The 57,078-nt window shown below is 69.6% G+C and carries 53 protein-coding genes and 1 pseudogene (2 of these 54 cut by a window edge); 27 read left to right on the top strand and 27 right to left on the bottom strand.

Annotated elements, in window-relative coordinates; all coding sequences use genetic code 11:
• The 5 genes from NRB56_RS16465 to NRB56_RS16445 form a co-directional block, all read right to left on the bottom strand.
• The coding region annotated (locus NRB56_RS16465; RefSeq protein WP_319943080.1) for a condensation domain-containing protein crosses the window boundary (this coding region is incomplete at its 3' end): on the bottom strand, positions 1-1,439 show 1,439 of its 1,741 nt. 302 nt of the annotated region lie to the left of the window's left edge.
• Positions 1,440-1,810: 371 nt separating this feature from the next.
• Positions 1,811-2,788 carry an NADPH:quinone oxidoreductase family protein gene (locus NRB56_RS16460; protein ID WP_153342980.1) on the bottom strand — a complete coding sequence of 326 codons (978 nt, stop codon included), beginning with the start codon at positions 2,786-2,788 and terminating at the stop codon, positions 1,811-1,813.
• Entirely contained in the window at positions 2,785-3,579 is a 795-nt protein-coding gene (locus NRB56_RS16455; RefSeq protein ID WP_153342978.1) for an enoyl-CoA hydratase-related protein, read from the bottom strand. The genes NRB56_RS16460 and NRB56_RS16455 overlap by 4 nt, the downstream gene beginning before the upstream one ends.
• Positions 3,580-3,584: 5 nt before the next feature.
• Positions 3,585-4,658, bottom strand: coding sequence for a phosphotransferase family protein (locus tag NRB56_RS16450; protein WP_153342976.1), 1,074 nt, complete (start codon positions 4,656-4,658; stop codon positions 3,585-3,587).
• Positions 4,655-5,956 carry an acyl-CoA dehydrogenase family protein gene (locus NRB56_RS16445; protein ID WP_153342974.1) on the bottom strand — a complete coding sequence of 434 codons (1,302 nt, stop codon included), beginning with the start codon at positions 5,954-5,956 and terminating at the stop codon, positions 4,655-4,657. Before NRB56_RS16445 ends, NRB56_RS16450 begins: the two co-directional genes overlap by 4 nt.
• Before the next feature lie 91 nt (positions 5,957-6,047).
• On the opposite strand from NRB56_RS16445, the gene NRB56_RS16440 reads away from it, so the two are divergent.
• Both NRB56_RS16440 and NRB56_RS16435 read left to right on the top strand, forming a co-directional pair.
• Positions 6,048-6,512: a VOC family protein gene (locus tag NRB56_RS16440; protein ID WP_153342972.1), complete on the top strand. Its 465-nt coding sequence runs from the start codon at positions 6,048-6,050 to the stop codon at positions 6,510-6,512.
• A gap of 133 nt (positions 6,513-6,645) precedes the next feature.
• On the top strand, positions 6,646-7,476 hold the full coding sequence (locus NRB56_RS16435; protein WP_153342970.1) for an SDR family oxidoreductase: 831 nt from the start codon (positions 6,646-6,648) through the stop codon (positions 7,474-7,476).
• A 182-nt stretch (positions 7,477-7,658) separates the two neighbouring features.
• Here NRB56_RS16435 and NRB56_RS16430 read toward each other — a convergent pair whose 3' ends face one another.
• The gene (locus tag NRB56_RS16430) at positions 7,659-8,321 is read right to left on the bottom strand and encodes a TetR/AcrR family transcriptional regulator (protein WP_153342968.1); all 663 of its coding nucleotides are present in this window, start codon (positions 8,319-8,321) and stop codon (positions 7,659-7,661) included.
• Between the two features lie 112 nt (positions 8,322-8,433).
• Here NRB56_RS16430 and NRB56_RS16425 point away from each other — a divergent pair, with 112 nt between their 5' ends.
• Entirely contained in the window at positions 8,434-8,625 is a 192-nt protein-coding gene (locus NRB56_RS16425; protein WP_153342966.1) for a ferredoxin, read from the top strand.
• A 72-nt stretch (positions 8,626-8,697) separates the two neighbouring features.
• Here the strand turns inward: NRB56_RS16425 and NRB56_RS16420 are convergent, their stop codons facing one another.
• Positions 8,698-9,207, bottom strand: a complete 510-nt coding sequence (locus NRB56_RS16420; RefSeq protein ID WP_153342964.1) for a winged helix-turn-helix transcriptional regulator — start codon at positions 9,205-9,207, stop codon at positions 8,698-8,700.
• Positions 9,208-9,302: 95 nt separating this feature from the next.
• On the opposite strand from NRB56_RS16420, the gene NRB56_RS16415 reads away from it, so the two are divergent.
• The gene (locus NRB56_RS16415; protein WP_319943079.1) at positions 9,303-10,727 is read left to right on the top strand and encodes a DHA2 family efflux MFS transporter permease subunit; all 1,425 of its coding nucleotides are present in this window, start codon (positions 9,303-9,305) and stop codon (positions 10,725-10,727) included.
• 482 nt (positions 10,728-11,209) lie between these two features.
• Here the strand turns inward: NRB56_RS16415 and NRB56_RS16410 are convergent.
• A pseudogene (locus tag NRB56_RS16410) lies at positions 11,210-12,916 on the bottom strand (MFS transporter); the annotation flags it as partial.
• A gap of 114 nt (positions 12,917-13,030) precedes the next feature.
• Here NRB56_RS16410 and NRB56_RS16405 point away from each other — a divergent pair.
• Entirely contained in the window at positions 13,031-13,789 is a 759-nt protein-coding gene (locus tag NRB56_RS16405; RefSeq protein WP_153342962.1) for an enoyl-CoA hydratase, read from the top strand.
• Between the two features lie 63 nt (positions 13,790-13,852).
• On the opposite strand, the gene NRB56_RS16400 is transcribed toward NRB56_RS16405, so the two are convergent.
• The 3 genes from NRB56_RS16400 to NRB56_RS16390 all read right to left on the bottom strand — a co-directional run bounded on the left by NRB56_RS16400 (position 13,853) and on the right by NRB56_RS16390 (position 16,898).
• Positions 13,853-15,217, bottom strand: coding sequence for a cytochrome P450 (locus NRB56_RS16400; protein ID WP_153342960.1), 1,365 nt, complete (start codon positions 15,215-15,217; stop codon positions 13,853-13,855).
• A gap of 72 nt (positions 15,218-15,289) precedes the next feature.
• Positions 15,290-16,126: an SDR family oxidoreductase gene (locus NRB56_RS16395; RefSeq protein ID WP_153342958.1), complete on the bottom strand. Its 837-nt coding sequence runs from the start codon at positions 16,124-16,126 to the stop codon at positions 15,290-15,292.
• Between the two features lie 10 nt (positions 16,127-16,136).
• Positions 16,137-16,898 carry a carboxymuconolactone decarboxylase family protein gene (locus tag NRB56_RS16390; protein WP_153342956.1) on the bottom strand — a complete coding sequence of 254 codons (762 nt, stop codon included), beginning with the start codon at positions 16,896-16,898 and terminating at the stop codon, positions 16,137-16,139.
• Between the two features lie 142 nt (positions 16,899-17,040).
• Here NRB56_RS16390 and NRB56_RS16385 point away from each other — a divergent pair, with 142 nt between their 5' ends.
• Positions 17,041-17,709 (top strand): TetR/AcrR family transcriptional regulator, encoded by a 669-nt coding sequence (locus tag NRB56_RS16385; protein WP_153342954.1) that lies wholly within the window; start codon positions 17,041-17,043, stop codon positions 17,707-17,709.
• Between the two features lie 94 nt (positions 17,710-17,803).
• Here NRB56_RS16385 and NRB56_RS16380 read toward each other — a convergent pair whose 3' ends face one another.
• From NRB56_RS16380 to NRB56_RS16350, 6 genes are all read right to left on the bottom strand, one after another.
• The gene (locus NRB56_RS16380) at positions 17,804-18,673 is read right to left on the bottom strand and encodes an SDR family NAD(P)-dependent oxidoreductase (protein ID WP_153342952.1); all 870 of its coding nucleotides are present in this window, start codon (positions 18,671-18,673) and stop codon (positions 17,804-17,806) included.
• Positions 18,674-18,678: 5 nt separating this feature from the next.
• Positions 18,679-19,584 carry an LLM class F420-dependent oxidoreductase gene (locus NRB56_RS16375; RefSeq protein WP_153342950.1) on the bottom strand — a complete coding sequence of 302 codons (906 nt, stop codon included), beginning with the start codon at positions 19,582-19,584 and terminating at the stop codon, positions 18,679-18,681.
• Positions 19,585-19,745: 161 nt separating this feature from the next.
• Positions 19,746-20,966 carry an acyl-CoA dehydrogenase family protein gene (locus NRB56_RS16370; RefSeq protein WP_153342948.1) on the bottom strand — a complete coding sequence of 407 codons (1,221 nt, stop codon included), beginning with the start codon at positions 20,964-20,966 and terminating at the stop codon, positions 19,746-19,748.
• 79 nt (positions 20,967-21,045) lie between these two features.
• Complete coding sequence (locus NRB56_RS16365; RefSeq protein WP_153342946.1) at positions 21,046-22,191, bottom strand: acyl-CoA dehydrogenase family protein; 1,146 nt, start codon at positions 22,189-22,191, stop codon at positions 21,046-21,048.
• A 549-nt stretch (positions 22,192-22,740) separates the two neighbouring features.
• Positions 22,741-24,285: a TetR family transcriptional regulator gene (locus NRB56_RS40495; RefSeq protein ID WP_406603485.1), complete on the bottom strand. Its 1,545-nt coding sequence runs from the start codon at positions 24,283-24,285 to the stop codon at positions 22,741-22,743.
• Between the two features lie 126 nt (positions 24,286-24,411).
• Entirely contained in the window at positions 24,412-25,068 is a 657-nt protein-coding gene (locus NRB56_RS16350; protein WP_227837769.1) for a TetR/AcrR family transcriptional regulator, read from the bottom strand.
• Positions 25,069-25,150: 82 nt separating this feature from the next.
• Between NRB56_RS16350 and NRB56_RS16345 the strand changes: the two genes are divergently transcribed.
• The 4 genes from NRB56_RS16345 (at position 25,151) to NRB56_RS16330 (ending at position 29,417) form a co-directional block, all read left to right on the top strand.
• A complete protein-coding gene (locus NRB56_RS16345) occupies positions 25,151-25,984 on the top strand; it encodes a TauD/TfdA dioxygenase family protein (protein WP_319943077.1) in 834 nt (277 codons plus the stop codon).
• 146 nt (positions 25,985-26,130) lie between these two features.
• The gene (locus NRB56_RS16340) at positions 26,131-27,447 is read left to right on the top strand and encodes a cytochrome P450 (protein ID WP_319943076.1); all 1,317 of its coding nucleotides are present in this window, start codon (positions 26,131-26,133) and stop codon (positions 27,445-27,447) included.
• Positions 27,444-27,632 (top strand): ferredoxin, encoded by a 189-nt coding sequence (locus NRB56_RS16335; RefSeq protein WP_153342944.1) that lies wholly within the window; start codon positions 27,444-27,446, stop codon positions 27,630-27,632. Before NRB56_RS16340 ends, NRB56_RS16335 begins: the two co-directional genes overlap by 4 nt.
• A 228-nt stretch (positions 27,633-27,860) precedes the next feature.
• A complete protein-coding gene (locus tag NRB56_RS16330) occupies positions 27,861-29,417 on the top strand; it encodes an acyl-CoA synthetase (protein WP_153342942.1) in 1,557 nt (518 codons plus the stop codon).
• A 39-nt stretch (positions 29,418-29,456) separates the two neighbouring features.
• Here the strand turns inward: NRB56_RS16330 and NRB56_RS16325 are convergent, their stop codons facing one another.
• Positions 29,457-30,257 carry an enoyl-CoA hydratase gene (locus tag NRB56_RS16325; protein ID WP_319943075.1) on the bottom strand — a complete coding sequence of 267 codons (801 nt, stop codon included), beginning with the start codon at positions 30,255-30,257 and terminating at the stop codon, positions 29,457-29,459.
• 169 nt (positions 30,258-30,426) lie between these two features.
• On the opposite strand from NRB56_RS16325, the gene NRB56_RS16320 reads away from it, so the two are divergent.
• On the top strand, positions 30,427-31,212 hold the full coding sequence (locus NRB56_RS16320) for an SDR family NAD(P)-dependent oxidoreductase (protein WP_153342940.1): 786 nt from the start codon (positions 30,427-30,429) through the stop codon (positions 31,210-31,212).
• A 4-nt stretch (positions 31,213-31,216) separates the two neighbouring features.
• Entirely contained in the window at positions 31,217-32,221 is a 1,005-nt protein-coding gene (locus NRB56_RS16315) for a TIGR03617 family F420-dependent LLM class oxidoreductase (RefSeq protein WP_153342938.1), read from the top strand.
• A 25-nt stretch (positions 32,222-32,246) separates the two neighbouring features.
• Here NRB56_RS16315 and NRB56_RS16310 read toward each other — a convergent pair whose 3' ends face one another.
• Positions 32,247-34,118, bottom strand: coding sequence for a TolB-like translocation protein (locus NRB56_RS16310; protein WP_194290878.1), 1,872 nt, complete (start codon positions 34,116-34,118; stop codon positions 32,247-32,249).
• A 225-nt stretch (positions 34,119-34,343) separates the two neighbouring features.
• On the opposite strand from NRB56_RS16310, the gene NRB56_RS38360 reads away from it, so the two are divergent.
• From NRB56_RS38360 to NRB56_RS16240, 14 genes are all read left to right on the top strand, one after another.
• A complete protein-coding gene (locus tag NRB56_RS38360) occupies positions 34,344-34,925 on the top strand; it encodes a toll/interleukin-1 receptor domain-containing protein (protein WP_194290877.1) in 582 nt (193 codons plus the stop codon).
• Positions 34,925-35,263: a hypothetical protein gene (locus tag NRB56_RS16300; protein ID WP_153342932.1), complete on the top strand. Its 339-nt coding sequence runs from the start codon at positions 34,925-34,927 to the stop codon at positions 35,261-35,263. Before NRB56_RS38360 ends, NRB56_RS16300 begins: the two co-directional genes overlap by 1 nt.
• 36 nt (positions 35,264-35,299) lie before the next feature.
• On the top strand, positions 35,300-35,872 hold the full coding sequence (gene grpE / locus NRB56_RS16295; RefSeq protein WP_153342930.1) for a nucleotide exchange factor GrpE: 573 nt from the start codon (positions 35,300-35,302) through the stop codon (positions 35,870-35,872).
• Positions 35,873-35,918: 46 nt separating this feature from the next.
• Entirely contained in the window at positions 35,919-37,526 is a 1,608-nt protein-coding gene (locus NRB56_RS16290; protein WP_194290876.1) for an Hsp70 family protein, read from the top strand.
• A gap of 4 nt (positions 37,527-37,530) precedes the next feature.
• On the top strand, positions 37,531-40,257 hold the full coding sequence (locus tag NRB56_RS16285) for a fibronectin type III domain-containing protein (protein ID WP_153342926.1): 2,727 nt from the start codon (positions 37,531-37,533) through the stop codon (positions 40,255-40,257).
• A complete protein-coding gene (locus tag NRB56_RS16280; RefSeq protein ID WP_153342924.1) occupies positions 40,257-41,459 on the top strand; it encodes a TRAFAC clade GTPase domain-containing protein in 1,203 nt (400 codons plus the stop codon). The genes NRB56_RS16285 and NRB56_RS16280 overlap by 1 nt, the downstream gene beginning before the upstream one ends.
• Positions 41,460-41,461: 2 nt before the next feature.
• On the top strand, positions 41,462-43,885 hold the full coding sequence (locus tag NRB56_RS16275; RefSeq protein ID WP_153342922.1) for a GAP1-N2 domain-containing protein: 2,424 nt from the start codon (positions 41,462-41,464) through the stop codon (positions 43,883-43,885).
• Positions 43,885-45,531: a TRAFAC clade GTPase domain-containing protein gene (locus NRB56_RS16270; protein ID WP_153342920.1), complete on the top strand. Its 1,647-nt coding sequence runs from the start codon at positions 43,885-43,887 to the stop codon at positions 45,529-45,531. The genes NRB56_RS16275 and NRB56_RS16270 overlap by 1 nt, the downstream gene beginning before the upstream one ends.
• Positions 45,532-45,555: 24 nt before the next feature.
• A complete protein-coding gene (locus NRB56_RS16265) occupies positions 45,556-45,759 on the top strand; it encodes a hypothetical protein (protein WP_153342918.1) in 204 nt (67 codons plus the stop codon).
• A gap of 43 nt (positions 45,760-45,802) precedes the next feature.
• Entirely contained in the window at positions 45,803-47,362 is a 1,560-nt protein-coding gene (locus tag NRB56_RS16260) for an Hsp70 family protein (protein WP_153342916.1), read from the top strand.
• A 23-nt stretch (positions 47,363-47,385) separates the two neighbouring features.
• On the top strand, positions 47,386-47,997 hold the full coding sequence (locus NRB56_RS16255) for a vWA domain-containing protein (RefSeq protein ID WP_153342914.1): 612 nt from the start codon (positions 47,386-47,388) through the stop codon (positions 47,995-47,997).
• Positions 47,998-48,255: 258 nt separating this feature from the next.
• A complete protein-coding gene (locus tag NRB56_RS16250) occupies positions 48,256-48,759 on the top strand; it encodes a DUF2690 domain-containing protein (RefSeq protein WP_153342912.1) in 504 nt (167 codons plus the stop codon).
• 158 nt (positions 48,760-48,917) lie between these two features.
• Entirely contained in the window at positions 48,918-49,343 is a 426-nt protein-coding gene (locus NRB56_RS16245; RefSeq protein ID WP_194290875.1) for a MarR family winged helix-turn-helix transcriptional regulator, read from the top strand.
• 87 nt (positions 49,344-49,430) lie between these two features.
• The gene (locus tag NRB56_RS16240) at positions 49,431-50,549 is read left to right on the top strand and encodes an epoxide hydrolase family protein (RefSeq protein WP_319943074.1); all 1,119 of its coding nucleotides are present in this window, start codon (positions 49,431-49,433) and stop codon (positions 50,547-50,549) included.
• A gap of 4 nt (positions 50,550-50,553) precedes the next feature.
• Here the strand turns inward: NRB56_RS16240 and NRB56_RS16235 are convergent, their stop codons facing one another.
• Entirely contained in the window at positions 50,554-51,768 is a 1,215-nt protein-coding gene (locus NRB56_RS16235) for a lipase family protein (protein ID WP_153342908.1), read from the bottom strand.
• Between the two features lie 404 nt (positions 51,769-52,172).
• Between NRB56_RS16235 and NRB56_RS16230 the strand changes: the two genes are divergently transcribed.
• Positions 52,173-52,382 (top strand): type II toxin-antitoxin system VapB family antitoxin, encoded by a 210-nt coding sequence (locus tag NRB56_RS16230; RefSeq protein WP_319943073.1) that lies wholly within the window; start codon positions 52,173-52,175, stop codon positions 52,380-52,382.
• Between the two features lie 216 nt (positions 52,383-52,598).
• On the opposite strand, the gene NRB56_RS16225 is transcribed toward NRB56_RS16230, so the two are convergent.
• From NRB56_RS16225 to NRB56_RS16195, 7 genes are all read right to left on the bottom strand, one after another.
• Positions 52,599-53,000: a PIN domain-containing protein gene (locus NRB56_RS16225; RefSeq protein ID WP_153342906.1), complete on the bottom strand. Its 402-nt coding sequence runs from the start codon at positions 52,998-53,000 to the stop codon at positions 52,599-52,601.
• Positions 52,988-53,248, bottom strand: a complete 261-nt coding sequence (locus tag NRB56_RS16220; protein WP_153342904.1) for a type II toxin-antitoxin system Phd/YefM family antitoxin — start codon at positions 53,246-53,248, stop codon at positions 52,988-52,990. Before NRB56_RS16220 ends, NRB56_RS16225 begins: the two co-directional genes overlap by 13 nt.
• A gap of 62 nt (positions 53,249-53,310) precedes the next feature.
• Positions 53,311-54,165 carry an NAD(P)-dependent oxidoreductase gene (locus NRB56_RS16215; protein ID WP_319943086.1) on the bottom strand — a complete coding sequence of 285 codons (855 nt, stop codon included), beginning with the start codon at positions 54,163-54,165 and terminating at the stop codon, positions 53,311-53,313.
• Between the two features lie 167 nt (positions 54,166-54,332).
• The gene (locus tag NRB56_RS16210; RefSeq protein ID WP_153342900.1) at positions 54,333-55,151 is read right to left on the bottom strand and encodes an NAD(P)-dependent oxidoreductase; all 819 of its coding nucleotides are present in this window, start codon (positions 55,149-55,151) and stop codon (positions 54,333-54,335) included.
• A 55-nt stretch (positions 55,152-55,206) separates the two neighbouring features.
• A complete protein-coding gene (locus tag NRB56_RS16205) occupies positions 55,207-55,728 on the bottom strand; it encodes a DoxX family protein (RefSeq protein ID WP_153342898.1) in 522 nt (173 codons plus the stop codon).
• Positions 55,729-55,732: 4 nt separating this feature from the next.
• Positions 55,733-56,689, bottom strand: a complete 957-nt coding sequence (locus tag NRB56_RS16200) for an alpha/beta hydrolase (protein WP_319943072.1) — start codon at positions 56,687-56,689, stop codon at positions 55,733-55,735.
• Positions 56,690-56,786: 97 nt separating this feature from the next.
• Positions 56,787-57,078 carry the end of a thiolase C-terminal domain-containing protein gene (locus NRB56_RS16195; RefSeq protein ID WP_153342894.1) on the bottom strand. 1,376 nt of this gene lie beyond the right edge of the window, so the window shows 292 of its 1,668 coding nt (coding positions 1,377-1,668); its start codon lies beyond the right edge, outside the window; the stop codon is at positions 56,787-56,789.

Below are 57,078 nucleotides of genomic sequence, written 5' to 3'. Positions count from 1 at the left end.
AACGTCGTCGCGGGAACGTCGTGGTCGGCGTCGTTCCACGCCGCCAGCGTCCGATCCAACTCACTGTCGGTGGTGATCGGCAACGACCACACCGCCGCGCCGGCCTCGGCAGCGGCGAAACGCCGGAGGAATTCGAGGAACCGCGCATGATGCACGCGAGTTTCGTTGTCGCTGTACAGGTTCGGATTGGTCTCGAAGTCGATGCGGGTGCCGTCGTCGGTCTGGTAGAAGTTGACGCCCAAATCCTCGATCGAGCCGGTGGAGAGAACATGCATCCGGCCGGTGAGCTCACCGAAGGTGAGCAGATCGTGGAACAGCATGATGTTGACCCACGGACCGAAGAACTCGGTCGACACCACCCCGTCCCCGGCGGTGTCGCGGCGGATGTCCTCGTGCCGGTACCGCTGATGCCGCAACGCCCCCGACACCTCGAGCTGCACCTGCGCCAGCAGTTCCGCGATCGTGGTGTCGAAACCGACTCGCAGCCGCAGCGGCACGATGTTCGACGTCGCGCCGCCGGCCCGGCGCATCGCCGCGGTAACTCGACCGGTCACCGGCAGACTGAGAATGACCTCCTCGGTCCCCGTCCACTGCGCGAGATAGGTCGCGAACGCCGCGAGCAGCACACCCGCCGCCGACGACTCGAATCGCGCCACCGCCGCACTCAGCTCGGCATGGTGGTCCTCGGCCAGCTCCGCCGACACCACCTGATTCACCGCGGCCGGTGGGGCCGTCCGTCCGGTCAGCCCCGACCCCGCCTCGAGCCCGGCGACCTTCTCGGCCCAATACCGCCGATCCGATTCGAAGCGCGCCGACTCGCTGTAGGCGAGTTCCGCGTCCACCAATTCCCGCAGTTGCGGGATCTTCGCCGCCGGTACCCTGGCACCGGAGACGTACGCGGTATAACGTTCGGCCACCCGTTGCAGATTGACCATCGCGCCGAAGCCGTCCATCGCGATGTGATGCGCCCGCACGTACCAGAACCATCGGTCGTCGGACAACCGCAACGTCACCGAATGGACCAGCTGATCTGTCAAGAGATCCAGCGGCCGTCCGTAATCCGCGCGCATCCATTGCAGTGCCGCCGCTTCCGCATCCGACGTCCCGCGCAGATCGATGTGCCGTACCGAATTCACGAAGCCGGCGTCGACGTACTGCCACGGCTGTCCGTCGTGTTCCACGATCCGTAGCACGCCCGAGCCCAACTCGCGCGCCGTCTCGGAGAATGCGAGGCTCAACGTCGCGGGATCGAGTGTGCCGCGCAGATCGACATACTGAGCGATGTTGATCGGCACGTCGGGATCCAGATGCTGGGCATACCAGATACCCAGTTGCGCGGGAGAAAGCGGGAACGCCTCTCCGATCGAAACCGGCGCGGATCCTACCTCACTTTGGGCTTCGTCGTTTCCGCCGAAATCCTGCCGGTCGACCTTACTCACAACCGGTTACCTTACAATTGAACGACCGATCATGGTGCAACGGTGTCTCCGCCGCGCAACTCCGATACCGCTCATACCACAGATCGCACATCCCGGCCAACGCTGTGCGCAACGTGGGCATCTGCTGTGAACGACGAAGTGCGCGCAGCGGCCGCATTTCCGAAAAAGGCGCAGCCGCGACATCGATGTTTGAACGGGCAATGTTAAGGCACTGTAAATGTCCGGTCCCGCCGTGCGGTGCCGCGTTGAAAGGAATAGGCTCTCTTCGTTTCACGCCGGGATTCCCAGCGCTGAAAACAATCGGATTCCGCGATCGTTCCGCGGCGCGTCCGGCCAGGGCCGCCGCGCCACGGAACACGATGTGCGTGAACTTATCCCGCGAGATCGATGAGCACCTTCCCGATCGCCCTGCCGTCGGCCACCTCGCGCAGCGCGGCCGCCGTCTCCGCGAGCGGATACACCGCGCCGATGTGCGGGCGCACCGCACCGGTGGCCAGCAGCTCGCGCAGCTCCGCCTCGTTGCGCCGGAACTCGTCGCGATCCAGATCCTGGAACTGGAAGCCGAGGACCGCAATCCCCTTGACCAGCACCAGGTTCAGCGGAATGCGCGGGATGGTGCCGGAGGCGAAGCCGACGGTGACGAACCGCCCGCCGCGGCGCAGCGCGCGCAGCGCCGGCTCCGACAGGTCACCGCCGACCGGATCCACCACCGCGTGCGCGCCGTCGGGCAGCGCCTGCTTCAGCAGCGTGCGCAACTCCCCGGATCGGTAGTTCACCAGGGTCTTCGCGCCGTGCTGCCCGGCGACGGCGAGCTTGTCGTCCGAGGAGGCCACCGCGATCACCTCGGCGCCGAGCGCGACACCGAGTTGCACCGCGGCCAGTCCGACGCCGCCACCGGCGCCGAGCACCAGCAGCCGCTGCCCGGCCTCGAGCCGCGCCACCGATCGGAGCGTGTGGTACGCGGTCCGATGCGCCACCCCGAAGGCCGCCGCGTCCCGGAAATCGACACCGGTGGGGATGGCCGTCAGGCCCGTCGCCGCGACGGTGACCTGCTCGGCGAACGCGCCGACGATGCCGGTACCGGTCACCCGGTCGCCGACGGTCACCGTGGTGACATCGGCGGCGACCTCGGTGACCACGCCCGCGTATTCGCTACCGGGCACGAACGGCGTCGGGACCTTCACCTGGTACTCGTTGGCGAGCACCAGGACATCGGGAAAGTTGACCGCCGCCGCGGACACCCGCACCCGGGCCTGCCCGGCGGCGAGGTCCGGGGCGGGCAGTTCCTCCAGGCGCACCGATTCCGGCGGCCCGTAGGCGTGACAGACGACCGCGCGAACGCCGGTCATTTGCCCTGCCAGTCGGGGGACCGCTTCTCGAGGAAGGCCATCGCGCCCTCCTTGGCGTCCGCGCTGCTGAACACCGACTTCTGCAACTCGCCCTGCCGCCGGCGGGCCTCGGCGTGGTCGGTCACCGCGAGCCGGGCCAGTTCCTTCGAGGCGGCCAGGCCCAGCGGGCCGTTGGCGGCGATCCGCTCCGCCACCGCCAGCGCGGCGTCGAGCACCTGCTCCGGCTCGGCGATCAGATTCACCAGGCCGACCTGATAGGCCCGCTCGGCGGTGATCGGATCACCGGTGAGCAGCAGCTCCAGCGCGATGTTCAGCGGAATCCGGGTGCCGACGTCGGTGCCGCCGCCGGCCGCGTACAGGCCGCGCTTCACCTCGGGGAAACCGAATTTCGCGGCGCTGGACGCCACGATCAGGTCGGCGCTCAGCAGCAGTTCCAGGCCGCCGCCCACCGCGGTGGCGTTGGCCGCGCCGACCACCGGCACGGACACCTGGCCGCGCGACAGCCGCTGGTACGCCTCGCCGGCCTCACTCGAGCCCAGCCCGGCGCCGGTGCCGCCCGAGGCGAACTCCTTGAGATCCATCCCGGCGCAGAAGGCCTTGTCGCCGGTGCCGATCAGCACGATCGCGCGCAGCTGCGGATCGTTCTCGGCCTCCAGCACACCCTGGCCGATGCCCTGGATCACGGCCCCGTTCAACGCGTTTCGAGCCTCGGGCCGGTTGATCCGGATGAGCTGCACGTTGCCGCGCCGCTCGACGATCACCTGGTCTGCGTTGTCCTGACTGGTCGTCATGCGAATTACCCCTTGTAGTCCGAGCTCTCGGCCAGATCGGCGGCCGCCTTCGCGGCATCCGCCACGACCGGGCCGAAGCTCTGAAGTTTCGGATCGTCACCGGCGCGCTGGAAGCCACGCTCCAGCACGATAGCCAGCTTCCACTTCGCGAGCACGAGGTAGTAGTCCAGATCGTCCACCTGACGGCCGGAGACCTCGGCGTAGTGCGCCACGACCTGATCCCGGCTCGGCATACCCTGCATGTCGACATAACTCGCGGTGGCGGCCTCGGGAGAGGCGGTGTCGGCGGGCCAGCCCTGCACCATCCACGCCAGATCCAGCTTCGGATCGCCGACGGTGCCCATCTCCCAGTCGACCAGCGCGGCCAGCCGGGCCGGAGCGCCGTGCTGGAACATGACATTCGCGAACTGGTAGTCGCCGTGCATGATGCCGGGGATGTAGTCCAGCGGGCGGTGGTTGCGCAGCCAGTCGGCGGCGACGTCCAGGCCCGGCAGCTCCCGGCCCTTGATCCGCTCGAAGAACGTGGTCCAGCGCTCGACCTGCCGCTCGTGGAAGTTCTCCGGGCGGCCCAGGCCGGTCAGGCCCTGTGCCTGCCAGTCGACCTTGGACAGCAGCGCGATGCCCTCGGCCAGCTGGTAGCCCAGGCCCGCGCGGAGTTCGAGGTCGGTGTCGAACGGCGCGGGCCACTTGCGGCGGGTGCTCATCGGCGACCAGCCGTCGACATGGCCCATCAGGTAGAAGGTGCGGCCCAGGACGGAGTTGTCCGTGCAGACCGCGATCGCGGGGGTGTGCGGGACGTCGGTGCCGTCCAGCGCGGCGGTGATCCGCCATTCGCGCAGGATGCCCTCGTCGCGCTCGGCCGGGGCACCGGCCGGTGGGATCCGGATGACGCTGCGGTGCTCGCCGCGGGTGATCAGGTAGATCTCGTTCTGCGTGCCGCCGGACAGGAAGGACAGTTCGGCCGGTTCACCCTTACCGGGCAGGCCCTGCTCGTCCATCCACGCGATCAGCTTCGCGGAGTCGATCGTGGGTTGCGGGTTCGCGCCCTGCGTCGTTGATTCGTTCGCGAGCTCACTCATAGGTTTCCGACCTCGTGTTCCAGAAATTCGGCGTACTTCGCGCGAGCCGCTTCCTGCTTGCGCGGGATCCACTCCGACGGCCACATGTCGTCGGTGCCCCGGTAGTCGCGCAGCACCTGCTTGGCGACGGTCATCTTGTGCACCTCGGTCGGCCCGTCGGCCAGGCCCATCACGCCCGCGCCGTGGATCATCCGGAAGAACGGCATCTCGTTCGTGGTGCCCAGGGCGCCGTGGATCTGCATTGCGCGCCAAGCGATGTCGTGCAGCACGGTCGGCATCACGATCTTCGCGGTGGCGATGTCCTTGCGGACCTTCTTGTAGTCGTTGTACTTGTCGATCTTCCACGCGGTGTGCAGCACGAACAGCCGGAACTGGGTGAGCTGCGCGTAGGAATCGGCGATGTAGCCCTGCACGAACTGCTTGTCGGCGAGCTTGCTGCCCTGCGTGGTGCGCGACAGCGCTCGCTCGCACATCATGTCGATCGCCTTCTGCGCCAAGCCGATCGTGCGCATGGCGTGATGGATGCGACCGCCGCCGAGACGGGTCTGCGCGATGACGAACGCCTGGCCCTCGCCGCCGAGCAGCGCTTCGGCAGGGACGCGGACGTTCTCGTAGTGGATCAGCGCGTGCTGGCCCTCGTTCATCGGCTCGCCGTACAGGCCGACGTTGCGGACGATGTTGATGCCCGGGGTGTCGGTCGGCACCAGGAACATCGACATGCCCTGGTACGGGCTGACTTCCGTGTCGGTCACGGCCATCACGATGAGGAACGACGCGGTGGAGGCGTTGGAGGAGAAGAACTTCCAGCCGTTGATGATCCAATCGTCGCCGTCCCGGTGCGCTTTCGTCTGAAACTGCGTCGGATCGGCGCCGGCCTGCGGCTCGGTCATCGAGTAGCTGGAGAACAGTTCGCCGTCGAGCAGCGGCTGCAGATACTGCTTCTTCTGCGCCTCGGTGCCGTAGTGGGCGATGATCTCCGCGTTGCCGGTGTCGGGCGCCTGGCAGCCGAACACGATCGGCGCCCACGACGAGCGGCCCAGGATCTCGTTCAGCAACGCCAGCTTCAGCTGGCCGTAGCCCTGCCCGCCGAGGTCGGGTCCGAGGTGGGTGGCCCACAGCCCCTGCCGGCGCACCTCCTCCTTCAGCGGCTGGATGGCCTCCCGCCGCTTGCCCTCGAGCGGCACGAACTGCTGGTGCTCCCACACCAGGTCCAGCGGCTCGACCTCCTCACGAACGAACTCGTCGGCCCAGTCCAACTTCTTCTGGTACTCGGGCTCGGTTTCGAAATCCCACGACATTGCGCCTCCTCTCGAAAGGTGAGAATATCCTTCTCGTGTTACAGAACGCAATTCTTGACGAGAAGAAGTTCGCTGTGCGAAGGGGTGTGGCATGAGGGCCGAGGACCAGTTCCACCTGGGCATCGTCACCACCGACTTCGACGCGACCGTCGACGCGCTGACCGCGACGCTGGGCTACCAGTGGGGTGTGCGGATGACCAATCCGGTCGCCGTCGAATTGCCGTCCGGCGCCACGGAAGTGGTGCTGACCTGCCAGTTCTCCATCCAGGAGCCACGGCTCGAGATCGTGAGCGCGGTCGCGGGCACGATGTGGGAGCCGGTGCCCGGCGGTGGTATCCATCACCTCGGCTACTGGGCCGACGATGTGGCCGCGGACGTCGCCGTGCTGACCGCCAACGGCTGGCACGTGGAGGCCACCCGGCCGATGCCCGGCGCGGATCCGGCGAGCGGGGAGCTGTTCTTCGCCTTCCTGACCGGCGAGCGGGGATTCCGGATCGAACTGGTGGACCGCCGCGCCGAATCCGGGCTGCGGCAATGCTGGGCCGCACCGGCCTGAGTGCCGTTCCGGCACCAGCACGAGTGCCGTGGGGCAACCCTGTTGAGCGCCGAACCGATACCGGCGTTGCACGCGGGACCGCGGGACCGGCCGCTATGCCGGTTGCGCACCGAATCCGAGCGAAAGGACGCATATGACAACCGTGGGCATCGTGACCGGCGCCGGACGGGGCATGGGCCTCGCCTGCGCGAAGCGACTGACCGGTGCGGTCGACTCCCTGCTGCTGGTCGACCGGGACGAGGCGACCGCGCAGGCCGCCGCCGTCGAACTGGCCGGTGACCGGGCATCCGTCGAGGCCTTCGTCCTCGACGTCACCGACACCGACGGCCTGGCCCGGCTGGCCGAGCGGACCGCCGAACTGGGCACGCTGCGGGCGGTCGCGCACGCGGCGGGCATCTCGCCGACGATGGCGGACTGGCGGCGCATCCTGACCGTCGACCTGGTCGCCACCGCGCGGCTGTCCGAGGCGCTGCGTCCGCTGGCCGTCGAGGGCACGGCCTTCACCTGTTTCGCCTCGATGGCGCCGCTGCTGGACCCCTCGCAGCCGGATCCGGCCGCGATCGCGGTGCTGGACGATCCGCTGGCGCCGGATTTCCTGGAGCGCTTGCGCGAGGTGGTCGGACCGAATCTCGAGGACAGCGGCTACGCCTACACCTGGGCCAAGCGCGGGGTGCACCGGTTCGTGAAATACGAGGCGGTCCGGCTGGGCGCGTCGCGGGCGCGGATCTGCTCGATCTCGCCGGGCACGATCGACACCCCGCAGCAGGCGCAGGAGGCGGCGGAGCATCCCTCGATTCAGAAGCTGATCGACGCCACACCGCTGGGCCGGCTCGGGCAGGCCGAAGAGGTGGCCGGAGTGGTCGCGTTCGCGCTGTCGGACGACGCCTCCTTCCTCAACGGTATCGACCTGCTGGTCGACGGCGGAGTGCTCGCCGCTGTGCAACTGGCTGCCGCCGCGCGCTGATCGCGTCGTCCGGACCCACGGCGGGCCGTCGCCGTGGTAGCCGTCGCCGGGCGCGGGGCGGCCGGGGTGTCGCTGCCACGCCCGGCCCGTCGCGGCGTCCGGCCGGGTGCGGGTGGCTGCCGGGCCGGTGTTGCCGCCGCGACCGGCCGGTGGTGGCGGGATGCCTCGCCCAGGCCTCGGCGTCAGGCCGGGGTCACCACACGCAGGGCGAAAGCGACGACGCGGTCCACGTCGTGCGGGGTCGGCTGGGCCCGGCGCCACAGGTGGTCGGTGAGCACGCCGACCGTGGCGTGGGAAACCACCGACGCGTCGAAATCCGGGTCGGCACTGCCCAATTCGGCGAACGCCGGGCGCAGCAGGGCGGCCAGCCGGCTGCCCGGCAGCGGCGGGCCCGATTCGAAATCGGTGGTGGGCCCGCCCGCGTTCCAGAGGATGGCCCGTGTGGTGGTGGCGATATCGTCGGTGGCCTGCGACAGCACCGCCGCCGCCCAGCGGCGGATCCGGCCCTCCGGCGTGGTCTCCTTGCCCATCTGGTGGCTGACATAGCCGATCAGGCGTTCGGTGCCGTCCTCGAGCAATGCCCCCAGCAGTGCGTCCTTGGACGGGAAGTGCCGGTAGAAGGCGTCATTGGACAGTCCGGCCGCGGCGACCACATCGGCGACCCGGATGCGCGCGGTGGTGCCGCGGGTGTTGATCTCCGCGAGTGCGGCGTCGAGCAGCCGCCGGATCTCGCCGGCGTAGCCGGCCTCACGCTTGGCCAGCGATCGCTGCGCGATGCGGCTGGCGACATCGCCCCCCGCGGGCACCGGGTCGCCACCGGCGGAAGTAACGAGATTCTCAGCCATAAGAACAGTATTCTGAACGGACCTGGTCGGCGCAAACCGGTCCGACGCGCGATACCGGCGGATAGACTCCGAAGAGAACAAAATTCTCCGGAATAAGAATGCGAGTACCGACTTGAAGGTCAGTATCGATCCGCAGCGTTGCCAGGGTCACACGTTGTGCGCCATGATCGCCCCCAAAGCATTCCAGCTCAGCGATATCGACGGTCACGCGACCCCCGTCAGCGAGGATGTCCCCGTCGATCAGGAGGAAGCGGTGCGCGAGGCCGTGCACTCCTGCCCGGAACAGGCCATCTCGATTTCCTGAATTCTCCGGTGGGCCGGGCATTTCCGGCCCTCGTCGCCCGGCGTGGCCTGTACCCGCGCCGGGCGGGCCGGCTCAGGCGCCGGATTCCGGCGCCGGCCAGGCGGGATTGTTCCGGTGCCATTCCGGGGTCGCGTGCGGGGTGACCGACGTGTGCTCGATGTCGACGTCGCAGTGCGGGCAGCGGGTGGACACGCTGATCGGGGTGCCGCACTCGTGCTCGAAGATCACCGGTGGCTCGTCGACCAGCCAGCGGTCGCCCCACAGCCGTAGCGCGGTCAGCACCGGTTGCAGATCGCGGCCGGCGGTGGTGAGGCGATATTCGAAACGCGGCGGATGTTCGCTGTACCGCGTGCGGTAGAGGATTCCCGCCGATTCCAGGGCCCGCAGCCGGGCGGTGAGGATGTCCCGCGGTGCGCCGGTGCCCGTCAGGATCGCGCCGAACCTGCGGTTGCCCAGGCTGATCTCCCGGATCGCCAGCAGGGCCCAGCGCTCGCCGATGATCGACAGCGCCGTCGCGATCGAGCACGGCCGGCCCGGCAGTTCGGCGGCCGAGTGTCGTCCGGGGGTCGTTTCCACGGTCATACCTCCTAGGTTGTCATATCCAACCGACTCGCTTAGCCTCATGTCAGTTTGAATTTCAAACTTACAGGATCGGCGCGGGACGACGAGGTGACGATGTGAGCGAACTGGCGAGCGAACCAGTGGCACAACAGGATTCGGTGGGCGAGCCGCCGGGCCGGCGGGCGCGCTCGTTCGGCGCGGCCTTCCTGCTGGTCGCCGCGGGTGTGGCGATGTCGAATCTGGACCAGTTCATTGTCAATGTCGCGTTGCCGCAGATCGGGGACCGGCTCGGGCACGAGTCGCTGAGCTCGGTGTCGTGGGTGCTCAACGCGTACGCGGTGCTGTTCGGGGCGCTGCTGGTCCCGGCGGGGAATCTGGCCGACCGGTTCGGGGCGCGCGGTGTCTACCTCGGCGGGATCGCCGGATTCACGGTGGCCTCGCTGGCCTGTGCGCTGGCCCCGAACGTGTGGCTGCTGGTGGTGTTCCGGGCCGTGCAGGCGGTGGGCGCGGCGGCGATGGTCCCGGCCTCGCTGGGCGTGCTGCTGGCGGCCACGCCACCGGAGAAGCGGCTGACCGCGATCCGTGGCTGGACCGCGATCAGCGGCGCCGCGGCGGCCCTGGGCCCGGCCCTGGGTGGTGTGCTCACGGAGGCCGGGTGGCGCTGGGTCTTCCTGATCAACGTCCCGATCGGGCTGGCCGTGCTGGTGGCCGGTCCGGCACTGCTGCCGAAGGCGCCGGCGCGGACGGGTACCCGGCTGCCCGATCTGCCGGGCGCCGCGCTGGTCACCGCGGCGATCGGCCTGCTGTCGCTGGCGGTGGTGAAGGGTTCTGACTGGGGCTGGACGTCGGCGGCGGTGCTGGGCAGTCTCGCGGCTTGCGTCGTGCTGCTGGCCCTGTTCGTCGCCTGGTGTTCGCGAGCAGTCACGCCGGTACTTCCGTTGTCGCTGTTGCGAATTCGGCCCTTCGCCGCGGCCTCGCTGGCGAATCTGCTGTTCGCCGTGCCGTTCGCGGCGATGCTGTTGTCGAGTGTGCTGTGGGCCGAGACGGTCTGGCACTGGTCGGCGATGCGCACCGGGCTCGCGGTCGCACCCGGTCCGCTGATGGTGCCGCTGCTCGCCGCCAAGGGCGGACCGCTGGTCACCCGCTTCGGTCCGGCTCGGGTCACCGCGGCCGGATGTGTGGTCTTCGCCGCCGGTATCGGCTGGTGGATCGCGACCATGCGCGCCACCGCCGACTATCCCGCCGCCATGCTGCCCGGCATGCTGCTCACCGGTATCGGCGTCGGCCTCACCCTGCCCACCCTGATCGGCGCGGCGGTCACCTCGGTCCCGCCGGATCGCTTCGCCACCGGCTCCGCTGTGGTGTCGATGGCCCGTCAGGTCGGCGCGGTGCTCGGCGTCGCCGGACTGGTCGCGATCCTCGCCCGCGCCGGCGACCCGGAACATGTGTTCCGGCAGGGGTGGTGGTTGATCGTCGCCACCACGCTGGTGACCGCGGTGGTCTATCTGGTGGTCGCGCGGAGACCCGCCGCGGCCGGCTAGCCGGGGGGGTGCGGGCGATTTGAGGTTTCGCTTCGCCCGGAGGCGTTCGGCTGCAACGAAATTCGTCTGCCACGGATCGGCGGCAGCCCGCAGTGTGCGGGCTGCCGTCCCGCATTCGCCGACTATCGGTCGCGGGTCCGCGGGTGTGTCTCGGCAGGGCTGCCGTCGGCGTCGGATCCGTTGCCGCCGTCCGCCCCGGCGGGCCCGGCCGGTGTGGGCTTGCCGTTCGACTCGGCGGGCCTGGCCGGTGCGCCGTCTCGATTCGACTCGGCGGGTTGGATCGGTGTGCCGTTGCGGTTCGGCTCGGCGGGTTCGGCCGGTGTGCCGTGTCGGTTCGATGCGGCCGGTTCGGCGGGAATGCCGTTACCACCGATCTGTGCGGGTGCGGCGCCGTTGGTGAGAGCCGGTCCGGGAGAAGGGGTTTCGGCGAGCGGGGCGGCGGCGGGGACCAGGTCCTCGGCTTCCGGCCGGGCGCGGCCGTCGCCGGCGAACCAGGAGGCGACCGCGCCGACGAGCATCATCACGGCCGCGGCGAGGAAGACCACGACCAGGCCGGCGTGGAAGGGGCCGGAGATCAGGTGCGGGAAGAACTGCTGGCCGGTGAGCACGTCGCCGTGGACGCCGGGCTGGTCCAATGCGCCTGTCGGGCCGAGCAGTTCCTTGATCGGGTTGTAGCCGAGGAAGGCGGCGAACAGGCTGCCCACCGGTGGCAGGTTCGCCACCTGATCGGCGATGTGGGCCGGGACGCCCTGGTCGCGCAGGCCGGCGCCGAGGGTGCCGGGCAGGGTCCGGGACAGGCCGACGATCATCAGCGAGAAGAAGACTCCGATCGAGATGGCCAGGCCGCTGTTGAGAATCGTGCCGCGCACGCCCGAGGCCGCGCCGCGTTGCGCAGCGGGCACGCTCGACATCACGACCGCGGTGTTCGGCGAGGAGAACATGCCCATGCCGAAGCCGGCGCCGAACAGGATCAGCACGAACCAGAGATATTGGAAGTCCACGGGTATCGCGATCAGCAGCACGAAACCCGCTGCGGTGACCAGGAATCCGCTGGTCGCGAGCCAGCGCGCGCCGTAACGGTCGGACAGCCAGCCCGACAGCGGGCCGGCGGCGAGGAAGCCGACCGTCGTCGGCAGCATGTAGATGCCGGCCCACAGGGGAGTGGACTCGAAACTGAAGCCGTGCAGGGGCAACCAGATGCCCTGCAACCAGATCACCACCATGAACTGGAGTCCGCCGCGGCCCACCGAGGACATCAGACCGGCGAGGTTGGACAGCGCGAAGGCCCGGTTGCGCAACAGCGTCAGCTGGAACATCGGTTGCGCCACCTTGGTTTCCACCATGCAGAACACCCCCAGCAGCGCCACGCCGCCGAGGATGCCCGCCAGCACCCAGGGATTGGTCCAGCCGGTGCTGGAACCGCCGTAGGGCTGGATGCCGTAGGTGATGCCGGTCAGCAGGGCGGTGAGGCCGAGGGCGAAGGTGACGATGCCGGGCAGATCGATCGAACCCGGTGTGCGGCGGCCGATCTCGTGCAGCGAACGATAGGACCAGATCGTGCCGATCACGCCGAACGGCACGCTGACCCAGAACACCGCGCGCCAATCCCATTCCGCCAGTGCGCCGCCCACGACCAGGCCGAGGAACTGCCCGGCGATCGAGGCGACCTGGTTGATGCCCAGCGCCATCCCGCGCTGTTCGGCGGGGAAGGCGTCGGTGAGGATCGCGGCCGCGTTGGCCATCAGCATCGCGCCGCCGATGCCCTGGATGACGCGCCAGGTGATCAGCCAGATCGCCCCGCCGCCGTGCTGGAACGGGTCGAACGAGGTGGCGATCGCGGCGATCGTGAACGCCACGAACCCGTAGTTGTAGATGCGCACCCGGCCGTACATGTCGCCGAGCCGGCCGAACATCACCACCAGCACCGCCGAGGCGAGCATGAAGCCCATCAGCAACCAGAGCAGGTAGCTGACGTTGCCGGGGGCCAGCGGATTCAGGTCGATGCCGCGGAAGATGGCCGGCAGCGAGATGATGACGATCGACGAGTTGATCGTGACCACCAGCATGCCGAGCGTGGTGTTCGACAGCACCACCCACTTGTAGTTCGGGTGCTCGCGACCTACCCGGAACCGCCCGCGCGACGGGGAATCGCCGAGATCCGGTCGGGTGCCGGTGAAGGAATCTGACATCGTTGCGCCTCCTAGGGGGACGGAGCGCCGACCCGGTCCAGAATAGTTGCTTAGCGCATACTAACTACAGTGTGGCGCTGCTCACAGCCCGGAGCGTCTGCTTAGGATCGGGGCATGGGTGAGATCCTCGTGGAGCACCGGGACCGGGTCGCAGTGGTGACCGTGCACGATCCCGACCGCCGAAATGCGTTGACACTGGACCTGTCCGCCGACCTGGCCGCCGCGGTCGCGGCCGCCGAACAGGACAGTGCGGTGCACGCGCTGGTGGTCACCGGCACGCCGCCGGCCTTCTGCGCCGGCGCCGACCTGACCGCGCTGGGCGAGGCCCGCGAACAGGGCCTGCGCGCGATCTACGCCGGATTCCTCGCCGTCGCGCAGTGCGCGCTGCCGACGGTCGCGGCCGTGGGCGGGGCGGCCGTGGGCGCGGGGCTCAACCTGGCGCTGGCCGCCGACGTCCGGATCGCCGGTCCCCGTGCGCGTTTCGACCCGCGATTCCTGCGGCTGGGCATCCATCCCGGCGGCGGCATGACCTGGATGCTGCAGGCGCTGGTCGGTCCGCAGCGGGCGGCCGCGATGACCCTGTTCGGCGAGATCCTCGGCGCCGAAGCGGCTTTCGCTGCCGGTCTGGCGCACCGCGTGGTCGACGGCGACCACGACGCGCTGGTGTCCGCCGCGGTCGAGTTCGCGGCCGTCACCGCCGAGGCGCCGCGCGACCTGCTGATCACCACCAAGCGCTCGATGCGCGCCACCCGGAGCCTGGCCACGCACGCCGAGGCCGTCGACACCGAGATCGTGCCGCAGCTCGCCTCGATCGAATCACCGGAATTCGCCGCCCGGTTGAACGCGACGAAGGGCCGGATCACCTCGAAGTGATCCGGCCCCTCGCGTGCCGGGCGCCCGGCCGGCCACGACTCCGGCGGGCGCCCGGCGCGACGGTCAGATCTGGGCCTGGTCCTTGCGCACCGTCACCGGTTCGGCCAGTCGCTGTTCGTCGCAGATCAGCTGCAACTTCTCCAGGGTCTCGTCGAGACCCGCGCCGAGCCGGGCGCCCGGGGTGAACGTCGCGGGCAGCTTCCGCATGCCCTGGATGACCCCGATGGTCTCGTAGTGCACCGCGCCCTCGGCGTCGCAACGGAAATCCGGCATCCGATCCAGCACCGCGACGAGCATGCGCTTGAACACCGTGCGCGCCACGTTGGATCCGATGCAGCGATGCACGCCGAGGCCGAAGCTGAAGTGGCGGTTGCCCTTCCGGTCCAGCACGATCCGCTCCGGATCGCGGAACAGATCCCGGTCGCGGTTGGCCATCGCCCACGACAGCCACAGGCGCTCACCCTCCTGAAGGGTCATGCCTTCGATCTCGAGATCGGCGGCGACCGTGCGGCCGTCGCCGGGAGCCGGCGTGTAGAAGCGCAGGAACTCCTCGGTCGCCGAGTCGAGCAGCAATTCCCGTTCCCGGCTGAGGGTTTCGCGGTCCTCCGGATGCTGGGACAGCCACTCCAGCGAGTGCGCGGTCAGCGCGGTGGTGGTGTCGAAGCCGCCGCCGATGATCAGCGCGAGATTGCCCAGGATCTCCACATCCGGCAGCGGTTCGCCGGCGATGCGCGCCTGGATCAGCGCGTCGATCATGCCGGGGCGCGGATTCTCCTTGATCTCGGCCATGTTCAGCGCCAGATCGGTGTACTCCGCCATCAGCAGTTCGAGGACGCGCGGCATGTCCGGCGAATGCGGGGGCGTGTAGACCGAGGCGTGCGCGGGCTCGTTGTAGATGGTCCACTTCTTCAGCGGGATGCCCATCATCGCCAGAGTCAGCACGGCCGGAACGATATTCGCCAGATCGTCGACGAAATCGATACTGCCGCTCTCGATCCGCTCGTCGAGGCAGGCGCGCACCACCTCGTCGACGAACGGGATCCAGCGGCTCACCGCCGCCGGTGACAGGTACGGATTCAGCAACTGGCGGTATTCGCGGTGCTCGGGATCGTCCATCTCGAGGATGCCGCCGCGGGCCTGCTGGTGCTTCCGGTCCGGGGGCGGTATGGAGATGCCCCGGTAGCCGCGGCGCTCGCCGAACAGGTCGTTGTCGTTGGAGATGTGCGGCGACCGGGCGAGGCTGAACACCTCGCGGTTGCCCGCGGCCACCCAGTGGCCGCCGTAGGTGTCCGACCAGGCCAGCGGGCACCCGGTGTGCATCTCCTCGGTGATCTCCTGGAAGCGGTGGCGATATTCCGCGGTGTGCCGATCGAAGTGATAGCGCTTCGGTTTCCCAGCATCATCGGTGACGGCCGTCTCGTCGCTCATCGACGGGTGTCCTCCTTTCGAGACGTGCGGCTTCCCGACGTGATGAGAACCACACTTGCTCAAATGAGAACGCTACTCTCGGCCTGGCTTCCCCGGAGCGTTTTCGCCTTCCTCGATCGTCCGAATTCGCTCGGCGACGAAGGCGTTCCAGTCCGACGCGCGCTCGACCAGCAGATCCCGCACCGCCTCGTGGGTGTAGAGCATGAAGGTGTCGTCCAGGATCGCCGTCGCGACCTGTTCGCCGACCACGTCCGGCGCGAGCGGGGCGAACTGCGCGCCCGGCCCCCGGGTGGGCACCTCGGGGCCGAAGGTGGGCGGCATCGACGCCATGATGTTGGTCATCACCGGGCCCGGGCACAGCACCGTGACGCCGATGCCCCGCGGTTGCAGATACAGCCGCAGCCCCTCCGAGATCTGCACCACCGCGGCCTTGGTCGCCGCGTACGGCAACCGGTCGTACGAGTAGGTGTAGAGGCCCGCGAACGAGGCCGTGTTCACGATGTGCCCGTGCCCCTGTTCCAGCAGCAGCGGCAGGAAGGTGGCGTTGCTGCGCACCACCGACATCAGGTTGATGTCGATCAGGCGCTGCCATTCGGCGACCGGCAGGTGCTCGGGGCGGCCGCGGGTCAGTACGCCGACATTGTTCATCATCACGTCGACGCGGCCGAAGCTGTTCAGCGCCAAGGCTTTCAGCTCGTCGAACGCGTTCTCGGCGGCGACGTCGCAGTGGGCCGCGACGGCCCGGCCGCCGGCGTCGGTGATCGCCGCGGCGGCCGATCGCGCGGCGGCGGCGTCGATGTCGGCGACCACGATGTTCGCGCCGCGCCGGGCGAGGGACCGCGCGGTGGCGCGGCCGATGCCGCTGCCACCGCCGGTGATGATCGCGGTGCGATCCCGCACGGTGTCCATGCCGGCGCGCCTACACCGGCGCCTTGACGCGGGCCTGATCGGCGGCGTCCTGAAGCGCCTGCCCCTTGGCGAAACCGTAGTAGGCGGAGAACTGGAGCACGATCTCGTCCAGCTCCGCCGGGGTGATGTCGCCCGACTCCACCGCCGAGGTGACGTGCGAGCGCAACGGCATCGGCGAATCATCCAGCGCGACAGCGGGAATCGTGATGAGCCGGCGGTCGCGGCGGGTCAGGCCGGGGCGCTGCCAGACGTGCCCGAACACGAAGTTCAGGATGCCGGCGTGCTGGTACGGGGTGTTCGCCGGCGGTGCGGAGATCAGGTTCACCTCCGCGAACTCCTTGGCGCCCAGTTCCATTCGCTGCTGCCAGTCGCTCGGGCCGAGTTCGGCGTCGTCGATCCGCGGCCACGGCGGGGCCGGCTCGCCGCGCTCGGCGTGCAGCCGGGCCCACTGCGCGCGCACCTCACCCTCCAGATGCGAGGCCTTCGGCCAGCCGCAGTAGACGGCGAAATGCAGGACGAATTCCAGCATCTCCGGCAGGGTCATGTCGCCGCTGTGCAGCGCGGCGTAGACGTGATCGGCGATCGGCTGCGGCGAATCCGCGGCGGCCACACAGGTCAGCGTCACCCATCGCCGCTCCCGGCGGGTCAGGCCGGGCCGCGACCACACCTGCCCGAAGACGAATTCGAAGGTCGCCGCCTCGAACGGGGTCGCCGCTTCCGGCGGCTCGACGGTCATGACCTCGCGATAGGTCTCCTGGGCACTGGCCGGCATGGCTCGCTCCTTCGCTGCGCTGCGTCCGCTTGTCGTCCGTCACCACCTTAAGACAGTTGTCTTTACCGGTCCAGGGTCTCTTTCGCCGCCCCTGTTAGGATGCTGTGCGGTACAGGACGTTCGCGGAGGAGGGGACAGGGAGATGGCCGTGCTTCCGGCCCGGGAGGCGATCATCGTCGCGGCCGAACGGCTCTACGCCCGGCACGGGATCGAGGGAGTCTCCCTGCGGCAGATCGGCGCCGCCGCCGGAAACGCCAACAATTCCGCGGTGCAATACCATTTCGGCTCCAAGGATCAATTGATCCAGGCGATATTCGGATATCGCGAGCCGCGACTACGGGAACGCCGCGCGGAATTGACCGCCGAACGCCGCCCCGAGGATCTGGCGGCACTCATCGAATGCCACGTACTGCCCATCCTCGAACAGGGCGCCGAGGTGGGCAGCAATTACCTGAGTTTCATCGCGATGCTCCAGCAACACGGTCACAGCGACGTCTTCGACCGCGTCTCCACGCAATACCGCGACGAGAACGAGAAATTCCGGGACCGCGTACGGGCCCTGCTCCCCGACCTGCCGGAACCCCTGCGCACCCACCGCGTCGCCCAGGCCCTGTCCTTCGCCGTGCACGCCGCCGCGCTGAACGAACAGGCCGCCGCCGCGGGCCGCCCCGTCCTGCCCTTCGAAGTGCACGTCCGCGACGTCCTGGACGGCCTCGTCGGCTTCCTCACCGCCCCCGCCTCACCGGCGGCGATCGCCGCGATCGCCGACCTCGACACACATCCCGGCCTGTCCTGGCCGCTGCCGCACTGAACTCTCCGCGACGGCCTCGAACCGCTCGGCGCCTGTCGCGTCGAACACGCTGCGGTGACGCTGCTTTCGATGCGACAGGGCCGGACCGGTCCCGCTAGCGCTCCCCGCGGATCAGGTGGAGGGGGGCGTGGTTGGCCCAGCCGTCGCCGGGCCAGTTGAACCAGCCGGCGGAGGCGTAGGTGCCGCCGTCGGGGTGGAGGGTGGTGCCGGTGAGGTAGGTGGACAGGCGGGAGGCGAGGAATACCACGCAGTTCGAGATGTCGGTGACCTGGCCGGGGCGGGCCATCGGGATGGCCACCGCGACGCCCTCGGGGTCGTACATCGCCCGGTCGCCGGAGTGGCCGTTGCCGCCGGCCATCTTGTCCATGTTCGGGGTGGGGACGAAATCCGGTGCCACGTTGTTGATCCGGATGTTGTCGGGGGCCACCTCCACGGCCAGGGTGCGCGAGAACTGTTCCACGGCGGCCTTGGCCGCCGAGTAGACCGCGTAACCCGGTGCGGCACGGTGTGCTTCGATCGTCGTGATGTTGACGATGCTGCCGCCGCGGCCGCCGGCGCGCATCCGGGGGACGGCCAGTGAACACGCCTGGAACACGTGCAGCAGGTTGATCCGCAGCAGGGCGTTCCAGGCGTTCGGGCTGGTGTCGGTGAACGACGCGCGGAAGGTGCCGCCGACCACGTTCACCAACGTGTCCAGCCGGCCCCAGCGTTCGTCGACCGCGGTGAACAGGCCGCTCAGGGTGTCGGGGTCGCGGACGTCGCCCTGGATCAGGAGGGCGTCGTGACCGTCCTCGGCGAGCCTCGCGCGCAACTGCTCGATCGCCTCGCCGTCGATGTCGAGGACCGCGGTGCGGACCCCGTTGGCGGCCAGATCCGTGACGATCGCCTGACCGAGACCGCCTGCGCCGCCGGTGATCACGGCGACCGTGCCGTCGAGCCCGCCGCGTTCCTCGAACCATCCCATCGCCGTCAGCCCTTCAGGTAGGTGGCGCCGAAACCCTCGATGAAATCGAAGGTCGCGGACGCCTCGCTGGTGCGGCTGGACACGGTGACCCAGTCGATCCCGATCTTCTCCAGATGGGCCAGCATCTCGCGGTGCCGGTCGGCGTCCGCGGTCGGGTTCAGGATGGTCGTGTCGTTGTAGGAGTAGACCACGTCGATGTGCTCGGTGCGCCCGGCTTCCTTTGCGGCGGAACGGATGTCGGCGATCTTCCCGGCCAGTTCGTCGAAGTCGCCGAGTTCCGGGGTGCGGGCGGTGGAGTTCAGTTCGCCGCCGCCGCTCATCGGGATCCAGCCCTGGGCGCGCTGACCGACCCGGCGCTGGGTCAGCTTCGAGTTGCCGCCGATCCAGATCGGGATGGGGTTCTGCACCGGCTTCGGCCGGGCCACCACGTCGCGGGCGCTGAAGTGCCGGCCCTGGTAGCTGAACGGCTCACCGCTCCAGTGCAGGGGCAGCACGTCCAGCGCTTCCTCGAACAGCGCGTTGCGTTCGTCGAAATCGACTCCCAGCGCGTGGAATTCGCTCTTCTGATAGCCGGTGCCGATGCCGACGATCGCGCGGCCGCCGGACAACTTGTCCAGTGTCGCAGCGGATTTCGCGAGCAGGAACGGGTTGCGGTAGGGCGCCACGGCCAGATAGGTGAGCAGCTTCAGCCGTTCGGTCGCGGCGGCCACGAAGCCCAGCGACACGAACGGGTCGAGGGTCTGATGCCCCCCACTGGCCAGCCAGCGCGCGCCCGGGATGGGATGCTCGCTGAGCGAGAAACCGTCGAACCCGGCGCGCTCCACCGCGACCGCCACGTCGCGCAGCGGACCGGCATCCAGTACATCGCCCTCGTACCCGGCGGTCTCGGGGTAATGGAAGAAGAAACGCATCGTCACCTCATTGCTCGATGCCGGGGCCGCGCCGGTCCGATGGGCGGGCGTCACGCCTGGGCGAGAACGTTGTTTAGCCTCTATTGCATCTACCATTCTTTCGAATGGAGAACAAGCCTCTCGCCAACCGTGCGGTTCCGGCGAGAGGCCCGGATCGCCCGCTAACGGCCGTGCTTGACCTGGTTGAACGGCACGCCACGGTCGGCGGCGAATTCGCGCGGCATGCCCAGCAGCCGCTCGCTGATCACGTTGCGCGACATCTCGGCGCTGCCGCCGGCCAGGCTCCAGGAATTGCGGAACAGGTAGTCGATGCCGAGCTGCCGCCCGGTGCCGTCGGGCGCGGCGGTGGCCGCCGACGCGCCGGCGATCCGGATCGCCTTGTCGATCTGCAACTGCGCGTTCTCGGCGCTGAACAGCCGCACGATCGAGCTGGCCGGCGGCGGCAGTTCACCGCTGGCCAGCTGCCGCGACACCCGCGCGACCAGCTGGTCCCGGACCCGGAACATCGCGCGGGCCTCGCCGATGTCCTCCCGCACCGCGGGATCGTCGAGCCGCCCCACCGAGCGGGCCAGCTCGACCAGTTCACTGAGGTCGACCGACAGCCGCGGCCGGGAGCCGCTCATGTACGGCGAGGTGCCGCCCATCGCGGAACGCTCGTGGAACAGCAGCCGCGACGCCGCCGCCCAGCCGCCGTTCACCTCGCCGAGCACGGAGTCCGCGGGCAGCCGGACGTCGTCGAAGAACTCCTGGCAGAACTCGGTGCTGCCGGTGACCTGCTTGATCCGCTGGATGGTGACGCCGGGCGCGTGCACCGGCACCAGGAACAGCGTGAGGCCCTCGTGCTTCGGCACGTCCCAGTTGGTGCGGGCCAGGCAGATCCCGTAGTCGGCCGCGTAGGCGCCCGAACTCCAGATCTTGGAGCCGTTGAGCACCCACTCGTCGCCGTCGCGGTCGGCGCGGGTGGTGAGGCCGGCCAGATCGGAGCCGCCGCGCGGTTCGGACAGGAACTGCACCAGCAGCTCCTCGCCGCGCAGCACCGCGGTCAGATGCGTGCGCTTCTGCTCCTCGGTGCCGAGATCGAGGATCGTCGGGGCACAGATGGACAGCGTCGGGATGTTGAACACCAACGGCATCTCGTACTCGAAGGATTCCTCGGTGAACGCCCGCTGATGCGCGGTGGTCAGCCCCTGGCCGCCGTACTCCTTCGGATAGCAGATGCCCGCGAAGCCGCCGTCGGAGAGGATGCGCTGCAGTTGCCGGGATCGGTCCCAGATGTCGTCGTTCTCCGGGCCGGAGTAGCGGCCGGTGGCGGCGGGCAGATTGTCCTTCAGCCAGCGGCGGGCGCGGTCGCGGAACTCGGCGACGGATTCCAGTTCGGTCATGCCGGCACACCGGCCTTTCTCGATCGGCGGGAATGTGGTTGCGGCGCAGCGGTTTCGGTGCGCCGGTGCGGGCCCGGCATCAGGCCGCGGCGGTGATCAGGTCGGTGATGCGGCGGCGGTGCTCCTCGGGCGTGCCGTACAGGGCGCGGCCCAGCGTGATCCGGCGCAGGTACAGGTGCAGGTCGTGCTCCCAGGTGACGCCGATGCCGCCGTGGATCTGCACGCAGTCCTGCGCGATCACCGAAGCCTTCGCGCCCACATAGGATTTCGCGACGCTGACCACCTCGGCGGCGCTCGCCGGATCGTCGTCGTAGGTCTCGGCGGCCGCCGCGGCGGTGGCGCGGCAGGCCTCCAGCCAGGTCTTGTTGTCGGCCATCCGATGCTTCAGCGCCTGATAGGACGCCAGCGGCCGGCCGAAGGTGTAGCGGTCGAACATCCAGCCGACGGTGGCGTCGAAGGCGCGATCGGTGGCGCCGACGGTCTCCGCGGCGGTCAGCACCGCCGCCACCTGGATCTCGGTCTCCAGCGCGGCCGCGGCGCCGGCGCCGGTGTGCACCACCGCGTCGGCGGGCACCGCGACCTCGTCGAACCGCACTTCACCGGTGCGGCGCACCAGATCCAGCGTCCAGGTCGGCGTCACCGTCACGCCCGGCGCGTCGGCGGGCACGAGCACCTGCACCGGTCCGTCCGGACCGGTCGCGGTCACCAGGAACAGATCGGCCTGCCCGGCCGCCTCCACCCGGTCCTTGAGCCCGCTGAGCCGATAACCGTCGCCGTCGGCGGTCAGCCGGGCGCCGACATTCGGCACACTCGCGCCGCGCGGGAATTCGAGTCCGTGGCCGGGCTCGTACACCGCCCACACCGCGATCCGCTCACCGGCGACGACCTCGCCGGTCACCTCCGCGAACCGCTCGCCGGCGGCCGCCAGCCCGGCCAGTACGGCACTCGTGGTGACCAGCGGTCCGGGTGCGCAGCTGCGCCCCAATTCCTCGGCGACCAGTGACAATTCGGTCAGCGGCCGCCCCGAGACGGACCCGCCGCCCCATTCCTCCGGCACCAGCATCGCCGTCCAGCCCAGCTCCGCGGCCTGCCGCCACCAGTCGCGATCGAAGCCGGCCTCGGTCTCCCCGGCCGCGCGCACCGCCGCGATCGACATGGTGTCGGCGAGAAACTCCCGCGTGGTCGACTGGAACAACCGCTGATCCGCGGTCAGCTCGAAAGTCATGATGGTCCGGCCCTCCGGAAGACGCCCTGAGCAATTGCCCAAACAAAGATGGCACATGTCTAACACCCGGTCGCCGACCCGGTCAAGACGGCCGGGTGCGCACCCCCGTCGGCGGCCGGTGCTCACGGCGACGGCCCAGCGTGCACGGCCTGCGGGGACCTCCGTGCCGGTCACGGAATCCGGTCCGGTCGGAGACGCCGCGGATCCGGACTCGAAACCACCGAGCGCGCGACACCGGGCGACGGTGGCGGAAGGCACCGCAGGCCACCGGTGATTTCGATGTCCGGTCACCGCTCGGCGGCCAGGATCGCGCAAGACCTCGCGGCCGAGTGCCGGTTGCGGTGCACCGGCCACCGTGTGTCGGCCGGGCCCGGTCGTCACGAACTCGCAGCCGCTGTCGACAGTTGCCTGTCAGTATCCCGGTCGCCTGCCACGCGGCGGGCATCGTCGCCGGGGCATGGGCGTGGCCGGACCGGCGCGGTGAAAGTGATTGGGCTGGTGGTGAATCGACCGACCGAGCCGCGATGCTGTCGCCCCGCGAACGGGGTATCAAGGCGAAGGGTTGCGGAGCGGGTCGGCGAGCTGGGCGGTGAAGTACGCGATGGTGTCGGCGTGACCAGCGGTGATACCGAGCATATGTTCCGAGACCAGCAGACGGGTGACGGCGGCCAGGATGAAGCCCAGCACGGGCGGTGACATGGTGGCGGGGCGCAGGCTGTGGGGCAGGAGCCGGCTCAGGGCGGTGCGCTGATTCTCGCGGGAGATCTCGGTGTAGAGGGCCAGTTCGGTGCGAATCTCCTTGCGGTGGTTGGCCAGCGCGAAGAACTCCAGAACGAGGGCGGTATCGCGATTGGCGTTGTGCAAATCCCACATCGAGCGCGCCCGGCCGGTGTCGAGGGCATGCCGCTCTCGGTCCAGATGCCGCTGGGCGCCGCGCCGGAACACCGCCAGGAACAGATCGTCCATGGTGGGGAAGTAGTAGTGCACCAGGGCCGGTTTCACGCCTGCGACGGCGGCGACGCGCCGCGAGGTCGCCGCCGCGTAGCCCTCGGTGACCATGACCTGGGCGGTGGCGTTGAGCAGCTGATCGCGAGCGCTCGGCTCGCCGTTCCCGTTGCGGCGGCGCGGCATCGGATCGATGTCCGGCGGAAGGGATTGCGCCGGTGCGGAAGTCGTGGCCCGCAGCGGCGGGGACGCCTGGTCGAACGCACCGGTCGACGAAGGTTCTCTCGCCGCCGCGGAAGTAACCCGGCCGGCCGTGGCGCCATCGGTCTCGGCGGGTGAGAGGCCGCCTGCCCCAGCGAAATCCGATCCGGTGGCGATCGCCTCGGTCGCGGTCGTGGTCGACGAGGCCGCCTCATCGGCGGCGTCGTGCTCCGGCTCGGGGGATCGGGTCGTCGCGGTGTCCCGGGCTTGCGCGCCGGGCGATGTCATCGTCCCGGGGCGCAGGCTCCGGATCAACAGCCGCACCGCGCTGTCGATGGTCCGTTCGGCGTCCGCGGCGCCGGGGTGGGGGTGGCCGAAGACCGTGGACCAGGCGGGCGCGGTGACCATGGCGAGGAAGTGCTCGGCCAGCAGGTCCGGGTCGTCGGCGACGATCGCCCCGGTGCGGGCGTGCTGCCGCAGCAGTTCGGCGACCGGATTCGGCGAGGGCCACGAGGTGGCCTGCCGGGCCAGGTCCGGGTGGCGTTCCGCTTGCGCGGCGGCGATCCGGCGGAGCTTGATCAGGTCGGGGTGCACGGCGCGATCCCAGGCGGCGGTGGCGATCTCGGTCAGGGCGGCGGTGAGATCGCCGGAGTCCGAGCGGGCCGGGGACGGGCGGTCGGCGCGCTGGACGGCCCATTCCAGCACCGAGCGGAACATCGCCTCCTTGCTCGGGAAGCGGGTGTAGAGCGAGGCCTTGGTGGTGCCGGCCGCGCGGGCGATCGCGTCCATCGAGGTGCCGTCGTAGCCCTGGTCCAGGAACAGTTGCAGCGCTGCCCGGCGCAGGGTGCGATCGAGCTGGGTCGCCTGGGCCCGCGTCGGCCGTCCGCCGCGCCGGGCGCGGGAATCGGCGTTGTCGCCGGAGGCGGGTGTGGTGCGGCTCGGCGTCATGCGGTGCAGTCTGCCAGGTCGGGCCGCGGGCCGAAACTAGACCTCATCGTATAGTTTCGGGCGCCGGACCGCCGCCACCGGTGTGCTGAGCGCACGCTCAAAAATATGCCGCACGGAGGCCCGGCCTCAGCCGGCGGCCGACCGGCCCGCGGTGTCGGCCTCGAAACGGTCCAGGTGGCCCTCGACGAAGGCGAGCAGTTCCTCGTGCCCGCGATGGACGCCCAGCGCGCTCTCGGTGGCCAGTGCCCCGGACAGGCTCGCGATCAGCAGCGACACCACCACCGGGGGAAATTCGCCAAGGTCCAGGCCGCGCTCGCGGGCGATGAAGGTCAGGGCCGTCACCTGGATCTCCCGGAACCGATCGGTGTAGGCGGCGAGTTCGGCGCGGATGGCCGGCCGCTGGTTCGCCAGCGCCATGAACTCCAGTTGCAGCCGGGTGCCGTGCGGTTCGCGGCTGAGATCCCACAGCGCGCGCAGCGGGCGATCGGAGAAGATCGCCCGGCGCTGCCGCTCGACATGGGCCTCCGCGCCGCGGCGGAACACCGCGAGATACAGGTCGTCCATGGTCGGGAAGTAGTAGTGCACCAGCGGCGGCTTCACCCCCGCGACGGCCGCGACGCGCCGGGAGGTGGCGGCGGCGCTGCCCTCCTCGCGCATGATCTTCGCCGTCGCGTCGAGGATCGCCAGCCGGGTGGCGGAATCCTCGGCCCCGACGCGCCGGCCGGCGCGCGCCGTCCCGGTCCGGCGGCCCCTTGACCTCTCTTCGCTCACGGTGTTAAGCATAAGCACGCCAATTGTTTGAGCACCAGTTCAGCACCCGCGGGGCGGCCGGCCCCGGGATGCTGCCGGATCGAAGGGGTCCGCCGTGACCGTCACCACCACCGAAATCAGCGACCACATCGGGCTCGAGGTCACCGGGATGACCGGCGCCGACCTCGTCGGCGCCGAGGCCGCCGGCCAACTGCGCACCGCCCTGGACCGCTACGGCGTCGTCGTCTACCGCGAGGCGCACATCACCGACGCCGAACTGGTCGCGCTGAGCCGCCATCTCGGCGAGGTGGTGGTGGCACCCTTCGGCGGCGAGAAGGAGTTCCCGGAGGTTCAGGCCGTCACCCGCGACCCGTCGAAGAGTGTGCTGGCCGCCTATCGGGAAGGCACCTTCTTCTGGCACATCGACGGCGCGACCGACGAGGTGCCGCAGCAGGCCACGCTGCTGACCGCGAAGGTGGTCGCCGACGACGGCGGCGATACCGAGTTCGCCAACACCTTCGCCGCCTACGAGGCCCTGTCCGAGGCGGAGAAGGCCGAGATCGACGACCTGCGGGTGGTGCACAGTTTCGCGCACTCGCAGGAGCTGGCCAATCCGGAACCGACCGCGAAACAGCGCGCCGCCTGGGACCGGGTGCCCACCCGGGTGCATCCGCTGGTGTGGACCCGGGCCAACGGCCGCAAGTCGCTGCTGATCGGCGCGACCGCGGCGTCGATCGTCGGCTGGTCCGAGGAGGAGAGCCGGGCGCTGCTGGACCGGCTGCTGGACTGGTCCGGTCAGCCCCGGTTCTCGCTGCGGCACCAGTGGAAGCCGGGCGATCTGGTGGTCTGGGACAACACCGGTATGTTGCACCGGGCGCAGCCGTACGACGCGGGCTCGAGCCGGTTGATGCACCGGACCACGCTGGTCGGCGAGGAGGCCGTGGCCTGACGACGGCCACCGAGGTTGACGCCTCCGCCCGCAACTGTGAGAATCGGCACGTCTGATATCGAGAGTGGCATTCTCGCTCGGAGGCCAACAGAAGGCATCGCGGGCAGAACGGCAATATCGCCGGCCGCGGTGTGAAAGGGAGTCGAGTGGCGGACGACATCGAGTCGCTGAACTATTTCACCGACAGCGGACTGGTCACGGATCCGTACCCGTATCTCGACGCGTTGCGCGCGCGGTGCCCGGTCACCCGCGAGCCGCACCACAACGTCGCCATGGTGACCGGCTACGACGAGGCGCTCGAGGTGCTCAACGACGTCGAGAACTTCTCGTCGTGCCTCTCGGTGACCGGCCCGTTCCCGGGCCTGCCGGTGCCGGTGGAGGGCCGCGACGACGTGGCCGAGATCATCGAGCAGTACCGGGACGGCCTGCCGCTGTCCGATCAGCTGCCCTGCCTCGATCCGCCGGTGCACACCGACCATCGGGCGCTGCTCATGCGACTGATCACCCCGAAGCGGTTGAAGGAGAACGAGGACGCGATGTGGTCGATCGCCGACCGCGTCCTCGACACCTTCCTGACGCCCGGCGCGGACGGGGTCGTATCCGGTGACGTCATCGCCGACTTCATCGGCCCGTTCACCCTCTACGTGATCGCCGACCTGCTGGGCGTGCCCGAGGCCGATCAGGAGGAGTTCCTGAACGCGTTGCAGCGCGGTGGCCACGAGGGCGGCGGTGGCCTCGGCAGCACCGAGGGCGAGGAGATGGCGCACAACCCGATCGAGTTCCTCTACGGCAAGTTCTCCGCCTACGTCGAGGACCGTCGCCGCGAACCGACCGGTGACGTGCTGACCAGCATGGCCACCGCGACTTTCCCGGACGGCTCGGAGCCGACCGTGCTGGACGTGGTCCGGGTCGCCGTGAACCTGTTCTCGGCCGGTCAGGAGACCACGGTCCGGCTGGTGAGCAACGCGCTGAAGCTGCTCGCCGACGACCCGGAACTGGAGACGTGGCTGCGCGCGGACCGCAGCCGGATCGGCAACTTCCTGGAGGAGGTGCTGCGCACCGAGAGCCCGGTCAAGGGTGACTTCCGGTTGTCGAAGGTGCCGACCACGGTCGGCGGCGTGGATCTGCCGTCCGGCACCATCCTGATGGTGAGCAACGGTGCCGCCAACCGCGACCCGCGCAAGTTCGAGGATCCGTCCCGGTTCGACGCGGCCCGCTCGAATGCCCGCTCGCACATCGCCTTCGGCCGCGGGCCGCACACCTGCCCGGGCGCCCCGCTGGCGCGCGCCGAGGCCCGGGTGGCGCTGGAGCGAATCCTCGATCGCACCACCGGTTTCCGCATCGTCGAGTCGGTCCACGGGCCGGCCGGCGCGCGGCGGTTCGACTATCTGCCGACGTTCATCCTGCGCGGCCTGATGTCTTTGCACATGGAATTCGACCTGGTGGAGGTACCGGCCCGATGAAGGCTTCCGTTGATTGGGATCGCTGCCGTGGACACGGCGTCTGCACGACGATCTGCCCTGAGGTGTTCGTACTGAGCCCCGACGGGTATGCCGAGGTGCCCGAACCGGCCGTGCCGGCCGAGCTCGAGGCGGCGGCGCGCAATGCCGCCGACGCCTGCCCGGAGCGTGCGATCGACCTGAGCTGAGCGCTGCGGCGCCCCACGAGCCACTGCGGTACGACAAGCGAGAATGCTTGTACCGCAGTGGCTTTCGTGTATCCGGACAGATCCCGGCGGGCGCTGTGGCGGCGGTGGGAAGTTGCCCGTTTCGCTCCGCGTCGCCGCCCGCGGTGGGAGCATCGTTCAGGTGGGCAAGAATAAAGTTCTCTTGAACGTACAGTGTCATTCTGCGATGACTCGGGCGGGAGCGGTGCGATGAGTGCCGCGGATCTGACGCCGGGCCGGTTCGCGGAGAAGGATCCGGATCGCCTCGCCATCGTCATGGGTTTCGGTGGCGAGACGGTCACCTACGCCCGGCTCGAGGACCGCTCGGTGCGCTTCGCGCAGGCGCTGCGGGCGCGCGGGCTGACCGTCGGCGACCATATCGCGATACTGATGGAGAACAACCGCGCGTTTCTCGAGATCACCTGGGCGGCACAGCGTTCGGGGCTCTACTACACGGCGGTGAACCGGCACCTGCGGGCCGGGGAGGTGCAGTACATCCTCGACGACTGCGGGGCCACCGCGCTGATCACCAGCGAGTCGATGGCCGATGTGATCGTGGGCCTTGACCTGTCGAAGCTGCGCGTGCGGGTGACCGCGGCCGGCGACCTCGACGGTTTCGAACGGTACGAGGATCTGCTCGCCGAGCAGCCCGGCGGGCCGCTCGACGGCGAGTGCGAGGGCCGGGAGATGCTCTATTCGTCGGGAACGACGGGGCGGCCCAAGGGGATTCGCAAACCGCTGCCCGCGACCCCGCTGGGCGATCCGAGCGCGGGCCCGGTGCAGATCGCGCGCGGGCTGGCCATCACCGGCGCCGCCGAGGGCGCGGTGTACCTGTCCCCGGCGCCGCTGTATCACGGTGCGCCGCTGGTGTTCTCGATGTCCTGGCAGCGCATCGGCGGCACGGTGATCGTGATGGAACGCTTCGAACCGGAACGGTTCCTGGAGCTGATCGAGCAGTACCGGGTGACGCACGCCCAGGTGGTGCCGACCATGTTCATCCGGCTGCTGAAGCTGCCGCCGGAGGTGCGCGACCGCTACGACATCTCCAGCCTGGTCGACGTGACCCACTCCGCGGCGCCGTGCCCGGTGGCGGTCAAGCGGCAGATGATGGACTGGTGGGGCCCGAAGATCAGCGAATACTATTCGGGCACCGAGGATGTCGGGCACACCCAGATCACCGCCGCGGAATGGCTGGCCCATCCGGGTTCGGTCGGGCGGCCGATGCAGGAGTGCCACATCGTCGGCGAGGACGGCGCGGAGCTGGGCACCGGCGAGGTGGGCGTCGTCTACTTCCACGGCGGGCGGCCGTTCGAGTATCACCACGATCCGGCGAAAACCGCCGCCGCGGCGCATCCGAAGGGCTGGCGCACCCTCGGCGACATGGGCTATCTCGACGCGGACGGCTATCTGTACCTGACCGACCGCCAGGCCCACATGATCATTTCCGGTGGCGTGAACATCTATCCGCAGGAGACGGAGAATCTGCTGGCCGGACATCCGGCCGTCGCCGACGTCGCGGTCATCGGCGTGCCCGATCCGGAGATGGGCGAGCAGGTGAAAGCCGTTGTACAGCTGATGGATCCGGATTCCGCGAGTTCGGAGGTCGCGGCCGAGCTCATCACGTTCTGCCGGTCCGAACTGGCCGCCTACAAGTGCCCGCGGTCGGTCGACTTCGTCGCCGAACTGCCGCGCGATCCCAGCGGAAAGCTGTACAAACGCCGTCTGCGCGAACAGTATTGGGAGGGACACGACTCGCTGGTGATCTGAGCCTGCCCGGGGAGCCGGCCGGTCGCGACTGCGCTCGGGTCAGCCGCGGCCGGTCTGGTCGCGGCCGCGCGCGGTCACCGCCGCCCGTCGCTCGGCGACGAGACCGATGCCGGGAGCCCAGGTTTCGGCGAGGATGCCCTCCAGCAGATGCGCCTCGTCGAGCGTGGCGGTGTTGGCCAGACGGCGATAGTGCCGCAGCAGCAGCCGGACGGCGGTGCCGTCGTTGCCCGCGATGTCGGCGGCCAGCCGCCGGGCGAACGGGAGCAGATCCTCATGGGGCACCACATGATTCACCAGGCCGAGCCGCAGCGCCTCGTCAGCGGTGAGGAAGTTGCCGGTCAGCGACATCTCGACGGCGCGGCGCAGGCCGACGGTGCGGGCCAGCAGCACGGTCACCCCGCCGCCGGGCATGACGCCGACCCGCGCGTGGGTGTCGGCGAACCGGGCCCGTTCGGAGGCCACCAGGAAGGTGCACTGCAACGCGACCTCCAGCCCGCCGGTGACGGCCGGGCCGTTGATCGCGGCGATGATCGGCTTCTCGGTGACCGGCAGGAAGCGGTAGAGGCCGTTGCTCGTGCGCTCCGGACCGGTGCCGGCGGGGCGCGGCGGCTGCGGCGGCAGCCCGGCGGCCGCCTCGGCGAGGTCGACACCCGCGCAGAACGCCGGATCGGCGCCGGTCAGGATCACCACGTCCACCTCGGGATCGCGGTCCGCGGCGGTCACCGCGTCCCAGAGCTGCTGGGACAGCGCGCGGCTCAACGCATTCCGGGCCTGAGGGCGGTTGAGCGTCACCGTCGCGATGCGCTCGGCGGTATCGACCAGGACGAGGGACTCGGGCACGGCCACCCTCCTCTGAGAGTAAGATTCTTTATTTCCGCAAATCTTGTTATCACACGTCCCGGCGGTGACGCGGACGGTTCGGTGGACAGAATTTCATTCTTGACGGTAAGAGTGAAATTCTCATAGCGTCGGATCGGGACGCCGACCGGCGGCCCGGTGAGGAGGAGCGATGGCGAACGACGACGCGCGACCGGAGGTGACCAGGACCCCGGCTCGACTGTTCGACCTGACCGGCAAGGTCGCGCTGGTCACCGGCGGCAGCCGGGGACTCGGGCGCGCGATCGTGCTCGGGCTGGCCGCGGCCGGCGCCGACGTGGTGATCGCCAGCCGCAAACTCGGGGCCTGTGCGGCGGTCGCGGCGGAGGTCGAGGCGCTGGGCCGGAAGGCGCTGCCGGTGGCCTGCCACGTCGGCCACTGGGACGATCTGGGCGCGCTGGCCGACCGGGCCTACGAGCATTTCGGCAAGGTCGACATCCTGGTCAACAACGCCGGGCTGTCGCCGCTGGCGCCGTCGTCGGCGCAGACCGCCGAGGACCTCTTCGACAAGGTGGTCGCGGTCAACTTCAAGGGCCCGTTCCGGTTGTCGGCGCTGATCGCGGAGCGGATGGCCGCCGGCGACGGGGGATCGGTGATCAGCATCTCCAGCAGCGGCGCACTGCGGCCGTCGCCGAACTTCGGCCCGTACGCCGGATCGAAGGCCGCGCTGAACGCGATCAGTGTGGCGTTCGCCCAGGAGTTCGCGCCGAAGGTGCGCTTCAACGTCATCTCGCCCGGCGGCTTCTACACCGACATCTCCAAGGGCTGGGCGACGCCGGGCGCGGAGGTGCCCGGCGCGCCCCTGGGACGGTTCGGCTATCCCGACGAGATCGTCACCGCGGCACTGTATTTCGCCAGCGACGCCTCCTCGTACACCACCGGCTCGCTGCTGCGGGTGGACGGCCTGGAACCGGTGTGACGCGATGCGGATAGATACCACCTTCGGCGGACTCACCGGTGCCGCGGCCCGTGCCCGGGACGTGGAGGCAGCGCGCTTCGACGGCCTGTGGGCCGGGGAGCTGAACGGAGATCCGTTCCTGCCCTTGACGATCGCCGCGGAGGTCACCGAGCGCATCGATATCGGCACCTCGATCGCGGTGGCGTTCGCGCGGTCGCCGATGACCCTCGCCTACACCGCGGTCGACCTGCAGCGGCATTCGCGCGGACGCCTGCACCTCGGGCTGGGCTCGCAGGTGCGCGCGCACGTGCAGCGGCGGTTCGGGATGCCGTGGGGCCGGCCCGCGCCGCAGCTGCGGGAATACGTGCTGGCGCTGCGGGCGATCTGGTCCGCGTGGGCCGAGGGCACCCCGCTGGATTTCCAGGGCGAGTACTACCGGCACACCCTGATGCCGCCGGATTTCGTTCCGCCGCACCACGAGTACGGTCCGCCGAAGGTCCTGCTGGCCGGGGTCGGCGAGGCGATGACCCGCGCGGCGGGGGAGGTGGCCGACGGCTTCCTGTGCCACGGCTTCACCACCGCCCGCTGGATCCGGGAGCGGACGCTGCCCGCGCTGCGGGCCGGGCGCGCGCGGGTGGGCGCCGATCTCGACGGTTTCGACATCCTCGCGACACCGTTCGTCGTCACCGGCACCGAACGGCAGATCGCCGAGGGTGTCCCGAAAGCCCGTGCGCGCATTGCCTTCTACGCCTCCACCCCGTCCTACCGCGGCATCTTCGAACTGCACGGCTGGGACGGCGTGAACGAGGAACTGACCGCGCTGTCGAAATCCGGTCGCTGGCAGGAAATGCCGGCGCTGATCACCGACGAGATGCTGGACGCCTTCGCCGTCGTCGCCCCGCTGGACGAACTACCCGGCCGGGTCGCGGAACGATTCGGCGGCCTGCTGACCCGCCTGTCCTTCCATCCACCGGCCGGGCTCACCACCGAGCAGACCGCGGAACTGGTGCACCGGTTGCGCGCCTGCTGAAACGAACTATCCGGGCACCGCGCGGTCACATGCCGTTCTGCGGCTGGGTGTAGGTCCGGCCATCGAGCGTGGTGGTCAGCGTGCCGGTGGCCTGGAAGTTGTTCTCCAACACGGTCGGTGCGAGCGTGAATCCCGCGGGTTCGCTGGTGACCTTCGTACCCGTGTGGGCTCCGGAGACCGTCAGGTTCTCCTGCAGGGTGATCCCGCCGAGCAGGGACCGGGGGCGGCGGATGCTCTCCGTGCCGTCTACCACCGTCGCGCCGTCGTCGCTGAAATCGGTGTAGGACACCGACATCGACACACCCGCCGCGTCCTCGGCGATCTCGGCGCGGGCCGAGCCGTGTGCCTTGCCGGGCAGCGTGTAGATGCCCGCGGGCAGTTGCGGGCGGACCGGCATCGGATCACCGGGATGGTACGGCGTGCCCCAGTCCACCGAATCGGGCACCGGCGCAACCGGTGTCACGGATTTCGGCGCCAGGCCGTCGAAGCGGGCCAGCATCACCCGGCTGTGCCGGCCGCCCGGTTCGCCGGATGCGGGGCAGGGCAACGGATTCGGGGCGCCGCAGGCGGGTGCGGTCACCAGATTCTCGGCGTAGACCACGCCGGTGCCGTCGGCGAGCCACGCCGGATCCGCCGCGGCGTTCCAATTCGGGTCGCCGTCGGCGTTGATCTGCCTGGCCCGCTTGCCGTCCCGATCCACCAGCCACGGCGCGAAGAACCGGCGTTGCCCGTTGTTGCGGATTCCCGAGACGTAGCCGGTGGCGCCCAGCTGGTCGATCAGCGGCGGCACGCCCGGCAGCGCCGAGAGGAAGTGCAACCGGTCCGAGCCGTTGACCTGCAGCGCCACCGTCCATTCGCCGTCGGGCGAGACGGCCATGGGATCGGTGTATTCCGCGTGGTCGGTCAGCGGGCGGGAACGGCCGGTGGTGTTGTCGGTGGCCCAGGCGTCGACGCTCGCCGACAGATAGGACTGGATCCCGAGCGCCTCGCGGCCGTCGGCGGACCAGCCGCGGAACTCGCCGATCATGCCCGCCGAATTCCAGCGCAGCTGGTCCGGGTGACCCGGAACCACTTGGTACGGCTGATATTCCGGTGCGGCGGAGAACAGGGTCGTGACGGCGGTGAGGTCGTAGCGGGGCGCGCGCGGCTCGCCCGCGGCGGGCGCGGGATCGAACACCAACCGGCCCATGTAGGCCTGTTCGTCGTAGCGGCCGTTGTCGAGAATCATGTGGTTCCAGCCGATGTGGACATCGTCGGGGTTCATCCGCAGCTCGCGGATCTCACCGCCCGGCCCGGAACCGTCCGGCGTCACGTTCCAGCGGATCGGGTAGATGTGCAATCGCTCCGGCGTGCAGCGGTCGTCGAACACCTGATAGTCACCGCAGTCCAGGATCGAGGTGCCCGCCAGTGCTCGCTTGCCGTCGTGGAAACCGTTGAGCGGGTACGTGAACGCCGTATCGGTCACGCCGAGCCGATTCGCCGCGGGCACACCGCAGGTGAGGCATTTCCAGGGGTCGCCGTTCGGGAAGAGGGTCCCGTCGGTCCGCACCAGTAGCACCTGCGGGCCCTGGTAGACACTCGCCGGATCGGGCGCGGCCGGCGCCCCGGCGAAGGTGACCCCCAGTAGGGTCGCTCGTCCCGTACCCCAATACGTGCCCGGCGAGCCGATCGCGCCCCACCCCGGGTCCACACATCCGGTCCGATGCGGATTGACCTGTGCCGTACAGGATCCCGCCGCCGCCGTGGGCGCGGTCGGGGGCACCGGGAGTTCGGTGACGGTGACGCGGCCCGGGTCCGGCGCGTGCGCGGCCGGTGTGTCACCGCCGCCGCATCCGGCCGCCAGCAGCGCGACCGCCGCCAGCGCCGAGATCACTCGCGCGAAGTTGCCGTGGCGCATCGGCACCGATCCTTCCGGGAACAGGGACACTTTTCATCGGGAACGATACATCGCTACCGATCTATCTGCCACCACCGAGGTGCCGGGCCGAGCCCGCTCGGGCCCCGTTGCCCGTTGCCTACTCGGGCAGACAACGGGCAACCGCTGTTCGCGGGGGATCGAACGCCGCATCCTGGAGGCCGATCGTCGAATCGCGGGCGATCGACTCCCGAGGAGAATCCCCCGTTGACGAAGATATTTCTGAGCTACCGCATCACGGACAGTGCCTACGCGGTGCGTGAGATCTCGAAGCGGATGGCAGAGCGCATCGGTCGTGACAACGTGTTCCGCGACGACGACTCGCTCGAGCTGGGCAGCAGCTACGCCCGGCGCATCCGCAGGGAGGTCGAGCAGTGCGACCTGCTCGTCGCGGTGATCGGGCCGCACTGGCTCGACGCCGACGAGCACGGGAGACGCCGCCTCGACGACGATCGGGACTGGGTGCGGTACGAGATCCGGACGGCCTACGAACGCGCCACCCCGGTCATCCCGGTGCTGCTGGACGACACCGAGTTGCCCGCCGTGGCCGAACTGCCCGCCGACATCCGCACCCTCGGCCGCTCGCAGTACTGGCGGATCCGGCAGCGGACGATGGATTCGGACATCGGTGACCTGATCGCCCGGCTGCTCCCGGAACCCGAACCCGGGACCGCGCCGCCCGCCGGGCACACTCAGGTCAACCGTGCCGACCGCGGCAGTACCACCGCCACCAACAACGGTGGGACACAGAACATCTCGATCGGCCGCGACCACCGCGGGCGGCGGTGATGGCGCAGCCGGGCGGACCCCATCAGCCGCCGGTGCCGCCGAACCGGCAGGTCAACAAGGCGAAGAACCGCAGCAACGTCTTCACCAACAACAACGGCACCCAGACCGTGAGCATCAATCAGGCGCAGGCGCATCCCCGGCGCGGATGGGCCTGGGTATCCCTGGCGATCCTGTCGCTGTCCGACACCGGGTACTTCGTCTACGGCCAGTCCGCCTACACCGGCGGCGCCGACCAGGACGGCGACCTGATCCGGGCCGCGATCTTCCTCGTCCTGATGGTCGTGACGGTCGCCGTGGCGCGCGTCTGCGCCCGGGACATCCGGCAGCGCTGGTTCTGATCCGCATCCGAGCGGACCGGACAACGAACGGAGACAATGGTGAACGATTACCGCGAGGCCGGATCGGCGAGCTACGAGGCCACACCGGTCGACGAAATCCTCGGCGTCGGAATGATTTCCGAGTCCGATCGGATTCTGCAGGAGCTCACCGGTGAGATCCGCCGGCTCGCCGATCGCTCGGAGGATCTGGAAGCCGTCAACAAGAGAATGCACGAGCGGGTGGCGGCGCTCGAGGGGGACCTGCTCCGGGCGAGTCTGCGCCCGGTGATCAAGGCCCTCGCCGAATTGCACGGCGAATGCCATCGCCACGCGCAGCACGTCCGCGAAATCGCCGACACCGAACCGACTCTGGCGTTCGCCGAGGATTTCCACACCGTCTCCGGCCGGATCGAGGACATCCTGGAGGGCCTGGGCGCCGTGCCGATCGGGACCGAGATCGGCGACCCGTTCGACCGGCGGCTGCACCAGCCGTGCGGCACGGTGACCACCGATGTCGAGGCGCGGCACGACCGGGTGAGTGCCGTGTACCACCAGGGTTTCCGGAACATCGCGTCCGAGAAGCCGGTGATCCACGCGAAGGTTTCGGTCTGGAAATACCTCGCGCCCTGAGCTTTTCGAATTCTTGCCGCATCCTGCACCAACGATCGGAACTTTCGTGACTGACATCTTCGGTATCGATCTCGGTACCACCTTCTCCGCGATCGCCCATCTCGACGACTTCGGGCAGCCGGTCGTCGTCAACAACCCCGACGGCCTGCCCACCACACCGTCCGCGGTGTTCTTCGAACCGGAATCCGGCAGCTTCGTGGTCGGGCAGGAGGCGAAGAACACCGCGAAGGTGTCGGCCGACCGCGTGGTGACGCTGATCAAGGCGTACATGGGCGAGATCCACCCGCTCGAATTCGACGGCCGGACGCATACCCCGGAATCCGTGTCGGCGCTGATCCTGCGGTCGCTCGCCGCGTACGCCGAGGACGGCACCGGGATAAAGGTGGAGCGCGTGGTGATCACCGTGCCGGCGTATTTCGGTATCCGTGAGCGGGAGGCGACCAAACAGGCCGGCGAGATCGCCGGACTCGAGGTGGTCGGCATCGTCACCGAACCCGTCGCCGCAGCGCTGGCCTACGGCGTGAAATTGCGGGACGAGCGGAAAACGGTGCTGATCTACGACCTCGGCGGCGGCACCTTCGACACCACGATTCTGCGAATCTCGCCGGACGCGCTGGAGGTGGTGGCGATCGACGGGAATCGCACCCTCGGCGGCGCGCACTGGGACGACCGGCTGGTGAGTCACGTCAACGACAGGTTCATGGCCGAGACCGGCGCGGACGACGATCCGATGATCGACGAGTACTTCTCGCAGCATCTCTATGCCGAGATCGAGCGGATCAAGATCTCGCTGTCGAAGAAGGAACGGACGACCCTCTCGCTGAAGCACGGGAATGATCGCGCCAAGATCGATATCACCCGGGCGGAATTCGAGGAGGTCACCAGCGGGCTGCTCCAGCAGACGAAGGACATCGTCGACCGCACGCTCGCCGCCGGCCGCGAGAAGGATCCCGACCTGACGATAGACGAGGTGCTGCTCGTCGGCGGCTCGTCCCAGATGCCGGCGGTGACCGCGATGCTGCGGGAACACTACGGCTGGGAACCGCGGCTGTCCGATCCGAATCTGTCGGTGGCGAAGGGCGCCGCGATCTACGCCGCGATGTCGGCGGCCGAACGCGCAGAGATCGAGGGGCGCGGCGCGAAAGCCGCTGCGCGGTACGAACTTCCGGGCGCGAACGGCCGCGCCGCCGAGGCCCCGGCCCGCCGGGTCACGAATGTGCTGCCCAAGGGTCTCGGAATCCAGTTCGTCGACACCAGCGGCCCGGAGCCCGAGGCATATATCGGATTCCTCGCACACAAGAACGACGAATTGCCGTTGCGCGAAACCATCACCGCCTACACCTTCGCCGCGAATCAGACCGAGGTGCATCTGCGCATCTTCGAACAGGGCGGGGAGGTGGAATCCCGGCGGCCGGTCGACAATCGGGAGATCACGCCCGACGGGGGCGCGGTGATCGGCGATCTGCCGCCGCTGCCGGCCGATTCGCCGATCAATATCACCATCGCGATCGACCCCGAGGGCCTGGCCGGAATCGAGGCCGAGGAGCCGAGTTCGGGTAAGCGGCTGGCCTTGACCGTCAGCGTGTCCGTCCTGCAGGCCGAGGACGTCGCCGCGGCCAAGCAGATGGTCCGGGAACTGGTGCTGGAGTCGTAGTTCGGTGGATGCCTCGACCTACAAGACGGAAGTTCTCGTCCCGCTGCGCAAGATGCACCTCACCGATCTCACCAACGGCGTCGCAGAATTGAACAACGGCGCCGAATTCCCCGCCAAACTCGACCTCGCCTTCGTCTACGCGGTGGATCCGGCGATGAACGATACGCAGATCGCGGCGCGGATCCGGGAAGTGCGGCTGCACTGGAACGCCAACATGCAGCGCGGCGCGTTCAAGGATGTCGCCAAATTCTGCGGCGATCTCGACGGTGCGCTCACCGGCAGGCACAGCGATCTGACCACCGCGGACTTCTGGCGGCGGTGGCGGGAACAGCGGGCGCGGCGAGCCGAATCCGCGCTGGCCGGTGTCGCCACGATGCTGGAGAACCAGTACCGCGATTTCGGCGTCGTCACGCTCGCTCAGGTGAAGGCCGCCGCCACCACCGACGGCCTGCTGGCCGGGGCGACCGACGACGACCTGATCTCGTGCGTCCGATCCTCCTCGCTGCGTCTCGTCGACGAATTCGCCGAGCCGGATCTGCACATGCCGCCCACCATTCGCCGGGAATGGGGTTCCACGGTGAATCTGCGGACGGTCCTGGACGCGGTCTTCTTCGAGTCCCCGCCCTCGGACTTCCGATTGATCGGCGGATTCGCCTGCGCGGGAACGCCGCCGCCGGATTCCGCCGCGATCCGGAAGTCCCTGGACGCCTGCGACAAGCGTCCCGGCAGCGAGATCGAACCGGTCAAGAAGTTGCTGCACGCCCTGCGCGACGCCCTCGCCAAGGGCATCGATCCGGCGCAACTGGCGCTGGTGCAACTGCTCGAACTCGCGCGAGAGGTGTTGCAGGGCGGTATCGTCGCGCTGGCTGTGCAGGCGCTGGCGGACAAGGGCCTCGATCGCGTCGACGCCGCGCGGATCGTGCTGCACTGCGTCGACTCGGCGGCGACCCGGACCAGCCGCGACACTCCGGAGCGCGTGATCGAACTGGTCACCGAGGGGAAGTTGCGCGGAGCGCGGGCGCTGTACACCGCGCTGTCCAATCAGGACGCGCACGCCAATTCCGAGGTCATGACCACGGCCCTGAACACCTTGTCGCGCACCGAGGCACAGGTCACCGCACTCCGCGCGGACGGCGAACGGGCGCTGAAGGAGAACCGGATCACCGAGGCCGCCGAATTGCTCAGCCGGGCAGCCAGTTCCGCGGTGGACGACGAGGTGCTGGCCCGGCTGGTCGCCGCGCTGCCGCCCGCGCCGCCGGCCTCGCTGGGCGCCACCGCGGTCCTGCCGCCGGAGACGCCGGTCGCCGGCGTCCGCCTGTTCTGGCCGAAAAGTCCGGGCGCGGACGACAACACGACCTACGAGGTGATCCGCAAGGCCGGTTCGGCGCCGCGCGACATCCGCGACGGCGTGACGGTCGCGGCCACCGATTCCACCGAGGCGACGGACACCGGCGCCCCGGTGGCCGAGCGGCTCTGGTACGCGGTGGCCGCCCGCCGCGGCGGCGATGCCTCACCGGTCACCGTCGCCGAGATCGTGCTGCTGCCACCGGTTCACGGCGTGGTGGTGACCACCGAGCCGACCAGCGTCGGCGTGCAGTGGGTCGCGCCGGTGGCGGCCGTGCGGACCACGGTGACCCGGACCGATCCCGACGGCACCCGGCGCACCCTGTCGCCCGGCTCGTCGAATTCGATACGCGCCGAGGGACTTCGAACCTCGGAGACCTACGTCTTCGACCTCACCGCCGAATACGTCGGGGCGCGGGGCGAGGCGCTGTCCGCCGCGCCGGTGCGGGTACGCGCGATCCCGCGGCGCAAGGCCGGCCCGATCACCGAACTGACGGTGCGGTCCACCCGGGTCCTGGACACCCGCGCCGAGGTCGTCGCCGAATGGAAAGCGCCGCCCGGCACCGACATCGAGATCTGGCGCTTCCCGAATCGGCCGGCCTGGGCCTGCGGCACGACCGTCGATCCGGCCGCGCTGACCGCCGCCGAGGGCGCGCGGCTGCCCGGCGTCCTGCACCGCACCGGAGATTCGGTGCGGCTCACCGCCACCGTGCCCACCGGTCTGGCGCACTATCTCGCGGTCACCCCGGACCAGTCCGCCGCGATCGTGGGACGCGCGGCGTCCCTGGCGATCTGCGAACCGGTCGCCGAGGCCCGGGTCGAGCGGTTCGGCGATCAGGCGGTGCTCAGCTGGCGCTGGCCGCGCGACGACTACCGGGTCGAGGCGGTCTGGACCACCGGCGCGCAGCGCGGCACCGCGCGGACGAGCCGGCCGGAGTACGTCCGCACCGGCGGCCTGCGCATCGATGTCGGCGCCGGCGCGACCCGGATCCGGCTGTCGAGCCTGCTCGAATCCGCCGAGGGCAGTTGGTCGTCGCCCGAGGTGGTGCTCGAGCTGCCCGGCGCGATGCTCAGCGCCAGATATCGAATGGTGTGGCCCGCCAAACTGTTCGGCCGCGGGCCGCTGCAGATCGAATTCAGCGCCGACGCCCCGACCTCCGGCGCGGTCGTGGTGGTGCTCGCCCAGAGCGGGCCCTACCTCCCGCAGCGCTGCGTGGAAAGCCAGGTGGTGCACCGTGTTCTGCTCGACATCCCCGCCGACGGGCCGCAAGTCGTGCCGGTGCCGATCCCGAAACTGCCGAAACCCTACTGGGTGCGGTGTTTCGCGGAGGCGCCGGACATCCTCACCCTCACCGACCCACCGTCCGACACTCTGAAAGGTCGCTGATGGTCCTCCAGTCGATCACCGGGAAAGCCGCCTGTCCCTACTGCTATCACCGGATCTCGTTGAACAGCATCATGTTCCGCTGCAGCGGGCGGCCCGCGCCCGGCAAGGACGCCTGCAAGCCGGCGCCCGATCCGGAACGGGTCCGCCAGTTGCGCGACGCGACGCCGGTGTATCGCTCGTTCGCGTCGCCGCACAAGCTGTTCCGCTCTGGGCAGCGGGCGCGCTGCCCGGAATGCGCGGGCGTGGCCGGGACCCGGGTGTGCCCCGCGTGCCGATCGGTGCTGCCGTCGGCGTTCGGTTCGGGCAGCCCGTTGTTCGGCATGGTCGGCACCCGCTCGGCCGGCAAGACCGTCTATCTCACGGTGCTGGTCAGCGAGTTGCAGGAGCCGACCCGGCGCAGGTTCGGGGCGGCCACCTTCTTCGTCGGGGAATCCCCGATGATCAACCAGGTCCGGGCCTGGCGGCAGGGCATGGACGAGGGCCGGTTGCCCGGATTGACCGCTCAGGCGACCTCGGATCAGCCCCGGACGCCGGTGGTGATCGACTGGCAGCAGGAACGCCGCAACGGGCTCGGCGTGCGGCGGGTGGCCTCGACGGCGCTGTCGTTCTACGACACCGCGGGCGAGGATCTGGAAACCACCAGCGCGGCAACGGATCAGCAGTACCTCGCGGCCGCCGACGGCCTGATCGTGGTGCTCGACCCGTTCCAGATCGCGGGCAACGTCAAACGCGCCTCGACCCGGGGCGTCGCCGACCGCTACGACCCCGATCATCCGGTGCAGGTGCTGTCCAACGTGACCGAGATGCTGCGGACGGCCGACGGGGTCCGGCACGACCGGAAGATCACCCGGCCGCTCGCGGTCGCGATCACCAAGATCGACGCCTTCTACGATCAGATCCCGCCCGACAGCCCGATCCGCCGGCCCTCGCCGGTGACCCCGCACTTCGACGAGGGCGACTCCCTGGACATCCATCAGCATGTCGCCGGGCTCATCGACCAATGGGGTGGCGACGATGTGCTGCGGCACCTCGAGCTGAACTACCGCACCTTCCGGTTGTTCGCGGTGTCGGCGCTGGGCGCCGAACCCGATTACCGGTCCGGGCAGACCGACGTGCGCGGGGTACGCCCGCATCGGGTGAGCGAACCGTTGTTGTGGCTCATGGCGAATCGGGGCATCGTCGCCTCCGGTAAGGGGCAGTGATCATGGCGTTCAGCTCACTGCTCTATACCGAGTGCCGGCCCGATCGGTCGGTGCACGGCCGGGAGGGTATGCAGTTCCAGGCCGAGAGTCCGGACGCCACACCGGAAATGGAGCAGGCCATCGTCGCCCACCTGCTCTACCGGCCCAGTCAGAAGCTGATGGCCGCGGACACCCCGGTAAACGAGCACCCGCTGTCGTTCTCGTATCACCGTGTCCGCGACCACTATTACCTCGGCGTGGGCCGCTACGTCGGCCGGGACAGCCGCGGCCGGGAGGGCAATCAGCTCACCCACTGCCTGGTGACCGGCGATCCCGAGGACATCCGGCCGTCCCGGCCCGCGCAGCTGTTCCGGTCCGGCGCGTGGCTCACCGAGCCGTCCGAATCCGTCCGGCTGGCTCCGGTCGCCGCACCCCTGCACGTCGCCGAGGCGTTCCAGCCCGGCGCCCTGCACGCGATGGCCAAGGCCCAGCCCGGCATCGAGCGGTTTCTGCCGAAGCTGCTGACCGCCTTCGAGGAGGCGGCCGGGGAACAGCGGAAGAAGATCGTCGTCGCCGCCGGCGACGCGGACCTGGCGATCCGGTGGATCGCCCTGGGCGGCCTGTTCCTCGAACCGGCCGACGTGCTCGGCCTGTCGTTCCGCATCTTCACCGAAACGCCGCTCGCGGACGACCTTTCGATCGCGGTGTTCGATCCCGCGCTGACCCGGTCGGCCCCGGTGGTCGAGACACTGCCACCGGCCCTCAACGGCATCGACCTGAATACCTTCGGCACCTCGGCCATCACGCCGTCGGAATCCGCGCTCACCTACTCCCGGTGGTTCCTCGAGTACGACGCCTTCGACGCGCTGGAGGCGATCGAACTGGGACGGCGCTGGCAGCCGCACCTCGCCTCCCCGGCCGCCGCGACCACGATGGCGGGGATCGTCTGCCTGCGGCGCGACGCGGGTTCCGAGACCGGCGCCGGGCCCGTCGCCGAGGCACTGGCCGCGGTCTCCGAGCACGAACCGGACGATATGGAGGACTACGGCGACGCCTTGGCCGAGGCCGTGCTGACCATCCGACCGGCGGCCACGGACGATCCCGGCGCACTGCACCACGCGGCACTCACGTTGCGCCGCAACGGTCATCACGACGCGGCCGAGATGCTGACCCTGGCGCTGCTGGAAGGCGCCCGGCTGTATCCGGACAGCTACGGGGTGCGCTGGGCGGAGGCGGCCCGCCGGCTCGACGGCGGCGAGACCGGCCGGGCCCGCTGGACCACCGGGGAGGCGCAGCGGCAGGCCGTGCGGCTGCTGTCGGAAACGCTTGCCGCGGCGCAAGATTCGTCGCTCGCCGCGTTGTTCACGATCATCGCGGGACTGGGCCTGGGGCTGCGCTGGGAGGCGGTGCGCGGGCCGGGGGAGCGGCTGGCGAACCATTGGGCCGGGCATCCGGACGCGGTGTCCGACGGTGCGCGTACCGCGTTCTACCCCGAGATCGAGGCGCTGCTCTGGCCGGCCCTGGAGGCGCGGATCCGGGACCGCGACGAATCGGTCCGATTCGCGATGCGCTCCGGGCGATGGGATTGGTTGCGGGCGAGCACCACCGGTCATCGGTCCCCGATCGTGGCGGGGGCGCTCGCGGCGGCCGCCGTGGCCACGGCGGCGCCGCCCGAGCGCCCGGAGGTGTTGCGGCAGTACGTACGTGCCGCCCCGGCGCCGGACTGGACGTTGTTCTTCGACGCCGGCCGGCCGGCCGACCCGGATCTGCTCGGCGTGTGGGTGGACACGGACGCCGCCGCGCTGCGCGATCCCGCGTTCGTCGATCTCGTCGCGGCGGCGATCGACCTGGAACTCTACCGAGGCGGCCGGACGCTGCTCGATCGCATCGGCCGGTTGCCCGCGGCGCCGGGGGTACTCGCCGACCTGTGCGCGGAATTCGGCCGGGCGCACCAGCTCCTGAACGCGCTGTACGCCCGCCGGACCGAGGTCCCGAATCCGGTCCTCGATCAGCTGATCACCGTCGACGCCCGGTTCGAGACCTACTACGCCGCGACGATCGCGGATTTCCTGCTGGTGCAACGTGATCTGGCCGGGGTGGACCACTATCTGGGCGTCACCCGGTCCTACCATCTGCGGGATCAGTTCGGGCACAGCACGATCACCCGCCTGCAGCGTGATCTGCCGGACTTCGCGCACCAGCTGCTGAACATCTGCTCGACGCCGGAGTTGCAGGCCTGGATGCGGAATACGGTGGAAGACGCGTTCGCCGAGTGGATTCGCAAGAGCAGCAACAAGAAACGCGCGCTGGAGGCCGTCCGGTACATCGATCGGGCGCATCAGCCGCAGTGGACGGCCTTCGTGGAAGCGGTATCCGCCGCCAGGGGCGCGCACCGGTCACTGCCGCGCACCCTCCCGTCGTTGCGCAAGACCCGGAAGGGCAACTGATGATCCTGGCAGACGGTGGCGAAATTCTCGGTGGCTTCCTCTTCATCACGGTCGCGATCGCGGCGGGCATCTTCGCGGCCTGGGTGGTGCTGGCGGCGGCCCTGCAGGTCTTCTCGTATCTGGTGTCGATCTGGTACCCGCTGACCGCCGGGCTCGCGATTCTGGCCGGAATATGTTGCGCGGCAGTGGTTCTCGCCAGTGATCTGGCCTCCGCGGGGCAGCGCGCGCAGCGGACGCTCACCCCCGCCGACGTCGCGGACCACGACTTCTTCGGCCGCCCGCCCCGGGGGCCGGCGCGCTGGTTCGGCTGGGATCGGGCCTGGCCGCGGTACCTGCCGTTCCAGGCGCGCCGGGATCTCGAGGACGCGGCGCGGGCCGCCGCGACCTTCCTCGGCACCGCCTCCCGGCAGGCGCTGGCGAAATGCCGTGGCCCGGTGCCGATCGGGTTGTACGTGCTGCTCGGTGCGCTGCCGCACGCGGTCTTCGCGCTCGCGTTCGCCGGGTTCGCGGCGTTCCTGCTCGGCGTGTGCGCGGCCGTGGTGGCGACCGGCTGGCTGGTGCAGTTCGTCGCGATCGTGGTGCTGCGAGCGGTGGATCGGTTCGTCCGCACGGTGTTCCGGCTGTCGACGCGCTGCGGGAAATGCTTCGAGGTCACCCCGGTACCGAGCTACCGATGCACGAATTGCGATGTCGTGCACCGGGATCTGCGGCCGAGCCGGCTGGGGGTGCTGTGGCATCGGTGCGAGTGCGCGGCGGTGCTGCCCACGATGGTGACCCGGGCCTCGGCCGGCGCGCTGCGCGGGAACATCGTCTGCCCGAGTTGCGGTCACGGCCTGCCGGAGGGCACCGGCAGCCGGCAGACCATCCAGGTGCCGACCTTCGGGGCCGTCGGCGCGGGCAAGACCCGGTTGCTGCTGGCGGCCGCGGTCGGGTTGTACGAGGTGTACTCCGCCGACCACACCCGGATCGAACCGCTCGACGACCGCTCCGGCGTGGAATTCGAACAGGCCCGCGAGCTGATCGCGGCGGGCAAGCAGACCCGCAAGACCGCGCACGGACCGACCCCGGAAGCCCTGGGACTGGTGATAACTCCCGAGAAGCGGCGGCCCTTCGAACTGCATCTGCTCGATGCGGCGGGCGAGCACTTCTCGATGAAGGACGGCGCCGAACCGCTGCACTACCTGCATTCGGCGGAAACGCTGTTGCTGGTGATCGATCCGTTCTCCACCGACGAACTGCGCGCCGCGATCCCCGATCCGGCGGCGGCCGGCCTGGTGGTCGGCAGCACCGATCCGGAGGATTCGTATTCGATCACCATCGAGCAACTGCGGGCCGCGGGCCTGCACACCAGGGAACGCGCCCTGGGCATCGTGGTGACGAAGGTCGACGATCTGCGCCGGCTGGACCTCGACGACGGCCTGGATCCCCGGGATCAGGACGCCATCGTGCGCTGGCTGGCCGCCCGGGGCCTGGACAATCTCGTCGCCCGCGCCCGGCAGGACTTCCGGCAGGTCCGCTACTTCCTGGCCGATTCGATGGGGGTGTCCGTCACGGACCCCTGTCATCCGATCCACACGCTGAACTGGCTGACCCGGCAGGTCGGCGTGGAACTCGTTCCGGCGCCCGCCGTGGGCGGCCGGCCCTGATCCGCTCGACCCAAGGGGCATCACGTGAATCCCGCACTCCCGCAGACATTCAACCTGCTGCGCCGCGCCCTCGCGGGCACGATCCTCGCGACCCTGCTCGGCACGGCGCTGCTGACCGCCGCCTACTACGCCACCGGCGGCTGGGCCGCGGCGCAGCTGGACGCGATGGACACGGTGCGCCAGTGGCAGTTCACGATCTCGCACCTGGTGCCGTTCCCGTGGCAGTGACCGGGCCGCTCACCAACTCACGTTTCGAAAGGGAACCGGTTTCATGATCGCCATCGGCATCGATCTCGGCACCACCTTCTCCGTGGTCGCCCACTTCGACGGGACCGCCTCGCCCCGGGTGATCGCGGCTCCCGACGGTCGGGCGATCACCCCGTCCGTGCTCTACATCGACGACGAGCAGATCATGGTCGGCGCGGAGGCCGCGACTCTCGGTCTCGCGGAACCGGATCGGCTCATCCGTGGCATCAAACGCGAGATGGGCACCGGATTCCGGCTGGCGTTCGACGGCAACGAGTACACCCCGGAGGCGGCCTCCGCGCTGATCCTGAAGGCGTTGGCGGACAACGCCGCCGCGGCACTGGGCTGTGCGTCCGGCGATCTCGCCGCGGTGGTCACGGTCCCGGCGTATTTCGGTGTGACCGAACGCGAGGCGACCGCGCAGGCGGTGCGGCTGGCCGGACTGACCCTCTTGGATCTGGTCGCCGAACCGGTGGCCGCCGCGGCCTGTTACGGGGCCGGCCGGACTACCGGCGGCGCCGTGCTGGTCTTCGACCTCGGCGGCGGCACCTTCGACACGACCGTGCTGCGGATGGCCGCCGGTGGACCGGAAGTGATTGTCACCGACGGTGATTCGCGCCTCGGCGGCCTGGACTGGAACGACCGGCTGGCCGACGTCCTGCTGGCGAAATTCACCGAGGCGGTGGACGACGAGGTCGCCGCGGACGCCGCGGACGACACCGTGTTCGCGGAACATCTCGCCGCCGCGACCGAGAAGGCGAAAATCGCGCTGACGAACCGGGATTCGGTCCCGGTGACCCTCGAGTACGACGGCGGCCGCTGGGTCGTGCCGGTCACCCGCGCCGAATTCGAGGAGGCCTCGGCGCATCTGGTGTCCAACTGCCTCGACGTCGCCGATCGCGCGCTGGCCGCCGCCCGGCCGCGCGGCACCGGCCGGCTCGACCGAATCCTGCTGGTGGGCGGCGCGACTCGGATGCCGATGATCCGCGCGAGCCTGGTGGCGCACTTCGGGGTGGAGGTCGCGGTGTTCGAACCGGATCTCGCGGTCGCGAAGGGCGCGGCCATGCACGCGCACCGGCTGACGGCGCCGGCCCGCCCGGACCTGTCGGCGACCCCGAGGCAGGCGCTCGCGGCACCCGTGCGCACCGTCGTCCCCCGCGCGCTCGGCATCCTGGTCCACGACAGCCGCGACCCGTCCGGCACCGGCCGCATCGTGAACCACGTCGTGGAGGCGAATACCGCACTGCCGGTAAGTGGTTCGCGCGGCCGGTTCGCGACGCTGCTCGACGGCCAGGACCGCATCCGGGTCGAGGTCTACGAACAGGCCGGCGCGGTCGCCTCCCCGGAGTTGCGGCACAACCGGCGGGTCCTGGACGGGGAATTGGTGGACGTACCGCATCTTCCGGCGGGCTCCCCGATCGAGATCGAATTCGACATCGGTTCCGACGGCCGGATCAGTTGTACCGCAACCGAACCCAGGAGCGGCCGGCGCCTGGTCCTGGAGTCCTACATGGAGGGCGTCCTCGATGCCGAGGATTCCGACCGGCAACAGGACCTGCTCGCCCGGCTGCGAGTCCAGCTGTGAGTGATCGCGCGAAAGGTGTCACGGTGAATTCGTGGATACGGCGGGAGTTCCGGTCCGCCGGCCTGACCCAGTACCCGGTCGGCCCCTACCTCGGGGCGATCCAGCAACAGTTCGGCGGGGTGGTGCTGCTCTGCATCGACGTCAGCGGATCGATGTGCGGCGCACCGCTGACGAGCGCGGTACGCGGCGCGCGGCAATTCGCGAAGGAGGCGATCGACGCGTACTACGAAGTCGGAGTGATCCTCTGGCACCACTCGATCGCGGCGACCATCGAACCGACCCGCGATCTGCCGTCGGTCCTCCGATTCCTCGACGCCCCGGTCGATTCCGGCGGCACCGACATCAACGACGCGCTCGACGCCGCCCACGACCTGCTGCGCCCGCGTGGCACCCGGCTCGATCGAGTGGTGGCGATCTTCGGCGACGGCGATCTGGGCGACCGCTCCCGAGCCGTCGCCAAGGCCGCGGTCATGCGCGCCGAGGACATCCGCATCATCACCGTCGGTCTGGGCGACGCCGCGGCCCACGCCCTGGACGAGATCTCGACAGAGTCGAACGAACGACCGCGCACCGCGACACCGAGCACCATCGACACCGAGATCGCAGGTGTGGCGAGCGGATTGCGCCGCCGCTGATCCGGCACCCGCCCATCGAGCCGAACTCCTCTGGCGGCCGACCCGCTCGGCCACGGAATTCGCCGACTGCCACAATGAACGAGCGATCTCGTTGTAACACAGTCGTCGATCGGATGACGACGCCGAATGTCGAAGCGTGGCAACAGGCAACCACTCGGACAATGTGGCGCGACCGGTAGGCTGAGGGGGCCGCGGTCGCTTTCGCTGTCGGCATTTCACAACCTCTGTGCAGAGGCCCGATTCGAACTTGGAGGCACTGTGTCTGCCACTGGCCTGCGCTTTCTCACAGCGGCTTTCGTTACCGCGGCGTTGTTGGCTTCGGCCGCCATCAGTGCCTCCGCGGACCAGCCGCTACAGGACCCCTGGGTGAGCGATTGTGTCAAGGACAAGAAGGATATTCACCATCAGAAGATGACCAGGGAGGACAAACTCGACGCCGGTACAGTCACTCTGTTCTACTCGGCGCACTGCAGGACGAACTGGATCGAGGTTCACTCCAATTACGGCGTGGACAACAAGGATATCGGCGTCCAGTTGTACATCGGGCTCGCTGATTCACCGTGGACCAATGACCGCGCGGACTACCGATACGGGGACAGTCGCCTCCTCAACGATTTTCGTTCGATGATGATCCCCGCTCCTGACCATACGTGCGTGAAGTATTCGGCGTCGGTAACAAAGTTCATCGCCTACCCGGAGGGCGATCATTGGGTGTCCGATGTACAAGAATTGGGCGGCACCCCCGAGACCGAGATCTGCTGACCTGATCGTGGAGTCGCGATCCGATCGTGTTCGCGGGCACGGGTGTGGAGCGGGCGAGAGTCTCGCCGGTCATGCCGCTATGGTTCGCCGGGTCGCAGGCAGCGCGCCGCACCGAATTACATCGGCGACCGATGTATCGGTCGCGATATAGTTCGCTCGTGGACGGTATCCAACTGCTCCGGCTCGGCCGACGTCTGAGCGAATTGGGACGCGAGCACGTCCGTGAACCCGGCGATATCGAGCTGACCAGCGCGGAGCAGGAAGTGATGGCCGCGGTGATCACCCTCTCCGACGCGGGGATCGGCGATATCGTCCGCGAGACCGGTTTCTCGCAGAGCCACGTCTCCGCGCTGGTAGCCGCTATGCGCGAGCGCGGCCTGCTCACCACCGGCGCCGACCCGGCCGACCGCCGCCGGACTCGCGTCCACGCCGCCGAACACGTCGTCCGCGGCATGAATCGTCGCGGTGCTCGCGCCGTCGACGCCACCCTGACCGCCACCCTGGGCGACCCGGCCCGTGCCAGCCGTGCCGCCGCCCTCCTCGACGAACTGGCACCGCTGCTGCTGTCCCAGCCCGACGACTGACGTTCTCCCGGTGGATAGCCCGGCGATGAATTCGCCTGGTGCGCCTCGTCCCTACTCGCAGGTGAAATCCGGACGAAGGGAGGTGGAGTGACTGCCGAAGGTACGGCCGTGCGGCCGTTTCGCATCGAGGTCCCGGACAGTGAGCTGGCCGAACTGCGGGATCGGCTGGATCGGGTTCGCTGGGAGCCGGAGCCGCGAGGGGCCGATGCCGGCTACGGGATCGCACAGGAGGTCGTCCGAGATCTGGTGACGCGGTGGCGGGAGCGATACGACTGGCGGCCCTGGGAGGCGCGGCTCAACGCGTATCCGCAATTCGTCACCACGATCGATAGCGCCACGATGCATTTTCTCGACATTCGCTCGCCGCAACCGGACGCGGTGCCGTTGTTGCTCGGCCACGGATGGCCGGGGTCGGTGACCGAGTACCTCGACGTCATCGGGCCGCTCACCGAACCCCGTGCGCACGGGGTGGATTCCGGTCCCGCCTTCGATCTGGTGATTCCGTCGCTGCCGGGATCGGGATGGTCCGGGCCGACGCCGGACGTGGGCTGGAATCCGCGTCGCATCGCGCGGGCCTGGTCGGAGTTGATGCGGCGCAGGGGATATCGGCGTTACGGCGTGGCGGGTAACGACTGGGGCTCGTTCATCGCTCCCGAATTGGGCAGGGCCGCACCGGAAGAGGTGATCGGTGTGCACGTGACGCAGGTGTTCCCGGCGGGGCCGGGTGAGATCCACGCCAGTCCCTACGGGCACGTGCATGCCGGTGCCCCGCACACGGTGGCGTACGCGCTCACGGATTCTCCGGTCGGGTTGCTGGCGTGGACGGCTCAGTGCATGACCGGACTCGATCCGGACGCGCTGCTCACGCACGTCACGATCCAATGGGTCACCGGCACGGCCGGGTCGGCGTTGCGCATCTACGCGGAGGAGGATCGGCAGCAGCCGCCGAACGGGCCGACGACGCTGCCGGTCGAACTCGCCGTACCCGTCGGCGTGGCCCAGTTCGCCGGTGACTGGCCCTCCGATCGGGTCCTCGCCGACTTTCCGCATCCGGGTCCGCTGTCCTTCCGCGGCTACGACCGCGGCGGGCATTACGCGGCTCGGCAGGCGCCCGATCTGCTGGCCGCCGATCTGCGCGCGTTCTTCACCGAATGCCTCGGTGCGCAGCGCCGGGCGCCGGGTCCCGGACCTGGGCTCCGGGGGTGATAGATCAATCGCTGCTGGTGCAGCCGGGCGGGACCAGTGTTCCCGCGAACATCTCGTCGACCCAATCGGCGATCTGCGGGGTGGCCTGGGAACGGACGCCGACGAGGAAATGCCCGCCGGGCAGGATGTCGAGGCGGACGCGGGCGTGCTGCCGGCACCAGTCCCGGTAGAGGTTCTGGGCGCCCGCCAGGGGGACGAAGATCTCGTCGGCGCCGTGGTAGATCAGGATGGGCGCCGCGGGCATCGTGGCTCCCAGCCGGTTCTCCGTGATGATTCGCCGCACGATCGGCGATTCGATCGGGTCGGGCAGGTCGGTGAGTTGTTCCACGCGGATTCGGGTCAGCAGGCCGATCAGGGTCGCGGGCTCTACGCAGACGTTGCGGAAGGTGTGGGCCAGTCGCCAACCGCTGTCGTTGAGCAGGGTCAGCAACTCCGGATATTCCCTGGCCAGGCCGAGGGCAGCGGAGAGGAAGACGCCGGCGGCGGCGTTGCCGTTCATGGACTGCCAGAGCATCCGATAGTCGGCGGGTGTGCCACCGATCAGGGCGCCGGCCACATGGAGTTCGGGGGCGTAGCGGGGAGCCAGTTGGGCGGCCCAGCCGGTGGCGATGGCGCCGCCGGAATAGCCGGTCAAGGCGACCGGCGAGTCGGGCCGCAGGTCGGCCACGCCGAGCCGGGTGGCGGCGCGGATCGCGTCGAGCACCGCGTGGCCCTCCATGTGCCCGGCCGAGTACGCCTGCCGGGGGCCCTGATAGTCGGGCACCACGACCGCGCTGTCGCGGGCCAGCAGCGCCGCGATCGCCAGTTGGTCGGCCTGGACGCCTTCTTTCATCTTCTGTGAAGGGACACAGGTGTTTCCGAGTGCGGAGATCGGCGGGGCGTAGGCGACCAGGGGGCGCGGTCCGGGGCCCGGCCACGGCGTGTTCGGGACGAACAGAGTCACCACCACCGGGACCGGACGGTCTCCGGTGTCGGTGGAGCGGACCAGCAATTCGATCGAGTGCGCGGTCGGCGGAAAGTCCACGCCCGCGGGGCGATTCGCGAGAACCGTACCGGGCGTGGACTTCTCGAAGCCGGGTGCGGGCAGATAGAATGGGTCCGGCAGTGGGTCCGGTAGGACCGAGGCCAGTTCGTGCGGGGGATCTTCCAGCAGATCGGCGAGGCCGGCCGCCGGCGCCGACAGGAGAACAGCCGCGACGGACGCGGTTGCCCACAGCATCGCACGCCTGATGTTCGCCAAGTCTCGATCACCCCTGTGCTGCGTGTGCTCGCACGATCGGCGAACACGGCTCCGCCTGTGGACATTCGGTACTCGACCTGTTCACCCGGGCTCGCCGGCGAGACGGGACCGCTGAGACGAGCCAAGCCTCTCATGCCCGGCGCGGTGTTCCCGGCTTCGGCGCGGTCGGCGTGGCGGTCAGTGCGGACGGCCGCGTTGCCGCAGATGCGCAGGACGGCGTTCGGGCAATTGCGGCGGAAGTCTGCGAGGTCGGTGCCGGAGCGCCCCAATACGGAGCGAACGATGCCGGCCTGTACAGTTGCTCGGCTCCGGGATCGGATGCACACTGCGCACAAATGTGACGCTCATATCGTGCAAGGAGGTGCGATGGCGACCAATATCGAGTGGATCCGGCATTGCCGGCCGATGCCATGCGACTGTTCGGAACCAAGACCAAGAAGGACACCGTGAACACCGCGTTGCGTGAAGCGGTGCAGCGGCTGAAACGCGCCGAGGCCCTCGAGCGTTTGGTGAACATGGCCGAAGCGGGCGAGTTCGATGAGGCCATCGCGGCGTATGAGGCGCGGAAAACCGCTCAGCGAGGCCAGGCGTGAAGTACTTGACACCGTCTTCCATGCCGGCAACGACTTCACGACCGTCTCACGGGTGATGCCGGAGCTGACCGAGATGGATATCCGGCGGCTGTGACGCCCACACTTCGGGCGGGGCAGCAGCCGCCGGGCGGTCCGACCACTTGCCCGGCCGATGCCGCGCCGGCGGAGGATACGAAGGGCGGCGGGTTGCGGAGCGCACATACTGCCGGTCGAGATTTATACGGCGTGTACCTCGACGAGGTCTTCCAGGCCCACGAAGTCTTTCGGGTTGCGGGTATACAGTGCCGCTGAGTGTGCGTGGGCAGTAGCGGCGATGATGAGGTCCATTGTCCGGGCGCGGGGTTGCCGCCCGATGGTGACCACCGCTGCCGCGATCTGCCCGTAGCTTGCGGCCACCGCTTCATCGACCGGGAGGGCGTCGAATTGGCGTTGCAATATCAACAATCGGCGTAGTCTCTCCGCGCGGGTGATGTCGCTGCGAGCTACCAGGACGCCGAAATGCAGCTCTGCGAGGGTGACCGAACTGATGGTCAGAATGCCGGGCAGTGGAATGACGTTGTCGGCGATCACCACACTGGTGTCGAGGATTGCCCTCGATTCGGTGGTTACCTCGCCCATGGATCGCGTACCGCCTGATCGATACGGTCGCGGTCGGCCTCCCATTCGGCATCATCGCTGCCGGACCACAGGTTCGCGATTTGCTCGTAGGTTCGCCACGTTCTCGGTGCCGCGGTCGCCGGCGCGAGGGGTACGAGCCGAGCGCTGGGGCGTCCTGCCACGGTGATCGTCAATTCTTCGCCGGACTCGACTCGCCGGACCAGTTCGGAGGCGTTTTGGCGCAGTTCCCGGAGGCCGATGGTGTCCATACTCGTACTGTAGCACAGGTGCTACCTCGCAATCCTGGGGCCCGGCACAGCCGGTGCGGCGGTCAGGAGCCGGCGGGGATGACGGCGTCGAGCACGCCGAGGTCGGTGCCCAGGTCGGCGGTGACGCTGCGGACCACCGCGATGTCCTTGCGGACGAATTCGCCGACGGAGTCGAAGAAGGCTGCGACCGAACCCCTTCCGGCGACACCCTGGAGGGCGCGGCTGGCGGCGCTGCCGTGCGGGAGAGCCGACAGCAGGGTGGATTCGTCGATGCCGAGTTGTTTGCCGAGGTCGACGGCGGCGGCGAGCAATCCGATGTTCGCGGTGAAGACGGCGTTGTTGACCAGTTTCACGCGCTGGCCGTGGCCGAGCGGGCCCACGTGCAGGACCGGGTCGCCGTAGGCGGACAGGGCGGGGCGGGCCGCCTCGAAGGCAGCGTCGTCGCCGCCGACCAGGATGGTGAGGCGGCCGGCGGCGATGTCGTGCGGGCCGCCGCTGATCGCGGCGTCGACCACCGAAACACCGTGCGGGGCGGCGTGTTCGGCGAGACCCTCGACCGTGCGGGGGTTGCAGGTGGTGTGTACCACCAGGGTGGTGCCGGGGCGCATGGCGGCCAGCAGACCGTCATCGACGCACACCTGCCGGACCTGGTCGTCGGTGAAGACGCAGACCAGTACGACGTCCGCGCCGTCGGCGACGGCAGCGAGATCGGCCTGGGCCGCGGCACCGGAATCGGCCAGGGCGGAACGACTCTCGGGCGAGCGGCCCAGCACCCGGACCTCGTGTCCGGCCTGCACCAGCCGGTCCACCATCGGCCGGCCCATGCGGCCGGCGCCTACGAATCCCAGTCGCATGCTGATCGTCTCCTCGTCGAGCGGTCGGGTCCTCCGCCGATGCGCGGGGGAAGTATCGGCGATCCCGTGGGCGGCCCGCCCGGGCCGGTCGGAAATCGGTGGGCCGCAGTCGTTCCGGAACCGGCCGGCCGGAGCGTGTCGTATCGGTGCCGCGCCGGAACCGGTGGCATCGCGGTCGGAGGCCGGTGGGCGTCCGGCCGCGATCCGGTGGGCGGCGGAGTGGGCACGGTTCAGCGCGGGTGGTTCATCAGGTTCAGGGTGGCGTCCGCGGCGTCGAGGACGACACCCGGCGTGGCGCCGGCGCTCTCGGCCAGTTCGGCGATCAGGCCGACGTCCTTGCGGAGCAGGCCGCCGGCGTGCTGGGCCAGGCGGTCCAGGGTGCCGCCGGCGTCGACGATGCGGCCGAGGGCGAAGCTGTTCGCGGTGCCGTGCGAGATGACCTTGCCGAGGTTGGCCGGGTCGACGCCGAGGGCCTCGCCGAGTGCGAGGGTGGTGGCGGAGGTGGCGAGGTTCGCGGTGAAGAGCAGGTTGTTCAGCAGCTTCGCGACCGCGCCGGAACCGACGCCACCGAGATGGACCATCGGGTTGGCGTAGGTCTCGAAGACCGGGCGGACCCGCGCCACCACGTCGTCGGGACCGCCGACCATCACCAGCAGACGGCGTTCGGCCGCGCCGATGCCGCCGCCGCTGACGGGAGCGTCGATGAGCGAAACGCCTTGTGCGGCCGTCTTTTCCGCCAGCTCTCGACAGGTGTCGGGGTGCACGGTGGAGTGCACGGCGACGATACCACCGGGCTTCAGGCCCGCCAGCACGCCGTTCTCACCCTCCAGCACCGCGCGGACGTCGCTGTCGGCGACCACGCACAGGCACACCAGATCGCTGGCGGCCGCCAGTTCCGCCGGGGTGGCCGCCGTCTTCGCCGCCGTATCGGCATACGGTGCAAGCGATTCCGGGCGGCGCGCCCACAGGGTGGTCTCGTAACCTTCTTCGACGATCCGGCGCGCCATGGGCCCGCCCTGGCTGCCGAGGCCGATGAATCCGACCCGCATCAGCTGTCCTCCTGACAATCCGAACAATGGGTGCCGCGACCGCGTTCACCCGGAACTACTGGGCCGCGGGCTCGTTCGCCGCGGGCTTGGGCTGCGGGCGGTAGAAGGTGGCCAGCAGTCCGGCGGTGCCGGCGATGCCGAGCAGCAGGGCGATGCCGCCGCCGGCCCAGCCGGTGATCTCGATATCGGCGGCGTGGTCCAGCGACAGCCAGCCCGGCCCGAGGATGCCGATGGCCACCGACACCACGGCGAGCACGAGGACGTACTCGTAGCCCTCCTTGAACACGAAGAAACCGTTGGGCCGGTGGGCGAGCAGGCCGGCGACGAGCATCACCGACACGACCGCCGCGGCCGCGAACGACGTCAGCAACCCGAAGATCAGCAGCACACCTGCGCCGACCTCGGTCAGCACGCTCAGCCAGGCTTGCAGCACGGGCTGTTTCAGGCCGAGGCCGCCGAACCACCGTGCGGTGCCGGCGATCTTGCCGCTGCCGATCCAGTGGTTGACCCCGTGCGCGATCATGGTGATTCCCACGACCACGCGGATCAGAAATAGCGCGACATCCGCGACGTGCATCGCCTCAACTCCTCTGTCCCGGCGCCGTGGCGCCGTTGAACGGTACTGCCGGACCGGCGTTTTCCCCGGACTCCCGGGCTACCACACATTCCTCGGCGAAGGCCAGCGCCTGCAGGTGGTAGGCGCCCGCCGTGCGGCCGACGCTGATGTTGTGGCCCGCGTGGTACTGGGTGGCGAACACCAGGCGGGGTACGGCCGGGAACAGCTCGGCCACCGCCGGCATGCCCTCGGGATCGTTGCGCCACACCTGCTCGTGGTCGGCGACGGTGAACCGCACCGGAACCCGGACGCGCGGCCCCAGCACCGGGAAGATCTCGCCGGCCCACTCGTTCACGAGCGTGCCCTCGTACCGCGGCCCGTTCGCGCCGATGAGCCGGCCACCCACGTGCTCCGGCGGGTACAGCCAGCCGGGCTGCCACAGCAGCTTGCCGACCTTCACGTTGTCGGGACGTGGTCGCACGGAGAGGATCTCGTCGGCGTACGGCTGGCGTTCGCGGCCGGAGCCGGACAGTTCCAGGCCCAGCAGGTCCGCGCCGCGTTCCGCGTCGGCGGCCATCCGCACCGCGAGTTCGCAGCCGGCCGAATGGGCCAGCACGAAAAGTCCCGCGCCGCGCGGTAATTCGCCGAGTATCCGGTCGACCGCGCCGTACATCAGGTCGACGCGCAGCTGTCCGTCGGCCAGCTGGTCCCCGAACGGCAGCGAGCTGCCGTAACCGGGCCGGTCGAGCGCGATCACGGTGAACCCGGCGGCGCGCCCGGTGCGCAGCAGCGACAACTCCGGATGACCGGGACAGTCGTAGTACGCGGAAGTCGTTGCGCCGCCGTGCAACGCGACGATCACCGCGCGCGGCTGCGGCGCGGGGGCGAACCGGCCCGAGATCGGGATGCCGTCGACGTCGACCACCACGGGGATCGGCTCGTCGTTGCCCAGCACCGGTAACTCGGTCTCGATGATCGTCACGGGGTCCTCCGAGTCGGCACCCGGTGGAGGGTGCGGCGGCCACGGCAGTACACGGCGACGTCGGCGCTCTGCGCGGGAATGAGAAGGGCGGTGCGGGTCACGAATCCGCCGCTCGCAGCAGCAGCACCCCGCCGGGGGTGAGTCCGCCGCTGGACACCACGGCCACGCGGGCGTCGGTGACCTGACGCTCGCCGGCGTCGCCGCGCAGCTGGGTGATCGCCTCGTGCAGCAGGCCCATACCGTGGGTGCGGCCGTGGGACAGCTGCCCGCCGTGGGTGTTCAACGGGATCTTCCCGTCGCGGGCGATGTTCTTGCCGCCCTCGAGGAAGTCCTTCGCCTCGCCGATCCCGCAGAAGCCCAATGCTTCCAGCCAGGACAGGGCGTTCATG

It is taken from the genome of Nocardia aurantia (assembly GCF_009604425.1).
Lineage (GTDB): Bacteria > Actinomycetota > Actinomycetes > Mycobacteriales > Mycobacteriaceae > Nocardia > Nocardia aurantia.
Note: the sequence above shows the minus strand (reverse complement) of the source record. Positions and strands in the feature narration are given on the sequence as shown.

What these genes read in the sequence shown, in the direction of transcription:
- NRB56_RS16320 (WP_153342940.1), top strand. Translation starts at nt 30,427, where the DNA reads ATGGCGAACGACGACGCGCGACCGGAGGTGACCAGGACCCCGGCTCGA.
- NRB56_RS16310 (WP_194290878.1), bottom strand. Translation starts at nt 34,118, where the DNA reads ATGCGCCACGGCAACTTCGCGCGAGTGATCTCGGCGCTGGCGGCGGTC.
- NRB56_RS16205 (WP_153342898.1), bottom strand. Translation starts at nt 55,728, where the DNA reads ATGCACGTCGCGGATGTCGCGCTATTTCTGATCCGCGTGGTCGTGGGA.
- NRB56_RS16365 (WP_153342946.1), bottom strand. Translation starts at nt 22,191, where the DNA reads ATGACTTTCGAGCTGACCGCGGATCAGCGGTTGTTCCAGTCGACCACG.
- NRB56_RS16330 (WP_153342942.1), top strand. Translation starts at nt 27,861, where the DNA reads ATGAGTGCCGCGGATCTGACGCCGGGCCGGTTCGCGGAGAAGGATCCG.
- grpE (WP_153342930.1), top strand. Translation starts at nt 35,300, where the DNA reads ATGGTGAACGATTACCGCGAGGCCGGATCGGCGAGCTACGAGGCCACA.
- NRB56_RS16445 (WP_153342974.1), bottom strand. Translation starts at nt 5,956, where the DNA reads ATGTCGTGGGATTTCGAAACCGAGCCCGAGTACCAGAAGAAGTTGGAC.
- NRB56_RS16300 (WP_153342932.1), top strand. Translation starts at nt 34,925, where the DNA reads ATGGCGCAGCCGGGCGGACCCCATCAGCCGCCGGTGCCGCCGAACCGG.
- NRB56_RS16260 (WP_153342916.1), top strand. Translation starts at nt 45,803, where the DNA reads ATGATCGCCATCGGCATCGATCTCGGCACCACCTTCTCCGTGGTCGCC.
- NRB56_RS16350 (WP_227837769.1), bottom strand. Translation starts at nt 25,068, where the DNA reads ATGCTTAACACCGTGAGCGAAGAGAGGTCAAGGGGCCGCCGGACCGGG.
- NRB56_RS16435 (WP_153342970.1), top strand. Translation starts at nt 6,646, where the DNA reads ATGACAACCGTGGGCATCGTGACCGGCGCCGGACGGGGCATGGGCCTC.
- NRB56_RS16210 (WP_153342900.1), bottom strand. Translation starts at nt 55,151, where the DNA reads ATGCGGGTCGGATTCATCGGCCTCGGCAGCCAGGGCGGGCCCATGGCG.
- NRB56_RS16335 (WP_153342944.1), top strand. Translation starts at nt 27,444, where the DNA reads ATGAAGGCTTCCGTTGATTGGGATCGCTGCCGTGGACACGGCGTCTGC.
- NRB56_RS16275 (WP_153342922.1), top strand. Translation starts at nt 41,462, where the DNA reads ATGGCGTTCAGCTCACTGCTCTATACCGAGTGCCGGCCCGATCGGTCG.
- NRB56_RS16375 (WP_153342950.1), bottom strand. Translation starts at nt 19,584, where the DNA reads ATGCGTTTCTTCTTCCATTACCCCGAGACCGCCGGGTACGAGGGCGAT.
- NRB56_RS40495 (WP_406603485.1), bottom strand. Translation starts at nt 24,285, where the DNA reads ATGACGCCGAGCCGCACCACACCCGCCTCCGGCGACAACGCCGATTCC.
- NRB56_RS16270 (WP_153342920.1), top strand. Translation starts at nt 43,885, where the DNA reads ATGATCCTGGCAGACGGTGGCGAAATTCTCGGTGGCTTCCTCTTCATC.
- NRB56_RS16440 (WP_153342972.1), top strand. Translation starts at nt 6,048, where the DNA reads ATGAGGGCCGAGGACCAGTTCCACCTGGGCATCGTCACCACCGACTTC.
- NRB56_RS16235 (WP_153342908.1), bottom strand. Translation starts at nt 51,768, where the DNA reads ATGCTGTGGGCAACCGCGTCCGTCGCGGCTGTTCTCCTGTCGGCGCCG.
- NRB56_RS16315 (WP_153342938.1), top strand. Translation starts at nt 31,217, where the DNA reads ATGCGGATAGATACCACCTTCGGCGGACTCACCGGTGCCGCGGCCCGT.
- NRB56_RS16420 (WP_153342964.1), bottom strand. Translation starts at nt 9,207, where the DNA reads ATGACCGTGGAAACGACCCCCGGACGACACTCGGCCGCCGAACTGCCG.
- NRB56_RS16400 (WP_153342960.1), bottom strand. Translation starts at nt 15,217, where the DNA reads ATGAGCGACGAGACGGCCGTCACCGATGATGCTGGGAAACCGAAGCGC.
- NRB56_RS16390 (WP_153342956.1), bottom strand. Translation starts at nt 16,898, where the DNA reads ATGCCGGCCAGTGCCCAGGAGACCTATCGCGAGGTCATGACCGTCGAG.
- NRB56_RS16385 (WP_153342954.1), top strand. Translation starts at nt 17,041, where the DNA reads ATGGCCGTGCTTCCGGCCCGGGAGGCGATCATCGTCGCGGCCGAACGG.
- NRB56_RS16220 (WP_153342904.1), bottom strand. Translation starts at nt 53,248, where the DNA reads ATGGACACCATCGGCCTCCGGGAACTGCGCCAAAACGCCTCCGAACTG.
- NRB56_RS16455 (WP_153342978.1), bottom strand. Translation starts at nt 3,579, where the DNA reads ATGACGACCAGTCAGGACAACGCAGACCAGGTGATCGTCGAGCGGCGC.
- NRB56_RS16280 (WP_153342924.1), top strand. Translation starts at nt 40,257, where the DNA reads ATGGTCCTCCAGTCGATCACCGGGAAAGCCGCCTGTCCCTACTGCTAT.
- NRB56_RS16380 (WP_153342952.1), bottom strand. Translation starts at nt 18,673, where the DNA reads ATGGGATGGTTCGAGGAACGCGGCGGGCTCGACGGCACGGTCGCCGTG.
- NRB56_RS16430 (WP_153342968.1), bottom strand. Translation starts at nt 8,321, where the DNA reads ATGGCTGAGAATCTCGTTACTTCCGCCGGTGGCGACCCGGTGCCCGCG.
- NRB56_RS16370 (WP_153342948.1), bottom strand. Translation starts at nt 20,966, where the DNA reads ATGACCGAACTGGAATCCGTCGCCGAGTTCCGCGACCGCGCCCGCCGC.
- NRB56_RS16450 (WP_153342976.1), bottom strand. Translation starts at nt 4,658, where the DNA reads ATGAGTGAGCTCGCGAACGAATCAACGACGCAGGGCGCGAACCCGCAA.
- NRB56_RS16405 (WP_153342962.1), top strand. Translation starts at nt 13,031, where the DNA reads ATGGGTGAGATCCTCGTGGAGCACCGGGACCGGGTCGCAGTGGTGACC.
- NRB56_RS16225 (WP_153342906.1), bottom strand. Translation starts at nt 53,000, where the DNA reads ATGGGCGAGGTAACCACCGAATCGAGGGCAATCCTCGACACCAGTGTG.
- NRB56_RS16395 (WP_153342958.1), bottom strand. Translation starts at nt 16,126, where the DNA reads ATGGACACCGTGCGGGATCGCACCGCGATCATCACCGGCGGTGGCAGC.
- NRB56_RS16460 (WP_153342980.1), bottom strand. Translation starts at nt 2,788, where the DNA reads ATGACCGGCGTTCGCGCGGTCGTCTGTCACGCCTACGGGCCGCCGGAA.